Origin of the sequence: Microbacterium sp. IO18, from assembly GCF_049099505.1 — a bacterium.
GTDB lineage: Bacteria > Actinomycetota > Actinomycetes > Actinomycetales > Microbacteriaceae > Microbacterium > Microbacterium aurugineum.
In genome coordinates this window covers 196775-250657 of sequence record NZ_JBMJAF010000002.1, presented here as the reverse complement: position 1 = coordinate 250657, position 53883 = coordinate 196775, and the positions used below count along the sequence as shown (strand labels likewise).

Here is a 53883-nt window from a genome sequence, read left to right as displayed (position 1 = left end):
TCTTCGCCGGCGACAGCTCCAGCCAGGATTTCGCCGAGACGACCGTCTTCTACGTCAACGAAGAGGATGAGGAGGCCGCGATCGGATTGGCCAACCTCCTCGGTGGCGCACAGGTCCAGCAGAGCGACTACTACTCCGGTCAGACCGAAGACGGGGAGAAGCAGTTCACCGTGGTGATCGGTCTCGATCGGTCGCCCTCCGCGCCGGAGACACCCGCCGACGAGCCCGCCTCCTGACCTCCGGAGGCGACCCGCGCCCGGCGGCTTGCACTCGAAGGTGTCGAGTGCCAGAATGGCGTTAGCACTCTCTCACTCTGAGTGCTAAACCCAACGTCTACGTCCAGGAGGGACGAAAAAACTCATGGCAAAGATCATTGCTTTCGATGAGGAGGCCCGCCGCGGCCTCGAGCGCGGCCTGAACATCCTCGCCGACGCGGTCAAGGTGACCCTCGGCCCGCGCGGTCGCAACGTCGTCCTCGAGAAGAAGTGGGGCGCCCCCACGATCACGAACGACGGTGTCTCCATCGCCAAGGAGATCGAGCTGGACGACCCGTACGAGAAGATCGGCGCGGAGCTCGTCAAGGAGGTCGCCAAGAAGACCGACGACGTCGCGGGTGACGGCACCACCACCGCCACGGTCCTCGCTCAGGCTCTGGTCCGTGAAGGTCTGCGCAACGTCGCGGCCGGCGCCGACCCCATCTCGCTCAAGCGCGGCATCGAGAAGGCCGTCGCAGCGATCACCGAGGAGCTGCTCTCGACCGCCAAGGAGATCGACTCGAAGGAGCAGATCGCGGCCACGGCTTCCATCTCCGCTGCGGACCCCGCGATCGGCGAGCTCATCGCCGAGGCGATCGACAAGGTCGGCAAGGAAGGCGTCGTCACCGTCGAGGAGTCGCAGACGTTCGGCACCGAGCTCGAGCTCACCGAGGGCATGCGCTTCGACAAGGGCTACCTGAACCCGTACTTCGTCACGGACCCGGAGCGCCAGGAGGCTGTCTTCGAGGACCCGTACATCCTCATCGCGAACCAGAAGGTCTCCAACATCAAGGACCTCCTGCCCATCGTCGACAAGGTGATCCAGGACGGCAAGGAGCTCGTCATCATCGCCGAGGACGTCGAGGGCGAGGCTCTCGCGACGCTCGTGCTGAACAAGCTCAAGGGCATCTTCAAGTCGGTCGCCGTCAAGGCTCCCGGCTTCGGCGACCGTCGCAAGGCGCAGCTGCAGGACATCGCGATCCTCACCGGTGGTCAGGTCATCACCGAAGAGGTCGGCCTCAAGCTGGAGAACGCCACGCTCGACCTGCTGGGCCGTGCGCGCAAGGTCATCGTCACCAAGGACGAGACCACGATCGTCGAGGGTGCCGGCGAGGCCGACCAGATCGAGGGTCGCGTCACGCAGATCCGTCGCGAGATCGAGAACACCGACAGCGACTACGACCGCGAGAAGCTCCAGGAGCGCCTGGCCAAGCTCGCCGGTGGCGTCGCCGTCATCAAGGCGGGTGCAGCGACCGAGGTCGAGCTCAAGGAGCGCAAGCACCGCATCGAAGACGCCGTCCGCAACGCGAAGGCGGCCGTCGAGGAGGGCATCGTCCCCGGTGGTGGCGTCGCGCTGATCCAGTCCGGCACGAAGGCGCTCGACGCCCTCTCGCTCACGGGCGACGAGTCGACCGGCGCGAACATCGTCCGCGTCGCCATCCAGGCTCCGCTGAAGCAGATCGCGCTGAACGCCGGTCTCGAGGCCGGTGTCGTCGCCAACAAGGTCGCCGAGCTCCCCGCGGGCCAGGGCCTGAACGCGGCGACGGGCGAGTACGTCGACATGTTCGGCGCCGGCATCATCGACCCGGCCAAGGTCACCCGCTCGGCGCTGCAGAACGCGGCATCGATCGCGGCTCTGTTCCTCACGACCGAGGTCGTCGTGGCCGACAAGCCCGAGAAGGCAGCTGCTCCGATGGCTGACCCGTCGGGTGGCATGGACTTCTGATCCATCCTTCCTGACAGAACGCCCCCGGCTTCGGCCGGGGGCGTTCTGCATTCTCGGGAACCAGTCTCAGCGGAACAGGCTCGCCGAGTACTGGTCGGCATCGGCGTACTGGGAGGCGGCCGATCCGAGCGAGGTGCCGATCGAGTCGAGGACCTGCTCCACATGCAGCTGGGCTCCCTGCCACTGCTCTGCACAGCCCTGGAATGCGTTGGAGGCGCTTCCGACCCAGGACGTCTGCAGTTGACGGAGCTGCGCCATGAGCGTCGCTGATTCACTCTGCAGGCGCTCGATGGTGGCTCTGACGGCGCCGTGCGCAGCGTGGACGGCTTCGGTGTCGACGGTGAAGACAGACATGGGAACTCCTTCTCGTTGGAGCTCCGACGCTAGGTGCGAGGCGGCTCCGAGAATCATGTCCGTCACGGGAGGACTCGGCACCTGGGGGAAGCCGATCGATCCCGTGAGCCGTGCAGAACTCTCGGCGTCACGGATCGTCCCCTCGTCCGTGGCGGCTGCGGGTCAGGGGAGGTCGAGCCGTTCCAACGGCTGCGTGTCCTCGAGCAGGTGCGCGGGGGTCGCGCGGGCCGGTGCGAGGGGGAGGGTGACCGTGAAGGTCGCGCCACCGCCCGGGGTCTCCGACACCTCGACGCCCCCGTGCAGCGCCTTCATGATCGACGCGACGATCGCGAGGCCGAGGCCCGATCCCCCTGTTTCCCTCGCCCGTGAGGTGTCGGCGCGCCAGAACCGCTCGAAGATCTGCTCGCGGATCTGCGGCGGGATGCCTTCGCCATGATCCACGACCGCGATGCTCCCGGTGCCGCGGACGCGGTCGGAGTCGACGATGAGTTCGATCGGCCCGTCCTCGGGGGAGAAGCGGCGGGCATTGCCCAGCAGGTTGGTGACGACCTGGCGCACCTTGTTCTCCTCCCCGAGCACGATCGGAGGCGTCCGCACGGGGATGTCCGGGATCTCGGTGAAGTCGATGGCCGGGGCCGGCTCGGGAGTACGGGGACGGCGACGCAGTCGGGAGAGAGCTGTCCGGGAGAGTCCGCGGGGAGCCGGGGACGCGGCATCCTGCGGTTGCGGGGAAGGGGCGATGCGCAAAGGGGTCGTGGCCGGGGCGCCGACCGTCCGGTCGATCACGGTGACCGTCCGGCCAGGAGCGGCGGCGCGCAGGTCGAGTGCAGCGTCGCGTGCGATCGGACGCAGATCGAGCGGGACGATCTCCGGTTCCCGCTCCTCGTCCAGGCGTGCCAGCGCGAGGAGGTCCTCCACGAGGACGCCCATCCGGATCGCTTCCTTCTCGATGCGCTCCATGGCTCTGCCGGTGTCCTCCTCGCCCTTGATCGCGCCCATCCGATAGAGCTCCGCATACCCGCGAACGCTCACGAGGGGTGTGCGCAACTCATGGCTGGCGTCGCCGATGAAACGTCGCATGTGCTGCACGGTCCGGTCGCGCTGCGCGAGCGAGCGGTCGACACGATCGAGCATCGTGTTGATCGCCGCGTTCAGACGGCCGACCTCCGTCGTCGGCTCGAGATCGGTGAGGCGCTGCCGGAAGTCGCCGGCGGCGATCGACATGGCGGTCGCCTCGACCTGGCCGAGTCTGCGGAAGGTCAGGGTGACGAGGCCGCGAGTGAGCAGCGCGGCGACGAGGATCGTGATCAGGGCGATCGTGATGTAGATGCCGAAGTACTGGCTGACGATGCGATCCGCCGGTGCGAGCGGCAGGGCGACCAGCTGGATGCGGAGCGCGCCCCCGCTTCCCTCCGAGCCCACCACGGCGACCGCGGCGTGGAAGACCTCGCCATCGGGTCCTGCGAGCTCGATCGGGGTGCGTTCGGAGTCGGCGGTCGCCTTGGCGAGCGAATACTCGGAGGGGAAGAGGGGCGACGGGCCGGAGGTGCCGCGCGCGGTGGCCCGCAGCACACCCGTCGCATCGTAGATGGCGAAGGAGAAGTCCCGCGGCTGCTCTTCGCGCGGTGTGTAGGTGGTGGTTCCGTCCACCGTCGCGGTCTCGAAGTACCGTTCCACGAGATCACTGGAGACCAGCGCGGGAAGCTGCGCATCGATGTTCGCGACGAGGGCGTTGCGCAAGATCGGCACCGTTCCGATGCCTGCCACCAGCAGCCCGAGCGCCAGGACGGCCACCGTGACTCCGGTCACCTTCGCCCGGAGGCTGATGCGCCGCCACCAGCTGGTGACCGCATCGGGCTTGTGCGCCATGCGGTCCTCCTCGGTGCGGCGAACACGCCGCTGTGCGGCGTCGAGTGGTGGTGGCCCGGGGGTCAGGCCGACTTGCCGACCTTCAACATGTATCCGAAGCCGCGCTTCGTCTGGATCAGCGACTCCTCGGTGTGGGGATCGATCTTGCGGCGAAGGTACGAGATGTAGCTCTCGACGATGCCCGCGTCACCGTTGAAGTCGTACTCCCACACGTGGTCGAGGATCTGCGCCTTCGACAGCACACGGTTCGGGTTGAGCATCAGGTAGCGCAGCAGCTTGAACTCGGTCGGGCTGAGCTCGATCGGCTCCTTGCCCACGTGGACGTCATGGGTGTCCTGGTCCATCGACAACTCACCGGCACGGATGATCGACTCCTCGTCGGCCTGCATGGTGCGGCGAAGGATCGCCTGCGCTCTGGCCACGATCTCGTCGAGGCTGAAAGGCTTGGTGACGTAGTCGTCACCGCCGGCGTTGAGCCCCTCGATCTTGTCGTCGGTGCCGTCCTTCGCCGTCAGGAAGAGGATCGGGGCGGTGAAACCGGCGCCACGGAGGCGCTTGGTCACGCTGAACCCGTTCATATCCGGGAGCATGACGTCCAGGATGATCAGGTCCGGTTCCTCTTCGAGGACGGCCGAGATCGTGGCGGCGCCGTTGGCGACCGTCTTCACCTGGAATCCGGCGAAGCTGAGACCCGTGGAGAGCAGGTCGCGGATGTTGGGTTCGTCATCGACGACCAGGATGCGCGGAGCAGTCATGTCCCCATTATGGTGACTCCGGCCATGCGGATGCTGACTATTGTGCGGAACGGCGTGGAGTCGCGCTCTCCCGGCAGGCCGCCGACGCGCTCGTGACCCGCGGGAAACGAGATCATTCCGGGGTGGGAGGAGAGGCACAGGTGAACAGGCCAGGATTGAGACATGAGCTCGAACGAGGACGCGTCCGCCGCCCCCGCCCCGCCCACACTCTCGCCTGCCACGCAGATCCCGTACCACCGCCTGGCGCACCTGCGACCGCGATATCGCTGGTGGCGGCCGCTCCTGACCGGGCTCGTCGCCCTCGCGTTCTACGTCGTCCTCCTCCTCGTCCTGACGGTGCCCCTGGTCGTCGCAGCGGTGGTCATCCCGGGGTGGGGCGACGAGATGATGGTGCTCCTCACCTCCGTGCGGTACTTCGACCTCGACCGTCCCTGGCTGCTGATCGCGCTGGTGCTCCCCTTGATCCTGATGATCCCCGCCCTGCTGCTGGCATCCCGGGTCGTGGAAGGCCGTGGCGTCGGGCTGCTGTCCTCGGTCACGGCACGATTGCGGATGGGGTGGCTCGGGAAGAGCCTCCTGCTGGCGCTCGCGGTGTTCGCCGTGTACTTCGCCGTCGTGCTGGGGTGGTCGGCGCTCGCCGGAGAGGCGGTGGTCGCTGACTTCTCGCACCCCGGACTGTGGATCATGGTCCTCCTCGTGCTGCTGCTGATCCCCTTCCAGGCAGCCGCAGAGGAGTACGTCTTCCGCGGCTACCTCATGCAGCTGGTCGGCAGCTGGCTCCGGCATCCGGCCTTCGCCATCCTGCTGCCCGTCCCCTTGTTCGTCCTCGGCCACGGCTACGACGTCTGGGGCGCTGCGAGCGTGGGGGCCTTCGCGATCGTCGCTGCCTGGCTGACCTGGCGGACCGGCGGCCTCGAGGCGGCGATCTCCCTGCACATCGTCAACAACGTGCTCATCTTCCTGCTCGGATCCGTCGCCCTCGTCGATGCGAACGCCACGTCGGGGACGGCGGCGGACCTCGTCGGCTCGATGATCGCGATGGTCGTGTACGCGGTGCTCGCCGACCGGTGGGCGCGACGCCTCGGTGTCACGCGCACGGCGACGGTGCCCGTGTCCGCACCGGCCCGGCACGAGGGGACCCACCATCTGCCGCGCGCCCTGCACGGCTGAGCGGCTCGACATCCGGGGAGGTCGAACGGACGAGATCAGGCGGCGAGGGCGTCGGAGTCCATGATCGTGTAGCTGTAACCCTGCTCGGCGAGGAAGCGCTGGCGGTTCTGGGCGTAGTCCTGATCGATGGTGTCGCGGGCGACGAGGGTGTAGAAGCTCGCGGTGTGTCCGGACTGCTTCGGGCGCAGCAGGCGTCCGAGTCGCTGGGCCTCTTCCTGGCGCGATCCGAACGAGCCGGACACCTGGATGGCGACGGACGCCTCCGGCAGGTCGATCGAGAAGTTCGCGACCTTCGACACCACCAGGAGCGAGATCTCGCCCTCGCGGAAGGCCCGGTACAGCTCCTCGCGCTCGTCGACCGGCGTCGCCCCGGTGATCTGCGGAGCATCCAAGGCCGCCGACAGCGACTCGAGCTGATCGAGGTACTGGCCGATCACGAGGATGCGCTCGCCCTCATGCTTGGCGATGAGCTCGCGCACCGCCGTCACCTTGGCCGGCGCGGAAGCAGCGAGCCGATAGCGTTCGTCGTCGGTCGCCGCGGCGTACTCGAGACGGTCGCTCGGCGGGAGGTCGACGCGCACTTCGTAGCAGGCGGCGGGGGAGATGAACCCCTGCGCCTCGATCTGCTTCCACGGCGCGTCGAAGCGTTTGGGCCCGATCAGGCTGAAGACGTCTCCCTCGCGCCCGTCCTCGCGGACCAGGGTCGCGGTCAGGCCGATGCGGCGGCGGGCCTGCAGGTCGGCGGTGAGCTTGAACACGGGGGCCGGGAGCAAGTGGACCTCGTCATACACGATGAGGCCCCAGTCGAGGGCATCCAGCAATGCCAGGTGCGCGTACTGGCCCTTCCGCTTCGCGGTGAGGATCTGATACGTCGCAATGGTGACGGGCTTGACCTCTTTGGCCTGGCCGGAGTACTCGCCGATCTCCTCAGGGGTCAGGCTCGTGCGCTTGAGCAGCTCGTCGCGCCACTGCCGGGCCGACACCGTGTTGGTGACGAGGATCAGCGTGGTGGTCTTCGTCGCGGCCATCGCCCCGGCGCCGACGATCGTCTTCCCCGCACCGCAGGGGAGCACCACGACGCCCGAACCGTCCTTCGAGAAAGCATCGACGGCATCCTGCTGGTACGGACGGATCTCCCAGCCGTCTTCGGCGAGGTCGATCTCGTGCGGAGTGCCGGGGGTGTAGCCGGCGAGGTCCTCGGCGGGCCAGCCGATCTTCAGCAGCTCCTGCTTGATCTGTCCGCGTGCCCAGGCGTCGACGACGTAGGTCTCAGGGCTCGGGTGACCGATCAGCAGAGGCTGGATGCGCTTGTTGTTCGCGACCTGCGCGAGGACGGCAGGATCCGACGAACGCAGGATCAGGGTGCCTTCGTCATCACGCTCGATGACCAGCCGGCCGTAGCGATTCACCGTCTCGCGCAGATCGACGGAGACGGAGGGCGGCACCGGGAATCGCGACCAGCGGTCCAGCGTCTCGAGCATGTCGTCCGCGGTGTGCCCGGCGGCACGGGCGTTCCACAGACCCAGCCGGGTGATGCGATACGTGTGGATGTGTTCGGGAGCGCGTTCCAGCTCGGCGAAGATCGCGAGTTCGTGGCGGGCGCTCTCGGCGTCGGCATGGGCCACTTCGAGCAGCACGGTGCGATCGCTCTGGACGATCAGGGGGCCATCAGACATAGCTGACCAGTTTACCGGTCGCGTGAGGCATGGGGCCTACGGCGCGACGATCGTCGCAGCGCGGATGCTCGATACGGGAAGGGTGCGCTCCACGTCGGCGGCGCGATCGCGCCCGCGCAGCCGCCCACCGCCCATCCCCGTCGCCTCCAGGAGAAGCTCTCGCGTCGAGCCGTCCGGCATGCCGACGGTCACCTGCAGCACGGACTTCGTCCGTACCGCGGCCTCGAGCTCGCGATCGAGCCAGGCGGCGTCGGCATCCGGTCCCTGGTGCGACCGCAACCGGGCGATGAGGGGGCTCAGGTCCGACGCGTCGGTGTGTGCGGCATCGGACGCGGGGGCCGGGTGGCGCTCGCGGACGAGGAGGGCACCGTCAGGCCCGACCAGGGTCGCCGGGTATCGCGCATCCGTGAGCGCCCAGTACACGGTGTCTCGACCGACCCGGGTGGTGAGCGATCCGACGTGTGCGGTGAGAGCGAGCGGCCGCAGGGACTGGTCGACGGCCATCGTGTCGATGAGGTGTCCGTCGGTGCTCTCGATCCGGGTGCGGCCGGTCTCCTCGTCCGTGGAGACGCGGACCAGACCGTGCCGTTGCGCCGTCTGCGCGATCAGGTAGCTGAGCGGCTGCGGGATGCCCGTGAGCGAGAGGGTGCCGAGGAAGTCGAGGATCGACTGCTCCGTCTCTCCGGTCGCGAATGCGTGTGCGACGGACTCCGCGGTGAAACGGTAGGACGAGGCCTGCGCCGCGGACTCCCGAGCGGCGATCGTGCGCACCCGCACGTCGAGCGCGGGTTCCAGCGGGCCGGGGGCGATGGCCGTGAGGTCGTTCTGCAGGAAGATCCGGTCGACCTCGGCGGGAAGGAGTCTCGCGAGTGCGTCCGTCTCCGCGGCGTCGCCGCTGCGCAGTGCCGCGGCCCACTCGGGTTCGGTGCCGTCTTCGGCGATCAGGCCGAGCAGGCGGGCCGCGTCGTGCAGCGCCTCAGAGCGCTCCGGCCAGCCCTGGTCCCAGGGGTGAGCGTCGAGCCACGACTCCGGCGGGATCCATCCGCCGTCCGCGGACCGGATTCCGCGCGGAAGAGCATCGCGAAACGAGCGTGCCAGCACGCTCCAGCGGTCGACGGCCGAGGAACGCAGCCATTCCTCGGCGGACCGGCTCGATCGAAGACGGCGGTCGGCGGAGACCGCGAGACCTGCCTGGAGGGCGATGGAGGCCAGCGTGTCGACCAGTTCCCCCGGTACACCTGCTTCGGTGAGCTGACGCTTCTCGCCCGCGTTCACACCGCCGCCGGTGAGCAGCGCGAAGGGACGCTCCCGCGCGATGAGGAGGAGGTCTGCGAGCACGGCCACCGTCGTGAAAGCGCGTTCGGCCGCGTGCGCCGAGGCGGCGTCGGAGGAGCGGGGCGGAACCGGGCGATCCGTCACGGGCTCGGGAGAAGGTCGTCCCGCGATCGCGGCGGTCACGGGTGGATACGGTGTGCCGTCGGGGCGCAGCAGAGCGAGCGCTGTCAGTCGTTCCTGCAGGGCACCGGCAGAAGCGCCCGAGGTCGTGTCGGTGAGGGCCCTCGCCTCGGCCGCAGTCAGCGTGGGGAGGACTTTCGCCAGCGACGCCGGGTCGAGCAGCGCCTCAGCCGCGTCGAAGAAGTCCTGCCAGGCCGCGTCCGGCCGCACCTGACGCGCGGTGAAGAGTCGTCGGAGGTCGTCATCGCTCGCCGCTGCCAGCCAGTCCGCCAGCGGTCGTGCGTGAGTGCTCATGGCCGATTCCTCACGAACGCGTGGAAGCGCGTCCCTTTCGGACGAAGCTCATGATGAGGAGCGTGAGGATCATCAGGAAGGCGACGGGGAGGCCCCAGTAGGGGATCGCCGCGATGAACGGCCACGCTCCCTCGCCGAAGGCGCTCTGGTCCATGCCGACAGCGGTCCCGATGATGATGGCGAAGAAGCACACCACGGAGGCCGCGGCGATACCGAGCGCGGCGAACGCCAGGAAACGATCCAGCCGGCGGACGGGAACCTCCGGTTCGGAATTCTGCGTGCTCATCCGCCTCAGCCTACTCTCACCGACACCATCGGATCGGCGAAGCCCGCGACCGGTAGGCTGGGAGTACGCGCACGAGCGCGTCAATGGTTCTGCATATCGATCTCAGCGAGGTTCTCCCATGCCCACCGGCAAGGTCAGGTTCTACGACGAAGACAAGGGTTTCGGCTTCATCGCCAGCGATGACGGCCAGGACGTCTTCCTGCACGCCTCTGCGATGCCTGCGGGTGCCGCGGTGAAGGCGGGTGCGCGCGTGGAGTTCGGCGTGGCAGACGGCAAGCGCGGCCTCCAGGCGCTCTCGGTGCGGGTGCTCGAGGCGCCGCCCAGCCTGTCGAAGGCCAAGCGCAAGCCCGCCGACGACATGGCGATCATCGTCGAAGACCTCGTGAAGCTCCTCGACGGCATCGGCGGAGACCTGCGCCGCGGACGCTACCCCTCCTCCGGACACGGCCGCAAGATCGCGGCCGTCCTGCGCAAGGTCGCCGATGACCTCGAAGCCTGACGCCGACGCCCGTCTCATCGGCGCCCACGATCTCGCGCTGGCAGCTTTGCGCGAGATCACCCCTGCGTCCTCCATCGGACCGGCTGCCGGCTACCTCCCCGAGGACGACGGCTCGGTCTCGCTGCGATTCGAGAACCGTCTCGCCGGCTACCCCGGGTGGTACTGGACGGTGACGATCGCCCGAGTGGACGACGAGGACCCGACGGTCCTCGAGGTCGAACTGCTCCCCGGTGAAGGTGCTCTCCTCGCGCCGGAGTGGGTGCCCTGGGCCGAGCGGCTGGCGGAGTATCGCGCACACCAGGCCGAGCTCGCCGAAGCGGCCGCGGCGGACGGCGACGGAGAATCGTCCGACGACGAGCTGGACGACGACGCGGACGACGATCTCGACGAGGACCTCGACGAAGACGAGGATGACCTCGATGAGGGCGACCACGTCTCGGACATCCTGCATGCGGGTGACGTCGACGGCGTCGACATCGATGAGCTCGACGATTCCGCCGCCGAAGCCGACGCGGACGCGACCGAGGACGACGACGCCGCGGACGAAGACGAAGACGCCGAGGATGACGAAGCCGGCGCCCTCGATGAGGACGCCGGCGAGGTCGACGAAGAGGAGTGAGCCCGGGCGCTCAGGCGCCCAGGTTCTCCAGCACGTACTCGATGGAACGGGTGAGCTGGCGCACGTCGTCCGGCTCGATGGAGACGAACGTCGCCACGCGCAACTGGTTGCGACCGAGCTTGCGGTAGGGCTCCGTGTCGACGATCCCGTTGGCGCGGAGCGTCTTCGCGATGGCGGCGGCGTCGATGCTGTCGTCGAAGTCGATCGTCGCGACCACGGGTGACCGGTGCGCGGCATCCGCGACGAACGGAGTGGCGACCGACGACGCTTCCGCCCAGTCGTAGAGCACCGAAGAGGACTCCGCCGTGCGGGCCGCGGCCCAGGCGAGTCCTCCGTTGTCGAGGATCCACCGCAACTGGCTGTCGAGCAGGTGCAGCGTCGTGAGGGCCGGGGTGTTGAGCGTCTGGTTGAGGCGCGAGTTGTCGACCGCGTTCTTCAGGCTGAGGAACTCGGGGATGTACCGGTCGGTCGCGGCGATGCGTTCGATGCGTTCGATCGCGGCGGGGGAGACGGCGGCGAACCAGAGGCCGCCGTCTGAACCGAGGTTCTTCTGCGGTGCGAAGTAGTACACATCGGCCTGGGCGGCATCGAAGTCGATCCCGCCGGCAGCGCTCGTCGCGTCGATGACGGTGAGCGCCCCCTCGGCGTCGACGCGGGCGATGGGCGCCGCGACTCCGGTCGAGGTCTCGTTGTGGGGCCAGGCGTAGACGTCGACACCCGGCACGGCCTCGGCGACGGTCAGCGATCCCGGCTCGGCCTTGCGGACATCGGGAGCCTCGAGCCACGGAGCCCCCGCGGCGGCGGCGAACTTGCCGCCGAACTCACCGAACACGAGGTTCTGGCTACGGCGCTCGATGAGTCCGAACGCGGCGGCATCCCAGAACGCGGTGGATCCGCCGTTGCCGACGATGATCTCGTATCCCTCGGGAACGCGCAGCAGCGCCGCGAGCTGTTCGCGCACGCTTCCGACGAGGTTCTTCACCGGGGCCTGGCGGTGCGATGTGCCCAGGATCGAGGCTCCCGAGGCGGCCAGGGCCTCGAGTTGCGCGGGGCGCACCTTCGAGGGGCCGCAGCCGAAGCGGCCGTCAGTGGGCAGGAGGTCACGGGGAATCTCGATCGCCATGGCTTGATTCTAGGGGGCGAGCGGTGGGCTCCCGCACCGTGCACGGGTCTGATGTCCGTCCGGGAATGTAGGCTTGCCTAAGAACCCCGGAGGGCCTGCACATGACCGATCTGATCGACACCACGGAGATGTATCTCCGCACCATCCTCGAACTCGAGGAGGAGAACATCGTGCCGCTGCGCGCGCGCATCTCCGAGCGCCTGGGCCACTCGGGTCCCACGGTTTCGCAGACGGTGGGGCGTATGGAGCGCGACGGTCTCGTCATCGTCTCCGAAGATCGCACGCTCGAGCTCACCGACGCGGGGCGTCGCAAGGCCGTCGACGTGATGCGCAAGCACCGTCTCGCCGAGCGCCTGCTCTCGGATGTCATCGGGCTCGACTGGGCGTTCGTCCACGAAGAGGCCTGCCGGTGGGAGCACGTCATGAGCGAGCAGGTGGAGCGCCGCTTGGTCGAGCTCCTGGGCCACCCGACCGAGTCGCCCTACGGCAACCCGATCCCGGGCCTCGACCAGCTCGGCGACATCCCCGCTCGTACCTTCGACGAAGGCGTCATCGGTCTCGTGCAGCGTCTGAACGCGGCGGGGGAGCCCGTCGAGGGCACGGTCCGCCGTCTCGCCGAGCCCGCGCAGGTCGACCCCGAACTGCTGGAGCAGCTCCGCGACGCCGGCGTGGTGCCCGGCGCGCACGGTGACTTCCGTTTCAGCGAGGGATACGTCCTCATCCAGATGGACGGCCAGACCGACGGACTCGAGCTTCCCGTCGAGCTGGCTTCGCACATCTTCCTGGTGGGCGAACCGGCCTGATCCTCCGCGGGATCCCGGCGCGGAGGCGGCCCCCGACCGGGCCTCTGCGATGATTGTCAGGTTCCTGGGGTGACACGATCGTTATCTTCCGGTAACCTCGGTCGAGTCGCCAGCGAAGAAGCCCGCTGGAGACGCACCGCGAAGATTCGCCTTCCAGGCTCGTCGTCTTCACGGCAGGAACGCACGAAGTACCCCGAGCTACATTCATGCCACGAGAGCAGAGTGCCGACGAGCCAGCGCTACCCGAAAGCGCGAGGGCCCAGGAGGACCACGTTTTGGCCGCAGACATCGAACCGACCGCGAAGAAGACATCTGAAGACCGAGTACCAGCCCGCCGGACCGGCGCGCGCGTGGGTGCTCGCAAGGCTCTGAAGCCACTTCGTTCCATCGCCATCTTCGGGGCCGTCGGTGCACTGGTGGCCGGCATCGCGCTTCCGGCCTTCGCCTCGCCGAAGCCGACCGAAGCCGCCGCGACCACGACCCTGCAGCAGCTCGCCGCGGTTGACGCGCAGTCCCTCGTCGTCGCCTCGCAGGCCACCGCCGCGCCGCTGAGCCGTGGAACCTTCAGCGCCACGACTCCGGAGGAGATCGCGAAGAAGAAGGCGGAGGAGGCCGCAGCCGCTCGTGCCGCCGCCGCGACCACTGCGTCCGCTCAGTTCAACTCCGCGGGTTACGCCCTCACTTCGCCCGGGTCCGGCGAGGTCCGGTACCCGCTCCCGATGGGCTCCTGGAACGTCAGTCGCACGATCGGCGGCGGCCACAACGGTGCCGACATGCTCGCTCCCGCTGGAACCCCGATCTATGCGGCCGCGGCGGGTGTGGTCCGCGCCTCGGCGGAGAGCATCGGCGGCTACGGCGTGTGCATCATGCTCGACAGTGTCGTCGGTGGGCAGCGCGTGCAGACCACCTACGGGCACATGATCTACGGCTCGCGTCAGGTGCAGGTCGGCCAGACGGTCGCCGCGGGGCAGCTGATCGGCTACGTCGGCAGCACCGGACGATCGACCGCGAACCACCTCCACTTCGAAGTCTGGATCAACGGCGGACTCGTCGAGCCCATGTCGTGGCTGTCGGTCAACGCCGGCTGATTCTCCGACACGTTCTCCGTCATTCACCCGCTGTTTCGCCCTGCATCCAGGGAGATGGGTTAGCCTGATCCCGTTGTCGAACAGCGGGGAGAGGCAGATGGAGCGAATACCGACCATCCGAACCATGGATGCCCTCGGTCGTCACGTCCTTCTGCATAGCCCGCAGGGATGCCACGGCGTTGCCGTGCGCGAAAGGCGCTGTCTTTAGACGGCGCCTTTTTTCGTCCCTGCGATCGCTCTGCCACCTGCGCGACCTCGTGTGAGTCGAGAGTGCCGGGAAGCCGTCCCGGCGGATCGAGAGGATGACGAATGCGCACACTGGTCCTGAATGCCGGATACGAGCCGCTCGCGATCGTGTCGTTCAAACGAGCCCTCGTGCTCGTCATGAACGACAAGGCGACCGTTGTCGAACGCGTGGAAGACGACCCCGTCTGGGGCACCCACGGTGTCTACGATCGTCCCGCGGTCATCATCCTCGCCCGGTACGTCCGGGTGCCGACGAGCAGACGAGTGCCGGTCACGCGGCGTGGCGTGCTCCGTCGCGACAATCACCGGTGCGGCTACTGCGGGAAAGCCGCATCCACGATCGACCACGTGCTGCCGCGTTCGCGTGGAGGCGCGGACTCCTGGGAGAACCTCGTCGCCTGCTGCCTGCGCTGCAACAACGTCAAGAGCGACCGCACCCCGCAGGAGATGCGCTGGCAGCTGCGATTCACGCCGCGGCCCCCGCACGGCACGGCCTGGACGGTGCGGGGAACCGAACGCAGCGACCCGCGATGGGAGCCGTACCTGGCTCTCGCCGCCTAGCCAGGGGCGCCGAGGGCGCGCTCTCGAGTCACGTAGACTTGACGCGCGCCCTCGTAGCTCAGGGGATAGAGCAGCCCTCTCCTAAAGGGCAGGTCGCAGGTTCGAATCCTGTCGAGGGCACCCAACGAGGTCGTCGCTTCCCGCTGTGGGGCGGGGCGTCTCAGTCCTCTCCGCGCCGCCAGAGCTTCGAAGGCCACCAGATCGCTTTGCCGATGTCGTAGGTCAGGGCTGGCACGAGCAGAGAGCGGACGACGAACGTGTCGAGCAGCACTCCGAAGGCGACGATGAACGACAGCTGGACGAGGAACAGGATCGGGATCACGGAGAGCGCGGCGAACGTCGCGGCCAGGACCAGACCCGCCGACGTGATCACGCCACCCGTGATCGAGAGTCCGCGCAGGATTCCCTCGCGCGTGCCGTGCGCCTTCGACTCCTCGCGCACACGGGTCATCAGGAAGATGTTGTAGTCGATCCCCAGCGCGACCAGGAACACGAAGCCGAAGAGCGGGACGGCGGGGTCGGCACCGGAGAAGTCGAAGATCCCGTTGAACACGAGCGCCGAGACTCCCATCGCCGTGCCGAAGGACAGCAGCGTGGTCAGGATCAGCAGGACAGGGGCGAGGATCGAGCGCAGCAACAGCATCAGGATCACCATGATCACGACGAGGATCACCGGGATGATCAGGTTGCGGTCGTGGATCGACGCGTCGTTCGTGTCGATGGACGTGGCGGTGACGCCGCCGACGAGGGCGTTCGTGCCGTCGAGCTCGGTCCGCAGCTCACGCACCGTGGCCGCGGCGGCTTCGGAGTCCGCCGCGTCCGTGAGCGTTCCGTGGAGGAGCACCTCGCCGTCGACGGTCGTCGGCTCGGGGGCCGGCGTCCCAGGAGGACCGACGGCCGTGATGCCGTCGGCCGTCACGGGCGCGCTGCCGCTGGGGGAATCCGCCGCGGTGACCGAGACCGCATCGACGCCGTCGTTGGCGAGGAGCACGTCGGCGACGTCCTGCAGGCGGTCCTCGTCGACGACCACGTACACGGGGCTGCCGGATCCGCCGGGGAAGTGCTCACCGAGCGCGACCTGCCCGTCTCGGGCCTCCGAGGCGCCGAGCACCAGCTCGGACTGCGGAACACCGTTGGCATCGAGCTGGGTCACCCCGGCGGCTCCGGCCAGGAGGACGAGTGTGGTCACGATCCAGATCACCCGCGGGCGGCGCTTGATCACGCCGGCCAACCGAGCCCACAGGCCCGTCGTCCGCATGCCGTGCTCGGCGGCGACGACCTCGGGCTCGAAGTGCGGACGTCGCGGCCAGAACACCGCACGGCCGAAGAGCAGCAGGAGCGAGGGCAGCAGCGTCAGTGCGGAGAGCATCGCGAACACGATGCCGATCGCGGCCACGGGGCCGAGGGTGCTGTTCGATTTCAGGTCGCTGAGCAGCAGGCAGAGGAGCCCGGCGATCACGGTCCCGCCCGAGGCGGCGATCGGCTCGACCGACCCCTTCCAGGCCGCGAGCAGCGCCACCCCCTTGTCCTGGGAGACCCGCAGCTCCTCCCGGAAGCGTGCCACGAGGAGCAGGGCGTAGTCGGTGGCGGCGCCGATCACGAGGATGAAGAGGATGCCCTGGGTCTGGCCACTGAGCAGCAGCACCTCGAACTTCGCGAGCCACCACACGACCAGGAGTGCCACGCAGAGCGCGAACAGGCTCGTGGACAGCACGACGAGGGGCAACAGGAACGATCGATAGACGAGCACCAGGATGATCAGGACGGCCAGGAGCGCGACACCGAGCAGCAGGCCGTCGATGCCGGCGAAGCCCGCGACCAGATCGGCGCTGAAGCCGGCCGGGCCGGTGATGTACACCGTGATGCCGTCGGGGACGGCGCCGCGCAGCTCGTCGCCGAGAGCCGCCGTCGCGTCGGCGAGTTCCGCGTCGCTCTCGATCGGGATGAAGGCCTGGACGGCTTTCCCGTCCTCGGAGGGGAGCGCCGGAGAGACGTCGTCGCCGACGCCCTCCACGTTCGGTGCGTCCGCGACGGCGTCGGAGATGGCGTCCAGCTCGGAAGAGGTGAGCGCGTCGTCCGAGGTGAACACCGCGATGGCCGGGATCGAATCGCTGTCGTTGAACTCGCCGAGCAGTTGCTGGACCTCGGTGGCCTGCGCCGACTCCGGCAGGTAGGTCGTCTGGTCGTTGGATGACACCTCGTCGACCTTGCCGAACAGGGGACCGCCGAGCGACGCACCCACCAGCCAGACGAGGATCAGTGCCACCGGAAGGAACACGCGTACCCAGGAGTGGCGTCGTGAGCGCTCCCGGATCGGTGGAGTCGGCGCGGAGTCGGGGCGGGACATCGTGTTCCTCTCGGAAGGGTTTCTGTTGTCGGGGAGGGTCAGGACACCCACGCGAGGATGAGGATCATCGTCGCGAGGAAACCGGCGAAATAGTTCAGCGCGATGAAGCGCCGCCAGGCCCGGTTCGTGGCTGCCGAGCCGGCGTCGTCGACGTTCCACCACGGTGCCGCGTTCACCACATAGGGCAGTGCGAGCACCGCGGCCAGCGGTCCCGGCCAGGGAGTCAGGAGCATCGCGGCTCCGGCGAGCACCCACAGCGACAGGGACAGTCGGACGGTCGCTCTCGCCCCGATCACGGTCGCGATCGAGGAGATTCCGGCTTCGCGGTCCGGTCCGACGTCCTGCACAGCACCGAAGGCATGCGCTGCCATGCCCCACAGGAAGAACGCGACGAGGGTGAGCGTGGTGGCGGCCGTGACGGATGCTCCGGCCAGCGCGAGCCCGACGATCGCCGGGCTGACGAAGTGCGTGCTCGACGTCATCGAATCGAGGAACGGCCGCTCCTTGAAGCGCAGCACCGGTGCGGAGTAGGCGATCACCGCGAACACGCTCACGGCCAGCCAGAACCAGGACGCCGGGTTGCCGACGATCACGAGATAGGCGAGGAACGGGATGTTCGTCCCTGCCGCTGCCCAGAGGGTGGCGCGATGGATGCGCGGTGCCAGGAGAGCGCCCTCGATCCCGCCCTTGCGCGGGTTCGCGAGGTCGGACGCGTAGTCGAAGACGTCGTTGATGCCGTACATCGCCAGGTTGTACGGGATGAGGAAGTACAGCGTGCCGACCAGCAGGGTCACATCGAGCTCACGGGTGGTGAGCAGGTAGGCGGCTGCGAAAGGGAACGCGGTGTTGATCCAGCTGATGGGTCGCGACGACAGCAGGATCTGCGCGAGATCCCGTCCGAGCGTGCGGGATGGTGTGGCTCCGGCGCTCATCCGTGCTCCTCGTCGGTGTTGCGGTCCTCGCGTGCCCGCCGTCGCGCGCGCAGTTCGGCCCACACGGCGGGAAGGAGCAGGGCACCGGCCAGCGGGTAGGCGAAGTCCTCGACGGGGGCCAGCCCGATGTGGATCCGGAGCAGCGGACCTTGCGCGTAGTGGAACAATCCGCTCGCGATCATCACGGTGTCGAACACGGCGGTGAGGACGAAGAGCACCAGCACGGTGAGCAGCACAGCGGCCGGGAGCGGTCCGCGGCGTCGGCGGAGAAGCGGCAGGATGACGCCGACCACGACGGCGACGAGCAGGAAGCAGGCGGCGAGTTGGATGTAGCTCATGACGCACCCGCCCCTGCACGACGGTTTTCACGCCAGCGCGTGATCAGGCGTTCGGCCCCGGTGTAGATCACCATCGTGCACACCACGAGGAACAGCAGGAACACGGGTTCTTCGATCGGCAGTTCCGGCGCGAGCACGATCCCGGTCGCGATCGCGCCGTCACCGCGGAAGAAGATCCCGTTGGCGATGCCCGCCACATCCCACAGGAGGAAGAAGACGAGCCCGACGACTGTCACGACCGTCGCCGACACGACATCGCGCCAGAAGAAGAGGCGGAACCGCCAATCCAGCAGCAGCATGCAGCCCAGCGACAGGAGAAGGGCCGCCAGGTACACCATGCCCATCAGGACGCCTCCGTCCCGACAACGGTGGGCACGGGAACGGGGAGCGGGCCGGGGGAGTGATCACCGCGGATGCGCTTGAGGACGATCTCCGCACTGATGAGGCACATCGGGACGCCGACACCCGGCGCGGTGGTGGCCCCGGCGTAGAACAGGCCCTGCACACGCCGGGAGGCGTTCTGCGCGCGGAACATCGCACTCTGGGACAGGATGTGCGCCGGTCCCAGCATTCCTCCTCGCCAGGAGTGGTAGTCGTCCTGGAAGTCCGCGGGGCCGATCGTCTCGCGCACCACGATGCGTTCGCGCAGATCCGGGATCCCGGCCCAGGTGGCGATCTGATCGATCGCGGCATCCGCCGCGCTCTCGACCGCGGGTGATCCCGTCCCGTCGGGTCCGCCGTGTCCGAGTTCGACGTCTGCCGGGACCGGGATCAGGACGAACAGGTTCTCATGGCCCTCCGGAGCGACATCGGGATCCGAGGCGCTCGGTCGGCACACGTAGGTCGACGCCGGATCGGGAATGGTCGGCGTCGCTCCGAAGATCGCGTCGAAGTTGGCGTCCCAGTCATCGGTGAAGAACAGGGAATGATGCGGAAGCTCAGGCAACGAGCCCCGCACTCCCAGCATCACGAGCACCCCGCCGGGCCCGCTGGTACGCCGTGACCACCAGGACTCGGGGTAGGTCTGCAGGGAAGGCGGCAGCAGCACGGTCTCGGTGTGGTGCAGGTCCGCGGCCGAGACCACGATGTCGGCGTGCTCCACGTGTGCGACGCCCGCGTCGTCCGTCCAGCCGACGCCGGTCGTGTGCACGCCGTCGGGGCCGTCCTGCGTGTGGATGCCGGTGACATCAGCACCGGTCACGATCCGCGCGCCCGCCGCGCGAGCCAGCGCGTCGATCCGTTCGACGACGCGCCAGAAGCCGCCTTGGGGGTAGCGCACGCCCTGATCGAGGTCGAGTGCGCTCATGAGGTGGTACATCGCAGGAGCGGTGCGCGGGTCGGTGCCGAGGAAGACGGCGGGGTAGCCGAGGATCTGGCGCACGACCGGATGGAGGAATCGCTGCTCCGCGAACGACTGCAGTCGGGTGCCGAGGAGCGTGAACAGCCGGGGGAGCGCCCGCAGGACCTCCGGGGCGGCGAGAGTGCGCATGCGGGTGAACGGGTTGTACAGGAAGTACTTCTCCGCCATCGCCGCTGCGTCGCGCGCGGAGTCCAGATACGCGTCGAGGGCGGGACCGGAGCCCGGCTCCAGCTCGTCGAAGAGCTCGGTGACCGCGTCACGTCCCGCGGGGACGCTCACCGACCCCGAGGACCGAGGCGAACGAAACACCCGATATCCCGGGTCGAGCGCGGTGAGGTCGAGCTGCTCCGACGTCGAGGTCCCCATCATCGCGAAGAAGTGATCGAACACCTCCGGCATCAGGTACCACGAGGGCCCTGAGTCGAAGCGGAACCCGTCCCGCTCGATGGATCCTGCGCGCCCGCCGACACGGTCGTTCTTCTCGAGGACGACGACCTCGTGCCCGTCCTTCGCCAGGAGGCCGGCCGTCGCGAGGCCGGCGACGCCCGCACCGATCACCACCACGCGGCTCATCGGTCCCGCTCCCACGTCGTCACGATCACGGCGCGACCCGCGAGCACGGCCTTGATCGGATCCGGCACACGAATGCGTCGGCGGTACAGCACCTCCACGGGCGTCTTCGCCACGCGTCGGGTGAGCGCGGCGAACAGGGAGAGGGCGCTCCGCACCGCGGCGCGGGAATCCTTCGGGAGGAGGGGGATGGCGGCTTCGGCATCCGCCAGCTGCCGGAACACCGTCGCCACCCAGGCATCGCGGTCCGCATCCGTCAGCCGTGCGGACCCCCCGAGGTACCCGCGGTGGAGCCGGTCCGTGTCGTCGGCGAGATCGCGGAGGAAGTTGACGTTCTGGAACGCGGCGCCCAGTTGGCGCGCACCGCGGCGGAGGGTGCGGAGCTCTTCGTCCGTCCGATCCGCCCCCCGAAGGAAGACCTGGAGGCACATGAGTCCGACCACCTCGGCGGAACCGTAGACGTAGTCGGCGTGGGCGTCGGCATCGTAGGCCGTGAAGTCGGCGTCGTCGGCGAGGTCGGCGCTCATCGAGGCGAAGAACGGCCCGGTCAGGTCCTCGCCGATACCGCACTCGCGTGCCGTCCGTGCGAAGGCGTGCAGGATGAGGTCGCTGCTGTACCCCGTCCGCATCGAGCGGTGCGTCTCTTCGATGTAGGAGGCGAGCGCCGCCGTCTGTGCAGTGCTGTCGAGTCCAGCCTCGGCGGCGACCCCGTCGACGATCTCATCGGCGATGCGCACCATGGCGTAGATGTTGCGGACGTGCTGACGATGACGTCGGCCGAGAAGCCGGGTGGCGAGCCCGAACGACGTCGAGTACGTGCGGATCACATCGGTCGTGGCGATCTCCGCCGTGCGGTTGAAGCGCCGCAGCGCGGTGTCGTCCGTGCGATCAGCCGGTTCCGCGGTCATCGGCGGCGCCCTTCGACGCGGGACGCGTGAGCGCGGATCGTCTGGGCAGCCGCGGCGGGGAGCGTGCCGTCGGACTCCGCGGCGGCAAGCGCGGTGGACACCGCATCCAGATGCTCGTCGATGAGTCCGAGGACGAAGCTCTCGGCACCGCACGCGCGCAATCGATCGCGGGCTTCGGACCCCTCCGAGACGGTGAGTTCGGATCTGCCGAAGTGCACCTCGATGCTCTCCCAGTGCGCCGTCATGCGGGCGTAGGCGATGATCGCCGTCTCCTTGCCCTCGCGCAGGTCGGAGTAGGCGTCCTTGCCGTGTTGTCCGGGGTCGCCGAAAACGGAGAGCAGATCATCCTGCAACTGGTAGGCGAGGCCGAGATGCCGACCGATCTCGCTGAGCTGTTCCTCGGCGGCGGGGGATGAACCCGCGAGCACGGCGGCGGCGCGCAGGGGGAGCACGAAGGAGTAGGTCGCCGTCTTGTAAGTGCTCGTCGCGAGGATGGTCCGCAGATCGGGCGCGATCACGCCGTCGCTCAGTGCGACGTCGGCATGTTCTCCGGCCACGGTCTCGAAGATCGTCTGCTCGAGCAGGGAGAGCAGGCGCTCACGGGCGTCGGCGGAGACATCGGCTCGCGCGAATCCCAGCACGGCCGAGGAGAGAAGCATGTCCCCGAGGAGGATCGCACTCGAGCGCGCCCAGTGCAGTGCGGGCTCGACATGAGCATCGGCGTGGGCCGCGACCAGAGCGCCGATCAGGTTCGGGCCGCGCCGCCGGGTCAGGTCGCCGTCGATGACGTCGTCGTGCAGGAGGAAGGCGAAGTGGAGGAGCTCGACGTGTGCGGCCACATCGATCGCGCACGCGGTCTCCCGCTCCGACAAGGGCGAGGGGGAGAGTGATTGCAGAAGGTCGATGAGGAGGCGAGGACGGACGAGCTTTCCGCCGAGAGCGTGCTGCGCGGCGGCGCGCCAGAGTCCGACGAACTCCGCTCCGTATTTCTCGGCAGCCGCGCTGCGCTCCGAGAAGCGGTGGCGCAGAGCTTCTTCGATGCGCGTCCCGAGGTCCTCTTCCGTCACTGTGCCGCTCATCGGTCAGACCTCGCCGAGTCGTCGAAGAATCGGAAGCTGCTCGACGAGCCAGGGGCTGAAGGCGAACGGGGTGTGCGTGATGCCCTCGACGAGAGCGGCCACGTCGACCCAGATCCACTCGGACACCTCGTCGGGGTTCGCCGAGGGCTGGCTGTCGATAACGGCGACGTGCACGGGACAGATCTCGTTCTCGACGATCCCGCTCGCGTCCACGGCTCGGTAGCGGTAGTCGGGGAGGACGAGGCGCAGGTCGGTGAGATCGATCCCGAGCTCGTGGACACCGTGCCGCCGGACGGCATCGAGCATGTCCTCCTCGGGGCGGGGGTGACCGCAGAAGCTGTTCGTCCACACGCCCGGCCAGGTCTTCTTCGCGAGCGCGCGACGCGTGAGCAGGAGGCGGCCGTGCGTGTCGAGGACGTAGCAGGAGAAAGCGAGATGCAGCGGGGTGTCACGGGTGTGGACGTCGCGCTTCGGCAGCGTGCCCACGGCGGTCCCGTCTTCGGCAAGGAGGGTCACGTCATCCATGGCATCTCCTTGATTCCGAGGCGTCCGGTGTTTCGCTAACTTGGTAAGTAGTCAACTTAGCATGAAACTGTTGGTGTGTAACATGATCGCATGGACACGGAGCCCGGCACCACCCCGAAGGAGAGCGCGGAGGAAGTGTTGTCGAACGGTGACCCCAGCGAGAGTGGGCACGAGAAGACTCCCGACGGACTGACGCATTCGGCGATCTACGACGTCGACGCCAGCGATCCGCGCAGCACGCTCGTGGACCGGCAGGGCGTGCCACCCGAGGAGCTGCGACAGATCGCCCGGCTCATGGAGTCGCTCGCGAATCTGCGAGAGGCGGAGCAGAAGCTCTCACAGGCGTCCCGGCGCTACATGCGGCTCAACGAGACCGACATGCGTGCGCTGCACTACTTGATCGTGTGCGCGAACCGGCAGCTGGTCGCGACCCCCGGGGGTATCGCGCACCACCTCGGCGTCTCCACGGCGGCGACGACGAAGCTCCTCGACCGGTTGGAGAAGGGCGGGCACATCACGCGGGCGCCGCACCCCACCGACAGGCGGGCACTTCATATCGCCATCACGCCGGAGACGCGATTGGCCGCGATGGAGACGGTCGGCCGTCAGCAGGCCAAGCGCTTCTATTCCGCGGCGCGCCTCAGCCCTGCGGAAAGGGAAGTCGTCATCCGATTCCTCGCGGACATGACCGAGGAGATCACTTTGCGGGATGAGCCGTGGTTGCAGGAGACGGCTGAATAGTCTTCCCCGAAGGGATGACTCGGTACGAGATCAGTGTGCGGCGTTGTACGCGTCGACGATAGGCGCGGGAATTCGTCCGCGCTCGGAGAGAGTGTGGCCGTTCTCCTTGGCCCAGGCGCGGATCGCCGCGACCTCCGGATTGCGGGCAGGGCGCTTGCGCGAAGGCGACGTGCGGGTCGCGGCGGAAGAACCGGCGCGGCGTCCGGCGGAGATGTACGGCTCGAGAGCCGCGCGCAACTCCTCGGCGTGGGACGAATTCAGATCGATCTCGTAGGAGGCGCCATTCAACGAGAAGTGGACGGTCTCGCCTTCACCTACTTCGAGGACACTGCCGTCGATGTCGTCTACCAGCTGATGCACAATTCTTCTCGCCATGAATGCGAATATATGTCATCCGGCGAAACCGAGCAACCGGACAATAGCGAATTGACATTTATGCGGTGAATATGTTCACGGGAGGAGACCTGCACGCCGTGCGCGCGTGACGGCGGCATGTCGCGTGGAGGCGTCGAGTTTGGACATCGCCGTGCCGAGATACGCCTTGATGGTGCCCTCGCGCAGACCCAGTTGCGTCGCGATCTCCGCGTTGGTCGCCCCCATCGCGGCGCAGGCGAGCACGTCGGTCTCCCGCGGAGAGAGGCGAACGGTGGGGATCGGACTGGTCGAGACGGTCGGATCATCGCCTGCGAGGGTGACGAGGCGCTGCTCGACCCGCGCGATGCGCGCACGGAGTTCGGCGTCATCGAGGGAAGCCGCGATGCTGCGCAATTCGGCGAAGCTCTCCCGGAGTTCCTCACGCTGTGGCGGGGCTACGGCATCGCCCCCGCCGGTGTTCGCCTGGATCCGCCGCTGGACCTCGTCACGGATGCGCAGCTCGTCGGCGACCGACTGCGCCACCTGCATGGCAGGTGCGGTGGTCACGCCGCCGACCTGTTCCTCATCCCACCCGCCGGCGTAGAGGACGCCGCGGGGGCGGCCCTGCACGATGATCGGCAGGGCGAGGAGCGTGCGCAGGCCTTCACCGAGGACGAACACGTCGTAGTCATGCGTGATCTGCTGGGACGAGCCGTAGTCGCTCGTCATCCGCGGGCGCAACTCCATCATCGCTCGTCCGCCCAGTCCGCGCTCCGGGCGGACGCGCAGTCCGTCCAGCGAGCGGGTGCGTGCGCCGACGATGCTGGTGACGCTCACGACGCCCTCTTCGATGAGACCGCCGAAAGCGACGGGGAAACGAGTTCGTCTGGCGAGCTCGCGCACGGCATTGGCGACGAGTTCGGTCTCGGATTCGAGGGTGGCGGGAGCGCTCACGATTACCTGCTTCCGGGTGACGACTGCGTGCCCCGTTTCGTAGCGTCGACTTTATCACCCGGCCTTCTTCTCTCCTGGCGTCAGACGTGGACCCGGCGGCCTACTCGCCGGGTCCACGTCTCGCGCCACGCGGGGTCAGCCGGCTTCGAGGTCGAGCAGGAACCGCTTGCGTTCGGGGTGTGCGCCGTAATGCCCAGGGCTTCCATCCGAGCGCACCACCCGGTGCACGGGAACGATGATCGAGAACGGTGTGAGCCGACACGCGGTGCCGACGGCGCGAGCGGCGCCGGGGTGTCCTGCCATCACGGCGACGTCGCCGTAGCTCATCGTCTCTCCCCAGGCGATGCCGCTGATGGTCTGCAGCGCGGTACGCGCGAAGCCGTCGGTCAGGCGCCAATCGAGCCGGAGGCGCTCCTGGAAGGCGACCGGTGTGCCGTCGAAGTACTCGGCGAGCAGGTGCGCGAGCTCGTCGGCGGCGCCGGGGTCGGGTTCCGGGACGGCGTGCAGTTGGCGGGCGACCCCTTCGAGGAGCCAGGGGACGTGCGGGTCTTCGGACTCGGAGAGGTCGAATCGTACGATGCCCTCGTCGGAGAACACCGCGAGGGCGTCGCCGAACGGAGTCGGAGCGAAGTCGTAGCGGAAGGTCATGGCACCATCCTGACCGGCGACAGTGGTCGCGGACCATCCTCCGCCCGGCTCAGGTGGATAAGACGAAACGGTGGAGCGCGGGGCAGGAGGAGTGCGGGTCGCCCGTCTCCGGCGGAAATTCGGCGGAAACCCGCCTGGGATACTCTCGCTCTCCGCGTGTCGCGCCTAGGGTGTCAATGTGTGGCGACGTGAAGACAGGTCTGCGGAGGACGCAGCGGCGGAAGCTGCTGTGTCGATCGGTGACCTGCGTGAGACCGCGACCGGTGTCGACATCGCGCATGCCGCCGAGGCCGAACGGACCCGTTTGAGGGCCGAGGCCGCTGATCTGGGAGGCCCGTCGCCGCTGGTCAGCTTCCGCGACACCGTCGAGTCCGGCATCGACATCTCCAAAGCGCATCCGGGCAGCCTGCCGCAGTTCATCACCGGCAAGTCGACCCTCCTGTCGAATCTGTTCCGCGATGAGGTGGGCCTGCGCACCGCGCGACTCGCGGCGGAGCGCATCACCGCGAAGAACACCGAACTCCGCACGGTCCGAGGGATCGAGGCAGTGCACCTCGCCGTCGGCGTCGCGGGGTGGCGCATCGGAGGGGCAGGCTTCGCCGCACCCGTGCTGCTGCGCCCGCTGGCGATCCGTCGCCATCACTCGGACTTCGAGCTGAAGCTGCAGGGCGCCTTCGAGGTGAACCCCGCGCTCGTCCGGATCGCACGCGAACACTTCGGCCTCTCGATCGACGCCGCGGCGCTCGCCGCCCTCGCTTATGACGGCGGCATCTTCAAGCCGCAGCCCGTGATCGACAGCCTGCGAGCGATGACGCGCTCCATTGACACGTTCTCGGTCGAGCCGCGGCTCGTCGTCTCGACGTTCGCGGACGTGTCCGGTGCGATGTCGCGTGATGGGGGAAGCCTCGACCACGTGGTCCTCAACGCGCTGGGCGGCCACGTCGGCGACCGCGAGCGTGTCACGGCACCGCGGGCCACGCCGCACCACACCGGCCCCGACGATCGTGCTCCCGCGTCCGACAACCTGCTCCTCGATGCCGACGCCGAGCAGGAAGCCGTGCTCGCACGCATCGCCGCGGGGCACTCCCTGACCGTCGCGACACTTCCCGGCACGGGCGGAACGCAGACCGTGATCAACGCGCTCGGCGAACTGGTGCGGGGCGGTAAGCGGGTGCTCGTGGTCTCCGCCCGTCGGTCGACGCTGGACGGTGTGCGGCATCGGCTCGCGGGCATCGGTCTGGACAGTCTTGCGATCTCGCCCGCCAGCGTGCGCCGCGACCTTGTGAGGGCCATCGGTCGCAACGAGAAGGCCGCGGCTCCGAAGGTCAGCGAGGTCGACGATGCGCTGGTGCGCCTGCGCACGGTGCTTCGCGACTATCGACAGGCGCTCACCGCGCCGATCGCCGGCATGGACGCATCGGTGCTCGACGCGACCCGCCAACTCACCCGGCTCGCCTCCCTGCCGGTTCCTCCCTCCACGACCGCGCGGCTCGGATCAGACGCACTGCGTCGTCTGGCGTCAGACCGCAGCGAAGCCGCCGAAGCGCTCGCCCAGGCGGCACGTCTCGGCGAGTTCCGCTTCGGTCCGAACGACTCTCCCTGGTACGGCGTCACCTTCGCCAGCACCGAGGCCGCACGCGCCGCCCATGAACTGGCCGGGAGGCTGCACTCCAGCAGCGTGCCCGCCCTCCTGGAACGCGGCTACGAACTCATCGCGCAGACGCACATGCGTCCGTTCTCGACCATCGACGAACTCGGCGAGTACCTGCGGCTGCTGCAGGGCATCCGCGACTCCCTGGACCGCTTCAGTCCCACCGTGTTCGAGCGTCCGCTCGGCGAGCTCATCCAGGCGCACGGCTCGCGTCGCGATGCGCCCGGGCTCTCCGGGGCGAACAGGCGGCGGCTGCGTCGTCTCGCCAAGGAGTATGTGCGTCCGGGCGTCCACGTCACCGAGATGCACGAGGCCCTGCTGCGGATCCAGGCCCAGCGCACGCAGTGGCAGCGCTATGTCGAAGCCGGTGCCGCTCCGGAGATCCCGCTCGGTCTCGCCGACGTCTACGCCGCCTGGCAGCGGGCGGAGGCCGAGCTCGCGGAGCTCGATGCCGCGCTCGGGCGCCGCGAGCCTCTGGCCTCGCTGCCCGTGGCACGACTCGTGCGGACCCTGGCCGGGCTCGCTGCCAAGTCCGACGTCTTCGAGAACCTCGTGGAGCGCGCACAGCTGCGTGACCGTCTGGCGCTCCTCGGGCTCGAGCCGCTGCTCACGGAACTCTCGGTGCGACACGTCTCCGAGTCGCAGGTGGGGGAGGAGCTCGAGTTCGCCTGGTGGCAGTCACTCCTCGAGCGAGCATTGCAGGACAACCGTGCCCTCCTCGGCGCGAACACCGCCGTGGTCGACCGTCTCGAGCGGGACTTCCGGTTGGTGGATGAAGCGCATGCCGCGATGGCGGGTCCTCTTCTCGCCTGGCAGCTCGCGAACCAGTGGCGGATCGCGATCGTCGACGAGCCTCAGCAATCGCAGCACCTCCGCCGCGCGCTGACGCAGCAGTCGGCGACCACCGCGCAGATCGTCAGTGCCGCGCCCGCGCTCGTCGACGTGCTCGCTCCCGTCTGGATCTCCTCGCCGTATCAGGTGCCGGAGATCCCGGAGTCCGTGGAGTTCGACACCGTCCTCCTCGTCGACGCGGCGGCGATCAACCTCGCCGAGGCAGCGCCGACGATCCGTCGTGCTCGTCAGATCGTGGCGTTCGGGGACCCGGTCACACAGCGCCCGACGCCCTTCCACATCGCGGTCGATCCGGAGGATTCGTGGGAGCCCGAGGTCCCGTTCGACGACGTCTCGGCGTTCGAGCGGCTGTCCGAGCTGCTGCCTGTGATGACGCTGACCCGGAGCTACCGAGCCGGTGGCGAGGACCTCGCGGAACTCATCAACGACGCGTTCTACGGCGGCGAGATCGTGTCGCTGCCCTGGGCCGGCTCGTACCTCGGTCGCGGCAGTCTCACGGTCGACTACGTCGAGGGCGGCACCGGCACTCCCGATCCGATCTCGGGCGCGGTCGAGAGCCCGGATGCCGAGGTCGCCCGAGTGGTCACACTCGTCGTCGAGCATGCCGTGCACCGCCCGTCGGAGTCGCTCATGGTCGTCACGGCCAGCGCTCGCCACGCGGAGCGGGTGCGCGCGGCCGTCACCTCCGCCTTCGCCGGCCGATCGGATGTGGCCGATTTCGTCGGACGGGACACGGTCGAGCCCTTCGCGGTGCTGACCCTCGAGGAATCGGTCGCCGAGAGCCGGGACCGCGTCATCTTCTCGCTCGGCTTCGGACTCACCAAGCACGGTCGTGTCCTGAGCGACTTCGGCGACCTCTCCACCCCAGACGGCGAGCGGCTCCTGACCGTCGGGATGACCCGTGCCCGCCGTTCGATGGTCCTGGTCTCCTCGATCCGGCCCTCGTCGTTCGACGATGGGCGTCTCGAGCACGGCGCGGCCACATTGATGTCGATCCTCGGGGGACTCGCCACGCGTAGTCGGGATGCGCGGCTCGAGGACCTCGCAGACCCCCTCACCCTCGCTCTGGCCCGGGAGCTCCGGCGGCTCGGTGCCTCTGTCGACGTCGACTACCGCGGGCTGCTGCCGCTCGTCGCGCAGCACGCGGGCAAGGCCGTCGTCATCGAATCCGATCCGGAATCCCGGGGTGAATCGTTGCGGGAGACCCTGCGTCTGCGGCCGCACGTGCTGCGTCGTCTCGGCTGGCACTACGTGCGCGTGCACGCCTTCGATCTGTACAGCGATCCGGTGACGGTGGCGACGCGCATCGCCGCCGTGCTCGGCATCTCCGACTCCGCCCCGCGTGCGGAGAACGACACGCAGCCGATCGACATCATCGACACCCAGAATGACTGACGAGAATGACGACCGGACTCCGCGCCAGAGCGTGGTGCGGGTCCCCGGCTCCCGTCGTGCTCGCCTGACGCCGGTTCCCGGCAGTGATCCGGCACCGGAGTCCGCACCCGGTGAGTCGACGCCGCCACCGGCGCGGTCGAAGGGGCCGAAAGGTCCGAACGATGACCAGCTCATCCAGGACGTGCCCCCGCACTACTGAGGGACCGGGCTGCCGATGGTGCGGTCGGCGGACGAGAAACGCACGGTCCTCCGAGGAGGAGCCGTGCGTCTCTGGTGATGGGGGGAGCGGTCAGGCCCCGCGCTGTGCCTTGAGCAGGTCGCGGATCTCGACGAGCAGCTCGGCCTCGCTCGCTGCGGCGGGCTCTTCCTCAGGCTCTTCCGCCGGCGTGCCCTTTCGTGCTTCGACCCGGGCCTTGAAGGTGTTCATCGGCAGGACGAAGACGAAGTAGACCACCGCGGCGACGGCCAGGAAGCTGATGATCGCCGAGATCAGGTCGCCGATCGGGAACAGGACCTCTTCGCCGTAGATGTTCGTCACGGGGATCCCGAAATCTCCCGCGGCGTCGGCCTTGAGGAAGAGGGAGATCAGTGGGTTGATGATGCTGTTGACGACCGCGGTGACGATCGCGGTGAACGCCGTGCCGATGACGACGGCGACGGCGAGGTCGATGACGTTGCCGCGGAGCAGGAAGTCCTTGAAGCCTTTGAACATGGGATCTCCGAACAGGTCAGGGCCTCAGGAAGAGGCCGGTGTCGACGCAGCGGCCGGCTTGGCGCTCGTCGTCGATTCCGACTTCGATGATGCCGAAGTGTCTTTCGAACCACCGGATTTGGCGCGCGAGTCCGTGCGATAGAAGCCGGAGCCGTTGAACGTCACCCCGATCGAGCCGTACTGCTTGCGCAGGGCGCCGCCGCACTCCGGGCACACCGAGAGCGCATCGTCGGCGAAGCTCTGCACGGCATCGAACTGGTGTCCGCACGAGGTGCAGGCATAGGCGTAGGTGGGCATGGGCGTCCTTGCGGGTCAGCGTCGCGGAGGCGACAGGGTGAGCGTCTGCGAGGGGGTGACGACGCCGTTCACCGGCTGGTCGTGCACCTCGCTCGGAAGTTCGTCGAGTACCTCGGAATCATAGACGACCGCATAGACCGGAGGGCATCTCTCCATCGAGCCGATCGTCTTGTCGAAGTATCCGCGCCCCCAGCCCATCCGCATCCCGCTGCGGTCGACGGCGGAGGCGGGGACGATCATCAGCTCCACGTCGTTGACGGCGATCGGGCCGAGGACCTCTCCGGTCGGCTCCGGAAGTCCGTAGAGCCCCTCGGCGATCTCATCGTCCTCCGTGGCGACGGCCCAGTCGAGAAGCCCGTCGGCGCGAGTGACGGGAAGGAGGACGCGGATGCCGCGGCGCACCGCCCGTGTCACGAATTCGCGAGTGCCCGGTTCTGTGGTGGTGGAGAGGAAGCACGAGATCGAGCGGGCGCCGAGATCGTCGATGAGCGCGTCGAGTCGTTCACCGATGGCGGTGGCGGCGGCTTCGCGCTGCGCGTCCGAGAGGAGCTGACGCCGCTCGCGCAGATCGGCGCGGAGCGCGCGTTTGGCGTGTTCGACGTCGTTCGACATGGCTTCGAGTCTACGGCGATGCTCACCGCTAGGCTGTGGGGATGGGTGCACAGAAGATCAAGGCCGTCATTCCCGCAGCAGGACTGGGGACACGATTCCTGCCTGCGACGAAGGCGATGCCGAAGGAGATGCTTCCGGTCGTCGACAAGCCGGCCATCCAGTACGTGGTCGAAGAGGCGGCGGACGCAGGGATCGATGACATCCTCGTCATCATCGGCCGCAACAAGAACGCCATCTCCAACCACTTCGACTCGGTTCCCGAGCTCGAGGTGAAGCTCATGGAGAAGGGCGACACGGGGCGGCTGGAGCGGGTGATGAAGTCGAGCGACCTCGCCGACATCCACTTCGTGCGTCAGGGAGAGCCGAAGGGCCTCGGGCACGCCGTCCTGCGGGCACGGACCCACGTGGGGGACAGCTCCTTCGCGGTGCTCCTCGGAGACGATCTCATCGACGAGCGCGACCCCCTGCTGACGGACATGATCGCCGAGCACGAGCGCACCGGTGCCGCGGTGATCGCGCTCATGGAGGTCGACCCCGCGAACATCCACATGTACGGCGCCGCCGCGGTCGAGGACATCGAGGGGTCGGACGCCGTTCGCGTCACCGGGCTCGTCGAGAAGCCCGCGCAGGAGGATGCTCCCTCGAACCTCGCCATCATCGGCCGCTACGTCCTGCCGGCATCGGTCTTCGAGATCCTCGAGCGCACCGAGCCGGGTAAGGGCGGCGAGATTCAGCTCACGGATGCGCTGCAGGAGCTCGCGACCGATCCGCAGGGTCCCGGCGTCGTCGGCGTCATCTTCGGCGGACGCCGCTACGACACGGGCGACCGCGTCGACTACATCAAGGCGATCGTCCAGCTCGCAGCGGACCGGGATGACCTCGGACCCGAACTGCGCCCGTGGCTCAAGGAGTTCGCGGAACGCCTCTAGGCGACTCTGCGGGGTCGGTGCGGCATGGAACTGGCGGCGGGGATGCGACACGGACCCATCGAACTGCGGCTCATCCGCGCGAAGGATGCCCGCCCGCTGCAGCACGAACTGCTCGCGAACCGTTCCTGGTTGCAGCCGTGGGAGGCGACGGTCCCCTACGGCTCGGTGTCCTTCGACATGCGACTCAGCATCAGGAGGCTGCTGCAGCAGTACCGTGACGGTTCGGGCTACCCCTTCGTCATGGAGTACGACGGTGAGGTGGCGGGACAGCTCAACGTGTGGGGTGTCGCCCGCGGCTCCCTGTGCTCGGCGACGATCGGTTACTGGGTGAGCGAGCGGTTCGCCGGGCGGGGCATCACCCCGACCGCCGTCGCGCTCGCCACGGACGCATGCTTCACGGAGTACGGGCTGCACCGGATGGAGATCTGCATCCGTCCCGAGAACGCCGCGAGCATCCGCGTCGTGCAGAAGCTCGGGTTCCGCTACGAAGGTCTGCGCCGCCGGTACATCCACATCGATGGCGACTGGCGTGATCACTACGCGTTCGCGCTGACGCAGGAGGATGTGCCGCAGGGAGTGCTGGCGCGGTGGCTGAGCGGTCAGGTGCCGCCGGATGCCTCGACTGTGCCGCCCTCCGACCGCATCTCGTTCTGACGAGACCCCGAACCGGGCGGATCCGGAAGGACTCGCCGCGACACGCGCCCTTCTGTACGGCCACGCCGCCCCTGTGCCCGTAGCGTTATCCCCATGGACGGGCCGGTGCTGAGTGGAGGGGTGATCGTACTCGTCGCCGTGCTCCTCTGGATGCTCTATCTGCTCCCGTCGTGGCGTGGCCGCTTTCAGTACAACGCCGCGGAGCGCAACGCCGTCCGCCTGAACCAGGCGCTGAGGGTTCTCGCCGAGACGAGCGAGACGCCGCAAGAGGTTCGTTTCGAACTGAATGCACGCACCGCATTGGCGCAGCAGAAGCTCGCCAAGCGCGTGCAGTCCGAGCGTGAGGCCGCAGAGCTCGAGTCACTGCGGGAACAGCTTGCCGCGACCAGGGCAGACCCGGTGATCCGTCGTGCCCGCGCGCGTCGTCGCGTGCGCATGGTGTCGACCGTCTCGCTCCTGCTCGGTCTCGCCGCCGTCGGCTTCGGGATCTGGCAGCTCGTCGTCGCCGGCTCCTCGCTGCTGCTGTGGCTCGGTGGCGCTCTGATCGTTCCCGCCGGAATCGCGCTTCAGCGGATGGCAGCTGTCGCCGCTCGGGCCGCACGCGCCACGCACGTCGTGTCCACTCCGGTGGTCGAACGCGTCGCAGCTCCCGAACTGCATGACCAGGGCCGGGCGACCTGGACGCCACGGCCGTTGCCGGAGCCCCTGGTCTCCGTCGCCGGGTCGCGTGCACAGGCCGCTCAGGATCAGATCGAGGCGCAGGAAGAACGTCGGAAGGCGGCGCGGGTGGCGGCGCTCCGCGAGCGTGCCGAGCAGATGGCGCCCGCCGCTCCCACACCGCTTCCCGCCGCATCCTCGCCCTACGCGAAGATGGGCTTCGTCGACGACGCCGAAATCGAGGCGCACGTGCGTGAACTCCTCTCCCGCCGTGCCGCCGGATGATCCGACGGAAGCGAGCAGCCCTCTCGCCGTGATAGCGTAGATGTTGTTCACGGGCCTATGGCGCAGTTGGTAGCGCGCCTCGTTCGCATCGAGGAGGTCAGGGGTTCGAATCCCCTTAGGTCCACCGAGAAGACGGCCGATCAGACAGAGAGATCATGACTGATCGGCCGTTCTTGTTTCGGTGTGCGTACCTGTCGGCCGTATCCTCGCTCATTGAGCACGCCTCGCGCTGCCGTCGTCGAAGGACGCGCGCCACGAGGCAGATCGTTCAGAGATCGCAGCTGCCTCCGATGCAACATTCCGGGGATGATCGGACATGAGCAGTAGTGAACGGATCATCGGAGGAAACCCATGGACGACACACAGCTCAACCGGCTGCTCACGCCACATGACAAGTGGGCGGAGTCGCCCGAAATCCTCGACGCGATGCTCGAACGTGTCGCCAGGAACGCTGCAGAGCAGCACGCGCGCCCGCCGCGTCACCGGCGGGGCATCCGCATCGCCACGACACTGGCTGCGCTCCTGGGCGTCGGAGTTCTCGGGATGGCGGCAGTCGTCTACATTGCCCCGAACTTCACCCCTGACGTCGTCATCCCGATCTCGTACGTCACGGACGAGGGGATCTCGGTCGAGTGCACGTACTCCCTCGCGGTCACCTCGTGGGACGGCACAAACGTCACCGAGGCCAAGGACTGGATCGCCTCGCACGACTGGACCGGCATCGGCCAGCGCGGCTACGACCTCGGTGAGAAGGATCCCACCAACGTCGGCGATCCCGACGTTGATCCTGATCTAACCCAGACAGACCTGGACCGCGTGACGGTGTCCACGGGCATTGTCACCGCGGTTGTGGAGGAGATCCCGTTCACACTGCTCAATGGGGTCGATATTGGCACCGCAGGTACTTCGACGTGCACATGGGTGCGGCACTGATGCCCGGCCGTCCCGAGGAGCCCCTTGAGGCCCTGGTGTGGATGTGGAGCGACGACAGGCTCGACCTTCCTCGCCTGATCGACGAGAGCAAGCGTGCGCTGTTCGCGTACTTCGCTCGGCGGGTGGTCTCCACCGACGATGCCGCGGACCTCACCGGTGAAGTCCTGCTGACGATGTGGCGCAAGGCCGACGCCATGCCCGCAGAGCCCGTGGACGCACGGATGTGGATGTTCGGGATCGCGCGGAACATCCTCGCAAACCATCGACGAGCCCTCTCTCGCAGGCGAAAACTCAGCGACAGACTCAAGGAGGAAGCGCTCGTCAGCGGCGACGTCCGCCCCGTACGAGACGACGTGTGGGAGGCACTCGAGGCACTTTCTTCGGGCGATCGCGAGATCATCCAGCTCGTCCACTGGGATGGGTTCTCTCTCGCAGAGGCGGCGAAGATCCTCGGCAAGAAGCCGACGACCGTGCGTAGCAGGTACTCACGGGCACGCGCGAAACTTCGGGCGGATCTCACCCTCCAGGGTGACTCCTAAGACAATGCCAGCGAGTTGCCGCGCACACCCGGCAGATGCCGCGTCCGATTCCCGCCGGAGTCCGCCGCGGACGATCAATACCGTGAGGATGTGTCTTCGGCAACGAGCAAGCTTCCCCGATCCTTCGTCCGCGTCGGCTGGTCGGGTGTCCTCGTCCAATTCGCCGAGCAGGTGTCCCTCGCCGCCGCGCCGCTGGTCGCTGTGCTGGTCTTCTCAGCCTCCCCGGCTCAGACAGCGGTTCTGCAGGTAGCTCACACGCTCCCGTTCCTGCTCTTCGCAATCCCCGTCGGCTTGCTGGTGGACAGGCTGAACCGCAGAACCGTGCTGATCGTCTCCGAGTCGCTGCGTGCCGTGACCTTGGCGCTGACCATCGTCCTCCTGGTCACCGAGGTGCTCACGTTCCCACAGCTCGTGCTCATCGGCTTCCTCGGTGCCGTCGGAACCGTGGCGTTCAGCGTCGCGATGCCCGCTGTGGTACCGCAGCTCGTCGATCGGGATCAACTCATCCAGGCGAACCGCTGGGTGGAGCTCGGCCGGAGCGCGGCGCTCATCGCCGGGCCCGCGTCTGCCGGCCTGCTCGCGTCGTGGCTCGGCGCATCGAGTGCCTTCGTCGTGGCGACCACACTGTGCGTGCTGGGCATACTGTTGCTTCTCCGCCTCGACATCCCACCGCAGAGCGGTGCACCTCGCCGACCCATCCTGCGTGACCTGCGCGAGGCCGCCCGATTCGGATGGTCGATCCCGGTGCTGCGCACCATCATCCTGACCTCGTTCGTCTTCAACATCGGCTGGTTCATCATCCAGGCGATCTTCGTCGTCTACGCCGTCGACATCCTTCTCATGACGCCGGTGCACGTGGGGTACGCGCTCGCCGCGAGCGGAGTGGGCATGGCCGTGGGCGCAGCCGTCTCGCCCGCGATCACCAGGCGGCTCAGCCTCGGAGGCGCGGCGCTGCTCGGTCCTCTCGGAGGTTTCGGAGCCGCGCTCGCCCTGGCGGCGACGCTTGTCGCACCGACGTCCGTGCTCGCCATGCTGAGCTATTTCCTCTTCGGATTCGGCCCGGTGATCTGGGCGATCACGACGACGTCGATCCGTCAGGCGATCACGCCGGTAGAGATGCTGGGGCGCGTCTCCTCCCTTCTCGTCGTGGCGACCTACGGTGCTCGACCGGTCGGCGCGGCACTGGCCGCGCTGGTGAGCGTGTTCTGGGGCACGACAGGATGCCTGCTTCTCGCCACCGCACTGTTCGCTGCGCAGCTGCTCTACGTCGCCCTCTCGCCGTTGGCCAAGCTGCGCTCGCTGCAGGGTGCCGCGGCCACGAACTCGGACCCGTCGGGCGGTTGAGCTCGAGCCCCGCGGGAGCGCGCGGGGCTCGAGCTCGGATCAGCCGGCGGCGACCTCGTCGGCGACGGTCAGCGCGCTGTCGATCGCGTCCAGACCGCGCACCAGCTCCTCTTCGTCGATCACCAGCGGGGGAGCGACATGCACCCGGTTGAAGTGCGTGAACGGCCAGACGCCGGCCTTCTTGGCGGCCGTGGCGAAAGCACCCATCGGGGCGGCATCCGCTCCGGTCGCGTTGAACGGCACCAGCGGCTCGCGGGTCTCCTGATCGCGCACGAGCTCGATCGCCCAGAAGAGCCCGCGCCCGCGGACCTCTCCGACGCTCGGGTGCGTCTGCTCCCATCGACGCAGGGTCGGCTCGACCACACGCGCGCCCAGGTCACGCACGCGCTCCAGGATGCCGTCGCGGCGGAACACCTCGAACGTCGCGACCCCGGCCGCGCACGCGAGCGGGTGCCCGGAGTAGGTCAGCCCGCCGGCGAACGGCATCGTGTCGAACGCACTCGCGATCCGGTCCGAGATCACGACCCCGCCCAGCGGCACGTAGCCGGAGTTCACACCCTTCGCGAAGGTGATGAGGTCGGGGCGCCCGTCGAACGCGTCGATGCCGAACCACTCGCCGAGCCGACCGAATCCGACCATGACCTCGTCGGCGATGTACACGATCCCGTAGCGGTCGCACAGATCGCGCACGCCCTGCAGGTAGCCGGGCGGTGGCACGAGCACGCCGTTCGTGCCCACGACGGTCTCGATGATGATCGCCGCGATCGTCTGCGGCCCCTCCAGCTGGATCGTCTGCTCGAGGTGCGCGAGCGCGCGCTCGGACTCCTGCTCCGGCGTCTCGGCGTGGAACGGCGAACGGTACAGATAGGGGCCGAAGAAGCGCACCGCGCCGGAGTCGACCGTGTCATTGGCCCAGCGACGCGGGTCGCCCGTGAGCGAAATCGCCGTCGACGTCGAGCCGTGGTAACTGCGATACATCGAGAGCACCTTGCGCCGGCCGGTGAACTGCCGTGCCATGCGCACCGCGTATTCGTTGGCCTCGGCGCCGCCGTTGGTGAAGAAGACCTTCTCCAAGCCGTCGGGTGCGACCTCTGCGATCAGACGCGCCAGCTCACCGCGCACGTCGTTCGCCATCGAGGGCTGGATGGTCGCGAGGCGCCCCGCCTGCTGCTGGATCGCGGCGACCAGGTCGGGGTGCTGGTGCCCGAGGTTCAGGTTCACCAGCTGGCTCGAGAAGTCGAGGTAGGCGTTCCCCTGGTAGTCCCAGAACGTCGAGCCCTGACCCGTGGCGACGGGCAGCGGGTCGATCAGTGCCTGCGCGCTCCAGGAGTGGAACACATGGCCGCGGTCGTCCGCGCGCACCTGCGCCTCGGCCTCGGGGGCGGGGAGCGGGTGGGCGGCCCCGTGGCGGTCGGTGAAGTTCGTCATCGTGGTCGCTCCAGTCAGTGGTTGCTCGGGAAGCCGAGGTCGATCTGCGACGGGGTGTGGTCCGGCCAGCGGGTCGTGACGACCTTGGAGCGGGTGTAGAAGTGCACCGACTCGGGACCGTAGATGTGCGAGTCGCCGAACAGCGAGTCCTTCCATCCGCCGAACGAGTAGGCACCGATCGGCACCGGGATCGGGACGTTCACGCCGACCATGCCGACCTCGATGTCGAACTCGTACTGGCGTGCGGTGCCGCCGTCGCGGGTGAAGATCGCGGTCCCGTTGCCGTAGGCGTTCGCGTTGACGAGCTCGACGGCTTCGGCGTAGGTCTCCACGCGCACCACGGACAGCACCGGCCCGAAGATCTCATCGTCATAGACCTTCATTCCCGGCGCGACCCGGTCGATCAGGCTGACGCCGAGGAAGAACCCCTCGGAATCGAAGGACTTCTGCGTGCCGTCCACGACGACCGTCGCTCCCTCGGCGTCGGCTCCCGTCACGTAGGAGGCGACCTTGTCGCGGTGCTCGCGCGTGATGAGGGGACCCATCTCGCTCGCGGCATCGGTACCGGGGCCGATCTTCAGGCCGTCGATGCGCGAGGCGATCGCAGAGACCAGGTCGTCGGCGATGTCACCCACGGCGACGAGCACGGAGACGGCCATGCAGCGTTCCCCGGCAGAACCGTAGGCGGCGGAGACCGCGGCATCGGCGGCGGCGTCGATATCGGCATCCGGCATCACCACCATGTGGTTCTTCGCACCGCCGAGCGCCTGCACCCGCTTCCCTGCGGCCGAGGCGCGCTGGTAGATCGAGCGGGCGATCGGGGTCGACCCCACGAAGCTGACGGCGTTCACCCGAGGCGACTCCAGGAGTGCGTCGACCGCTTCCTTGTCGCCGTTGACGACGTTGAGCACGCCGTCGGGAAGCCCGGCCTCGGCGAACAGCTTCGCGATCCACACGGCGGCGGAGGGATCCTTCTCGCTGGGCTTGAGGACGACCGTGTTTCCGCAGGCGATCGCAGAGGCGATCATCCACAGCGGCACCATCACGGGGAAGTTGAAGGGCGTGATCGCCGCCACCACACCGACGGGCTGCTTGACGGAGTGGACATCGACGCCGCGGGCGACCTGCTCACTGCGCTCGCCCTTGAGGAGGTGCACGAGGCCGGCGGCGAACTCGACGTTCTCGATACCGCGCGACACCTCGCCCGCGGCATCCGAGAGCACCTTGCCGTGCTCGGACGTGACGATCGCGGCGAGTTCGGGGGTGCGCTCCTTGAGGAGCTGCCGCAGACGGAAGAAGACGTCGGCGCGCTTGATCAGGCTCGTCTCGCGCCATGCGGGCAGGGCGGCCGCTGCGGCGGAGATGGCGGATTCGACCTCGGCGGACGAGGCGAGGGCGACGTGCTTGGAGACCTCGCCGGTGGCGGGATCGAAGACCTGGCCGGTGCGAGCCGCCTCGGCGGTCTCCACTCCGTTGATGACGTGACGGACGATGTCCACGGTGTTCCTCCGAGTGGTGATGAAGTGATCTCGAACACTCTGACCGAGGTTCGCTACGCTGGTGTTTCTCAATGTTCACAGAGTCTGGGGGGCAATAGCGATGTCAGACCGTCAGGACTTCGCGTCGGATCAGACAGATCGTCCGATCCGTGCCACCGCCCTGCTCACGGTCGGAGAGGTCCTCGCGGAGCCGGTGGTGCAGGCCGGGGCGCCGGAAGTCCTCGTCGGTGGGGCCGCACTCGACGCCGAAGTGCGCTGGGCTCACGTCTCCGACAGCGCCGGTGTCGCCCGGCTGCTCGACGGCGGGGAACTGCTGCTGAGCACGGGCGCAGGGTGGCCGGAGGAGGCGGACGAGCAGAGGGCTTTCGTCCGGGGACTGCGTCGCGCGGGCATCGCGGGGATCGTCCTGGAACTCGGCGTCTCGCATGCCCGGGTGCCGGATGCGGTGGCTGATGAGTGCGCCGAGACCGGACTCGCGCTGATCGTGCTGACGAGCGAGGTCAAGTTCGTGGCCGTGACCGAGGCCGTGCATCGAGCGCTGATCTCCGCGCAGACCGACGCCCTCTCCGAGCGTCAGCGCCTGCACGAACTCTTCACGGCGCTCAGCCTCCAGGGCGCTCCGGCGGACGTGGTGGTCGCGGAGACCGCGCGGGCACTGGGGTCTCCGGTGGTGCTGCAGAATCTCGCGCACGAGGTGATCGCCGTCGAACCTCTTCGCGTACCCGTCGTCGAGGTGCTCGCGCGGCTCGCCGACGACGGGGAGTCGGTGCCCGTGCAGGCGCGAGGGGTGCGTTGGGGGACCCTGTCAGCGCTGCAGGGGCCCGCGCATCCGGCCGGGCGACTCACGGTGCTCGAACAGGGGGCGACGGCGCTGGCCTTCGGGTGCCTCGCCGACGGGGGCGACGCCGAGTGGTCGATCCTGGCGCAGAGCGGACTCATCGACGACCTGCTCGGAGCGCGGTTCGCGAGCCCCGCCGACATCGCCGCCCGTCTCGCCGCCGGGGGCTTCGTGTTCGACGGGCATCACTGCCACGGCATCGTCGCGCACGGGGCGGTGTCGGCGAGCGAGCTCGCCTATCGGGCGCGTCAGGCGGGGTGCGCGGTGGTCGCGGCCCGCGTGGACTCCCACGATGTCGCGCTGCTCTCGGCGCCGGCATCCGTACCCTTCACCGACGCCATGATCTCGCGCATCGTGGGCCCCGACCGCACGGTGTTCGTCGGTCCGTCCGCGGAGGACGTCCTCGGACTCCTCGCCTCCCTCCGCATCGCCCGAGACCTTGCGGCGGGGGATCATCCGGGTGCCGGTCCTCGTGTGCGCAGGGTCGAGGATCGCCCCCTCGAACGGCTCGTCGCTTCGTTGCGGGACGATCATCGGCTTCACGAGCACAGCGAACGGATGCTCGCGCCGCTCGTCGAGCATGACCGGGAGCGCCGCGGCGACCTCGTGGATGTGCTGGCGGCGCTCGTCGCACACCCCGGCAACCGGTCAGCAGCGGCGGCAGCGAGCCATCTGTCCCGGTCCGTCTTCTACCAGCGCCTCACCCTGATCGCTGAGCTTCTGGGTGCCGACCTCGACGACGGGGAGACCCTCGCGGCGCTGCACCTCGCCCTCACCGCACGGCGGAGCGCTGCGCGCGGTTGAACGCGCCGTCTCTCTCACTCCCTCTCACTCTGATGCCGAGACCCCCTCTCCGCGTCGAGACCCCCGCCAGGTCGCGTGAACCACCGGGGGTCTCGACGACGGGACGGGGTCTCGACAACAGGACGGGGTCTCGACAACAGGACGGGGTCTACAGTGCGGACTGCGCGCGGGTCAGCACGTCCCGGAGGATCTGCTCGATCTCACGGAACTCCGAGGGGCCCACCGTGAGCGGAGGGGCGAGCTGGATGACGGGGTCACCGCGGTCGTCGGCGCGGCAGTACAGACCGGCCTCGAACAATGCGGGGGAGAGGAAGCCGCGCAGCAGACGCTCGGACTCGGCATCGTCGAAGGTCTCCTTCGTGCCCTTGTCCTTGACGAGTTCGATGCCGAAGAAGTAGCCGTCCCCGCGGACGTCGCCGACCAGCGGCAGGTCGAGCAGCTTCTCGAGCTCGGCGCGGAAGAGCGGCGAGTTCTCACGCACGTGGGCGTTGAGTCCCTCCTCGTCGAAGATCGCGAGGTTCTCCAGCGCGACCGCAGCCGACACGGGGTGCCCGCCGAACGTGTAACCGTGCGGGAACGACACGTCGCCGTGCGAGAACGGCTCGTAGATGCGGTCGCTGATGATCGTCGCGCCGATCGGGGAGTACCCGCTCGTCATCCCCTTGGCGCAGGTGATCATGTCGGGCACATACCCGAGGCCCGTGCAGGCGAACGTGTGGCCGAGGCGACCGAACGCGCAGATGACCTCGTCCGAGACGAGCAGGACATCGTGGCGGTCGCAGATCTCGCGCACCCGGGCGAAGTAGCCGGGAGGGGGAGGGAAGCACCCACCGGAGTTCTGCACCGGCTCCAGGAAGACCGCGGCGACCGTGTCGGCTCCCTCGAACAGGATCATCTCCTCGATGCGATCGGCCGCCCACCGGCCGAAGGCTTCGAGGTCGTCGGCGGGTCCTCCCATCTCGGCCGCGCGGTAGAAGTTCGTGTTGGGCACGCGGAAGCCTCCGGGCGTGACCGGCTCGAACATCGACTTCATCGCCGGGATGCCGGTGATCGCCAGCGCTCCCTGCGGAGTGCCGTGGTAGGCGACCGCGCGCGAGATGACCTTGTGCTTGGTGGGCTTCCCCTGCAGCTTCCAGTAGTGCTTGGCCAGCTTGAACGCGGTCTCGACCGCCTCGCCGCCACCCGTCGAGAAGAAGACGCGGTTGAGGTCACCGGGCGCCTCGTCGGCGAGACGGTCGGCCAGCTCGATCGCCGCCGGGTGGGCATAGGACCACAGCGGGAAGAACGACAACTCGGATGCCTGTGCGGCAGCGGCCTCAGCCAGCCGACGTCGACCGTGCCCGGCGTTCACGACGAACAGGCCGGCGAGCCCGTCGAAGTACTCCTTGCCCTTCGCGTCCCAGATCCGGTGGCCTTCGCCTTTCACGATGATCGGCACACCGGACTCGGCCATCGTCGACTGACGCGTGAAGTGCATCCACAGATGGTCCTTCGCCATCGTCTGCAGTGCGGACTCCGAGGGAGTGGTGCGGGCGGTGTTCATCTGGTCCCCCAGTTGTAGAGCTGCTTCTGCAGCTTCGCGTAGATGAAGGTCTCGGTGGAGAGGACTCCGTCGATCGGCCGGATGGTGTCGTTGATCAGTGCCAGCAGGTCGTCGTCGTCCTCGCAGACGACCTCGGCGAGCACGTCGAAGGAGCCGACCGTGATGACCACGTAGTCGACCGCATCGATCGCCGCGACGGCCTCGGCGACGTGACGCGTGTCGCCGGAGACGCGGATGCCGATCAGGGCCTGGCGCGGGAAGCCGAGCTGCATCGGGTCGGTCACGGCGACGATCTGCATCACGCCGGACTCGGTGAGCCGCTGCACCCGCTGACGTACGGCAGCCTCGCTCAACCCGACGACACGTCCGATGTCGGAGTAGGAGCGACGGCCGTCTTCTTGGAGCAACTCGATGATCGTCTTGGAGATCGCATCGAGAGGGGGATGTTTCTTCACCGAACCCATGGTGCGATCTTCGCACTCGACGGCGCCTCTGGCAACCGATTCCGCCGTATTTAGGGCGAATGTCGGCGGAATCGGCTGTCCAGGCTCAGCTTTCGATCGGTCCCAGCAACGCGCTCGCCGCAGTGGAGTGCGCGGATTCCGGGTCTGACGGGTGGAACGCGCCGGCCAGGACGTCCCGGTAGAGCCGCGACAGCTCGTTCGCCGAGAAGTAGGAGCCGCCGCCCGCGACCAGCATCGCCTCGTCCACGACCTGCTTCGCCATCGTGATCGCGCGGTGCTTGACGCCGGACAGCAGGGGGAACCAGCGCGCCCCGTGTTCGACGCGGTCGTCGACGTCGCGGGCGAGTGCGGCGATCTGGGGAGGGAGCGCGTCGTAGGCGATCGACATGTCGGCGATGCGCCAGCGGATGTCGGGATCCTGGCTGTATGCCGTGCCGGTCTTCTTGGAGTGCCGCTTCTGCGCGGTCGCGACCGCGAGCTCGAGGGCACGGCGCGCGATGCCGGTGTAGACCGAGGCCAGCAGGATCTCGAACACCGAGAAGATGCCGAACACGATGGGGTCAGGGCTGGGCCCGGGCGGGATGCGGCGCACCACGTGATCGGCCTCCGCCACGGCGCCGTCCAGTCGCGTGGTGCGGCTCTGCGTGGCCCGCATGCCCAGCGTGTCCCAGTCGTCGGACGTCGTCACCGCATCTGTCCGGTCGATGAAGGCGAACACGAGCTGCGGAGCATCGGCGCTCGTGGTGTCGAGTCCGTGCAGGCCGAGTCGCGTCCACACCGGAGCGAGGGAGGTGAAGATCTTGGTTCCGGTGAACGCATAGCCCCCGTCGCCGTCCGGCACCGCGTCGGTGTCGCTGCCGAACAGGACCAGGTCGTTGCCTCCCTCGCTGATGCCGAAGGCGAAGACCTCGCCCGCGACCGCGCCGTCCTGCACGAACTCCAGGCCGGGGACCCCGCGATCGGAGAACACCTTCGCGACGCCGGTCCACACCAGGTGCATGTTGATCGCGAGGGCCGTCGCCGGTGCGGCGCCCGCGAGGCGCTGCTGCAGGATCGCGGCCTCGGCGAGACCGAGCCCCGCGCCGCCGCGTTCCGTCGGCACCAGGATCGACAGGTAGCCCGCGTCGCGCAGTTCCTCGAGGTCCTGTTGGGGGAAGGTGTTCTCGCGGTCGTGGATCGGAGCGCGTTCGCGGATGCGGTCGAGGAGGTCGTCGGGCAGGAAGGTCGTGGGATCGAAGTCGTTCATGCCAGTGCCTCCAGAAGCTGCCGGATGGATTCGTCGGGGCGGTCGCGGTGCAGGGAATGTCCGGCACCCTCGACGACGGACAGGGTGATCAGCGGGCTCGCCGCGAGGACCTCCTTCGCGAGGGCACCCGTGAAGATGCTGTAGACGGCGGGGTCGGCGCCGATCACATGGGTCGGCACCGTGAGGCGCGCGGCGTCGGCTCGTACGTCCCACGGCTGATTCTGGGCGCTGGTCTGCTCCACCGCCCATGCGCTTGCGCGCCGTACCGCGTCGATCTTGAGCTCGTGATCCTGCGGATGCCAGTGCGGATGCTCCTCCTGCACGACCTCGAGTCGTGTGTCCGCGAACGCGCGCTCCTGGCTCTTCCTGACGATGGCGGCATCGCGCCCGTCGACGTGGATCGCGGGATCGATCAGGACCAGGCGCCGCGTCCACTCCGGAGCGGCTGCCGCGGCGACCGTGCTGGCGGCGCCTCCGAGCGAATGACCGATGACCGCGTCCCAGGGGCCGCCGTCATCGGGCTGTGTCGCCGCGAGATCGGCACCGTACGCGGCGACGCTGTAGTCGAGGGACCGCGGGGCGTCGCCGTGTCCGCGGAGGTCGACGGCCGTCGCATGCCAGCCCGCCGTGGCGAGAGCATCGCCGAGGCGCCACATCAGAGCGCCGGAGGAACCGAGACCGTGGACCAGGAGGGCCCGCCGAGAGGCCGTGGGGGAGCCCCAGGCGATGCGAGGCAGGGTGAGCGGTGCGGGCATGGCACCAGCCTACGACCGGTCGGGGCGCGGTCAGCCGCGCGGAACCAGAGGCGGCAGGTCGGCCGCGATCGTCAGGACGCGCTCGGCTGTGGCGTGACCCGCGGAGAGGCGCGTGGCGAGATCGTCGCCGTCGAGGGTCGCGCTCAGGAAGCCGGAGGCGAAGGCGTCTCCGGCCCCGACCGGCTCGACGACCTCGACCACCGGGGCGGGGACGAACACCGGCTCGGACTCGCCCTCGAAGGCGGTCGCCCCCACGTCGCCGTCCTTGACGACCAGCAGGCCGCAGTTCGGCAGGAACGCACGGATCTCGGCAGGTGAGACCGTCCCCCAGATGCGCTCCGCCTCGTCGCGCCCGACGAAAGCGATGTCGGCGGCGTCGGCCAGGCGGGCGAGGGTCTCGGCCGCGTCTTCCCTGCTCCACAGCTGACGGCGGTCGTTCACGTCGAAGGACACGAGAGCGCCCGCCGTGCGGGCATCGATGAAGAGCCGATCGGTCATCTCCCGGCAGGACGCGGAGAGGGCGGGGGTGATCCCGGTCGTGTGCACGATGCGCACACCCTCGAGCCGTGACGGGGCCAGGAAACCGGGTTCCATGAGGGAGGCGGCCGATCCTCGGCGGTAGTAGTAGACGGTCGACGTCTCGACGCCGGGGTCCTTGAACATGACTCCGGTCGGGGAGTCCTCGTCCCGCTCGACCCACAGCTCCACGCCACGACGTTCGAGCTCCGAGGTGATCCGGTCGCCCATCGGGTCCGCGCCGAGTCGCGAGGCCCAGGCGGCGCGGTGTCCGCTGGCGGCGACGCCGACGGACACATTCGCCTCCGCGCCGGCGAGACCGAGCGTCGCCTGCCCGGCATCGGCGAGACCGGCGTCGGTCGGGGTGATCAACACCATGGACTCGCCGACGCAGACGATCTCGGGGGCGGAGCTCGGAGTGGAAGGGGAGTTCATGAAGGAGTGACCGCCAAGGGTTCGGTGTCGGGATGCGGGCTCGCGTCGCGATGACGCAGATCAGGGAAGGAACGGACGAAGACGACGGAGACGATCAGCCCGACCGCCGCGAAGATCGTGGCGGCGAGGTACGCGCCTCGCCAGTCGCTGACATCGACGAGGAAGCCGGCGACGGCGGAACCGGCGGCCGCGCCGATCAGCTGGCCGGTGCCGGCCCAGCCGAACGCCTCCGCGGTCTCGCTGAACTTCACACTCGCGGTGGTGATGGCGAAGAGGACGGCGAGGGCCGGGGCGATACCGATGCCCGCGAGGATCAGGGTGCCGCCGAGCCAGAACACGTTGAGCATGACCATCGTCAGGCCGAGTCCGATCGTGACGATCAGCAGACGGCGCGCCATGGCCCAGGGGCCGATGGGGATGTGCCCGAACGCCAGGCCGCCTGCCAGGCTCCCGGCCGAGAACACGGCGAGGATGAGTCCGGCCGCCAGGCTTCCGTGTTCGAAGGTGGCCACCACGCCCACCTCCACGGCGGCACAGGCGCCGATCAGCAGGAAGCCGATCACCGTCGCCAGCAGGACCGGCGGCTTGAGGACGACCTTGCCCAGTGCATGGCGGCTGCGCGGGATCCGCACGCGTCCGACTTCGGGGGAGAGGATGAACCAGGCTCCGCCGGCGACGAGGACGATCGCGACGAGCAGAAGGCCCTCCGTGGTCCCGACCTGGGTGGACACGAGCGTGATGACGACCGGCGCCAGCACCCAGATGATCTCCTGCAGCGATGCGTCGAGGGAGAACAGCGGAGTGAGGTGGGAGGAGTTGACGAGCTTCGGGTAGATCGTGCGGACCGCGGCCTGGACCGGCGGGGTGGACAGCCCGGCGACCATCCCGAGGGCCATGTAGCCGGGCACATCGAGGGGAAGGACCGCGAGGCCGAGCACCGCGACGACGCACACGGCGAGCGTCAGGGTGAGCACCCGCCGCATCCCCCAGGCGCCCATCCACCGACTCGTGACGGGACCTGCGACGGCCTGACCGACGCTGGTCGCCGCGAGGACGAGTCCGGCCGATCCGTACGACCCGGTCTGCTGCTCGACGTGCAGCAGGATCGCCAGCGACATCATGCCGTTGGGGAAGCGCGCGGTCAGCTGAGCCGCGATCATGCGCGCCACACCAGGCGTGCGAAGAAGATCCCGATATCCCGCCACGAGACAACGGTACCGGGCCTCGGAGGCGGTCGTGGAAGCGCTCGTGCGGCGACACGCCGCGACACGCCGAACGACGAATTCCACAGGAATCCGAATGTCCGAGGACCGGCGTACGGTGCCCCCTGTGGATGGATCGTTCACAGGGGCTTCCCAGCCGCGATTTCACGCGGTTCGCGCCCCTCAGGACGGGGCCTTCGCCTGTGGAGGAAACGGTGGAGAACCTGTGTTGAGGCCGTGGAGAACGGTGGATAACTACACGGATGTAACTACTACCCCTTGTGGTCGCCCCCAATGTCGGTCCCCATATGTAGTATTGAAGTCCCGGCAGGGGGTCTACCGGGAAACAGCCTGATGAGAAGCAGGCCAGAGATTTGAGGGGTTACGAAAAGATGTCGATCACGGTCTACACCAAGCCTTCCTGCGTTCAGTGCAACGCGACCTACCGTGCCCTGGATGCCAAGGGCATCGAGTACGAGGTTCTCGACCTTTCCGAGGACCCGACGGCCCTCGAGCAGGTCAAGGCGCTCGGCTACCTGCAGGCGCCTGTCGTCGTCACCGACGAGGGCCACTGGTCGGGCTTCCGTCCCGACAAGATCGACGAGCTCGCCTCTCGTCTGGCGTGACCTCCCATGAGCGCCGTCGCGACCGCAGCGCCGCTCCTGATCTACTTCTCGAGCGTGTCGGGTAACACCGCGCGGTTCGTCGAGAAGCTCGGGCTCCCCGCCCGACGAATCCCCCTCCACCGGAACGAAGAAGACCTCGTCATCGACGAGCCCTTCGTGCTGGTCACCCCCACCTATGGCGGGGGCGCGGGACGAGGCGTCGAGAAGGGCGCCGTTCCCAAGCAGGTGATCCGGTTCCTCAACGACGAGCGCAACCGGCGTCACCTCCGCGGTGTGATCTCCGCGGGCAACACCAACTTCGGCGATGCCTTCTGCCTCGCCGGTGACATCATCAGCCGCAAGTGCCACGTGCCTCACTTGTATCGGCTCGAGATCTTCGGCACACAAGACGATGTGGATCGCGTGAGCGACGGATTGGAACGACGGTGGCAGCTTCAGTGACCGAGACAGTGGCATTCAAGGCGAACCCCTCCTACGAGGGACTCGACTATCACGCCCTCAACGCGATGCTCAACCTGTACGACGCGAACGGGAAGATCCAGTTCGACGCCGACAAGCGGGCCGCGCGGGAGTACTTCCTGCAGCACGTGAACCAGAACACGGTGTTCTTCCACTCGCTCAAGGAGCGCCTGGACTACCTCGTGGAGAAGGAGTACTACGAGGGCGCCGTCATCGAGAAGTACTCGATGGAGTTCATCCAGAAGCTCAACGACCTCGCCTACGGCAAGAAGTTCCGCTTCGAGACGTTCCTGGGTGCGTTCAAGTACTACACGAGCTACACGCTCAAGACCTTCGACGGCAAGCGCTACCTCGAGCGCTTCGAGGACCGCGTCGTGATGACCGCCCTCGGCCTCGCGGACGGCGACGAGAAGCTCGCCGTCGCCCTCGTCGAGGAGATCATCTCCGGTCGCTTCCAGCCGGCCACCCCGACGTTCCTCAACGCGGGCAAGGCGCAGCGCGGTGAGCTCGTCAGCTGCTTCCTGCTGCGCATCGAGGACAACATGGAGTCCATCGCCCGCGGCATCAACTCCGCGCTGCAGCTGTCCAAGCGCGGTGGCGGCGTGGCACTGCTGCTGTCGAACATCCGCGAGTCGGGTGCGCCGATCAAGCAGATCGAGAACCAGTCGTCCGGAATCATCCCCGTGATGAAGCTGCTCGAAGACAGCTTCAGCTACGCCAACCAGCTCGGTGCCCGTCAGGGTGCGGGAGCGGTGTACCTCAACGCGCACCACCCCGACATCATGCGATTCCTCGACACGAAGCGTGAGAACGCCGACGAGAAGATCCGCATCAAGACCCTGTCGCTGGGCGTCGTCGTCCCCGACATCACGTTCGAGCTCGCGAAGAACGACGAAGACATGTACCTGTTCTCGCCGTACGACGTCGAGAAGGTCTACGGCGTGCCCTTCGGCGACATCTCGGTCACCGAGAAGTACCGCGAGATGGTCGACGACCCGCGCATCAAGAAGACCAAGATCAACGCGCGCGAGTTCTTCCAGACCGTCGCCGAGATCCAGTTCGAGTCCGGCTACCCGTACGTCATGTTCGAGGACACGGTGAACAAGGCCAACCCGATCAAGGGTCGGATCAACATGTCCAACCTCTGCAGCGAGATCCTGCAGGTGAACACGCCGACCACGTACAACGACGACCTGTCGTACGACAACATCGGCAAGGACATCTCCTGCAACCTCGGCTCGATGAACATCGCGCTGTCGATGGATGCCGACGACCTCGGCCAGACCGTCGAGACGGCGATCCGCGCGCTCACCGCAGTCAGCGACCAGAGCCACATCGGCTCGGTGCGCTCGATCGAAGACGGCAACGACCGTTCGCACGCGATCGGCCTCGGCCAGATGAACCTGCACGGCTACCTCGCTCGCGAGCACGTGCACTACGGGTCGGAAGAGGGCATCGACTTCACGAACATCTACTTCTACACCGTGCTGTCCCACGCGCTGCGTGCCTCGAACAACCTCGCGATCGAGCGCGGTACGACGTTCGACGGGTTCGAGGACTCGAAGTACGCGTCGGGGGAGTTCTTCGACAAGTACATCGATCAGGCGTGGGTCCCCGCGACCGAGAAGGTCAAGGAGCTCTTCGCCGGCAAGCACATCCCGACGCAGGAGGACTGGGTCGAACTGAAGGCCTCGATTCAGAAGCACGGCATCTACAACCAGAACCTGCAGGCGGTCCCGCCCACGGGCTCGATCTCGTACATCAACAACTCCACGTCGTCGATCCACCCGATCGCGTCGAAGATCGAGATCCGCAAGGAAGGCAAGCTCGGTCGCGTGTACTACCCGGCGGCGTTCATGACGAACGACAACCTGGAGTACTACCAGGACGCATACGAGATCGGCTACGAGAAGGTCATCGACACGTACGCGGCGGCCACCCAGCACGTCGACCAGGGTCTGTCGCTGACGCTGTTCTTCAAGGACACCGCCACCACGCGCGACATCAACAAGGCGCAGATCTACGCGTGGCGCAAGGGCATCAAGACGATCTACTACATCCGTCTGCGCCAGCTGGCGCTTGAGGGCACCGACATGGCCGAGTGCGTCTCGTGCATGCTCTGACCTGAGAACCTGTCGACCCGAGAACGCGGCTGAAACCCGAGAAACGACGAAGAACATGACCCCTGAAAGACTCAAGCTGGTCTCCAGCGTGCAGGCGATCAACTGGAACCGCATCCAGGACGACAAGGACCTCGAGGTCTGGAACCGTCTGGTGAACAACTTCTGGCTGCCGGAGAAGGTGCCGCTGTCGAACGACGTGCAGTCGTGGAACACGCTCACCCCCGACGAGCAGCTGCTCACCATGCGGGTGTTCACCGGTCTGACGCTGCTCGACACGATCCAGGGCACCGTGGGTGCGGTGTCGCTGATCCCCGACGCGATCACGCCTCACGAAGAGGCCGTGTACACGAACATCGCGTTCATGGAGTCGGTGCACGCGAAGAGCTACTCCTCGATCTTCTCGACGCTCGCGTCGACGAAGGAGATCGACGAGGCGTTCCGGTGGTCGACCGAGAATCCGAACCTTCAGAAGAAGGCTCAGATCATCATGGACTACTACCAGGGCGATGACCCGCTCAAGCGCAAGGTGGCCTCCACCCTGTTGGAGTCGTTCCTCTTCTATTCGGGCTTCTACCTGCCGATCTACTGGTCGTCCAAGGCGAAGCTGACGAACACGGCCGACCTGATCCGCCTCATCATCCGTGACGAGGCCGTGCACGGGTACTACATCGGCTACAAGTTCCAGAAGGGGCTCGAGAACGAGACCCAGGAGCGTCGTGACGAGCTCAAGGACTACACGTTCTCGCTGATGTACGAGCTCTACGACAACGAGGTGCAGTACACGCAGGACCTCTACGACGGCGTCGGTCTGACCGAGGACGTGAAGAAGTTCCTGCACTACAACGCCAACAAGGCCCTCATGAACCTGGGCTACGAGGCGATGTTCCCCTCCAGCGTCACGAACGTGAACCCGGCGATCCTGTCGGCGCTCTCACCGAACGCCGACGAGAACCACGACTTCTTCTCGGGGTCGGGCTCGTCGTACGTCATCGGCAAGGCCGAGGCCACGGAAGACGACGACTGGGACTTCTAGGACCCTGTCCGTCGGCGTCAGCCCTCGTCGACCACCACGAAGCCCCGGCCCGCAGCTCCCCTCGAGCGGCAGGCCGGGGCCTTCGCGTGATCAGTCCGCGTCGTCCTCGACGCGGGCAACGGTCATTCGGCGGCTGCGGCCTCGGTGACCTGATCGGCTGAGATCGGCCGGGGGTCCTTCAGATACGGACGCAGGGTCTCGAAGAAGAGCGTCAGTGTGTCGGAGCGGTTCGCGCGCCCTTCCTCCTCGTAGAGGACTTGAAGTCGCATTCCCTCTGCGAGGGCTATGGCCCAGCGGGCGACCGTCTCGGCGGTGACTCCCGCGGGCATCGCGTCGAAGTCGAACGTCTCGGCGATGCTGCGGGTGAACTCGTCGAGCCTCAGCCGATGCTGCTCGACGAAGTAGTCGTGCGCGGGGTGGGTCTCGGCGAGCGCTTCCGCAGAGATCATCGCGTTGAGCTGCACCAGGGCGAGGTCGGACTCGTGTTCCTTCAGGGTGTGCAGGTAGCTGTTGAGATAAGCGACACCGGTGAGCCCGCCCTCTCGCAAGCGGCGGATAGCGTCGGCATCCCGTGCATTGAGCACCGCCAGGAGGAGCTCGGGCTTCGACGGGAAGTGATGCAGCAACCCGGCTTGTGAGATACCCGCTCTCGCCGCGATGTCCGCGATCGATGCGGAGTGGTAGCCGCCCTCGGAGAAGATCTCACTCGCGATGTCGAGGATGTTCTCCCGTCGGGCTTCCCCCTTGGGGTTCCGGCGTTTGCGGGGTGCCCTCGGTTCCGAAGCGGCTGTCATGAAACGTCCTTTCGCGGTGCCCTCAGACTAGCGAGCGGCGCGCGGGGAGCGGGCAGGGACGGGGGTCCGTCGAAAACTTAATGAGATTGGGTATTGATAAACCGACCAAGTGCACGGTAATTTTATCGCCAAGACGGACGCACAACCCGTCCCCTACACAGCAGCATGTCGACAAGGAGGTCCTATGCGATCGTCATGGAAGAAACTCGCGGGCGGTGTCGCCGTCGCGGTGAGCGCGGCACTCGTGCTCGCCGGATGCGGTGGAGGCGGTGGTTCGGAAGGCGGATCCGAATCCGGCGGAGGCGGGCAGACCTTGACGGTCGCGGCCCGCCAGGATGTCGCGTCGTTCGACACCGGCCAGCTCGACACCGGTTTCCAGGTGCAGTACTGGCAGCCGGTCTACGACACCCTCCTTCGCTACACCCCGACCGGGGAGATCGAGCCGAACATGGCGGAGGCGTTCACCTACAACGAGGACAACACGGTTCTCACCCTTCAGCTGCGTGACGGCATCACCTTCAGCGACGGCACACCCTTCACCGCCGATGTCGTGAAGGCCAACATCGAGCACCTCCAGTCCGGGACGGGTGTGGCCGTCTACATGGTCGGGCTCGTGGATGAGGTCGTCGTCGTCGATGACCTGACCGTCGAGATCCACCTCAGCGCTCCGGACCCCGCCTTCACCTACTACCTCTCGCTGGTGGCGGGCGCGATGGCTTCGCCGGAGGCTTTCGGTACCGAGTCGTTCGCGACGACTCCGGTCGGCTCCGGCCCCTACCTGCTCGACGCCGACGGAACCATCCGCGGCAGCCAGTACAGCTACGTGCGCAATCCCGACTACTGGAACCCGGACGCTTACCCCTACGACAAGATCGTCGTCAAGCCGATGGAGGACATCACCGCGCGGCTCAACGCCATCAAGTCCGGACAGGTCAACACCACCGACGTCGACGCCAGTGTGCTCAAGGAAGCGGAGTCCGCGGGGCTCACGATCAACGAAGCACAGGTCACGTGGCTCGGCCTCATCATCTTCGACCGCGACGGAGCGCAGGTGCCCGCCCTCGGTGACGTCCGGGTGCGCCAGGCGCTCAACTACGCGATCGACGGCGAAGCGATCGTGAAGAACATCTACGGCGGCAACGGCGCGCAGTCCCAGCAGATCTTCAACCCGGACAGCCCGGCCTACGTCGGCGACCTCGACGGCGCCTATCCGTATGACCCGGAGAAGGCGAAGGAGCTGCTGGCGGAAGCCGGCTACCCCGATGGGTTCGACATCACGATGCCCGAGGTCAAGGGAGACCTGACGCAGCCCTACATCACGCAGCAGCTCGCTGACGTCGGCATCACCGTGACCTGGGACAAGGTGGCCTCCGAGAACCTCGTGAGCGACCTCCTCGGCGGCACGTACGCCATCGCCTCCTTCGGATCCAGCTCGGGGCACCCCTGGCGCGACATCTTCAAGATGATCTCGCCGGACGGAGCGTGGAACCCGCTGCACACGACGACACCGGAGCTGGATGCTCTCCTGTCCGAGGTTCAGGCCACGACCGGGGAGGAGCAGACCGCCGCCTACCAGGCCGTGAACGAGTACATCACGGAGAACGCCTGGTTCGGCATCTGGCTCTTCACTTCGGTGATCCAGCTGACCGACGCGGGAACGACCACGCAGATGCAGCTCGGAAGCAACGTCCCCTACCTGTCGAGCTACGCGCCCGCAGGATGAG

Annotated in this window: 53 protein-coding genes and 2 tRNA genes (1 of these 55 running past the window's edge); 25 read left to right on the top strand and 30 right to left on the bottom strand. The window is 67.8% G+C overall.

What is annotated here, in order from left to right; all coding sequences use genetic code 11:
* Both ACLF6J_RS12805 and groL read left to right on the top strand, forming a co-directional pair.
* Positions 1 to 236, top strand: partial view of a LytR C-terminal domain-containing protein gene (locus tag ACLF6J_RS12805; RefSeq protein WP_227991732.1) — the 3' end only. Its footprint begins 343 nt before the window's first position; 236 of the gene's 579 nt are visible here — the last part of the coding sequence; its start codon lies off the left edge, out of view; its stop codon occupies positions 234 to 236.
* Between the two features lie 124 nt (positions 237 to 360).
* On the top strand, positions 361 to 1980 hold the full coding sequence (gene groL / locus ACLF6J_RS12800; RefSeq protein ID WP_047521477.1) for a chaperonin GroEL: 1620 nt from the start codon (positions 361 to 363) through the stop codon (positions 1978 to 1980).
* 66 nt (positions 1981 to 2046) lie between these two features.
* Here the strand turns inward: groL and ACLF6J_RS12795 are convergent, their stop codons facing one another.
* The 3 genes from ACLF6J_RS12795 to ACLF6J_RS12785 all read right to left on the bottom strand — a co-directional run bounded on the left by ACLF6J_RS12795 (position 2047) and on the right by ACLF6J_RS12785 (position 4958).
* Positions 2047 to 2334 carry a WXG100 family type VII secretion target gene (locus ACLF6J_RS12795; RefSeq protein WP_131491493.1) on the bottom strand — a complete coding sequence of 96 codons (288 nt, stop codon included), beginning with the start codon at positions 2332 to 2334 and terminating at the stop codon, positions 2047 to 2049.
* A gap of 162 nt (positions 2335 to 2496) precedes the next feature.
* Positions 2497 to 4203 carry a sensor histidine kinase gene (locus ACLF6J_RS12790; protein WP_134351913.1) on the bottom strand — a complete coding sequence of 569 codons (1707 nt, stop codon included), beginning with the start codon at positions 4201 to 4203 and terminating at the stop codon, positions 2497 to 2499.
* 62 nt (positions 4204 to 4265) lie between these two features.
* Positions 4266 to 4958 carry a response regulator transcription factor gene (locus ACLF6J_RS12785; RefSeq protein WP_047522533.1) on the bottom strand — a complete coding sequence of 231 codons (693 nt, stop codon included), beginning with the start codon at positions 4956 to 4958 and terminating at the stop codon, positions 4266 to 4268.
* Between the two features lie 162 nt (positions 4959 to 5120).
* Here ACLF6J_RS12785 and ACLF6J_RS12780 point away from each other — a divergent pair, with 162 nt between their 5' ends.
* Positions 5121 to 6128, top strand: coding sequence for a CPBP family intramembrane glutamic endopeptidase (locus ACLF6J_RS12780; RefSeq protein WP_134351911.1), 1008 nt, complete (start codon positions 5121 to 5123; stop codon positions 6126 to 6128).
* A gap of 35 nt (positions 6129 to 6163) precedes the next feature.
* Here ACLF6J_RS12780 and ACLF6J_RS12775 read toward each other — a convergent pair whose 3' ends face one another.
* Genes ACLF6J_RS12775 through ACLF6J_RS12765 form a run of 3 tightly spaced genes read right to left on the bottom strand, consistent with a single transcriptional unit; the run spans position 6164 to position 9839 of the window.
* On the bottom strand, positions 6164 to 7804 hold the full coding sequence (locus ACLF6J_RS12775; RefSeq protein ID WP_047522531.1) for a DNA repair helicase XPB: 1641 nt from the start codon (positions 7802 to 7804) through the stop codon (positions 6164 to 6166).
* Positions 7805 to 7840: 36 nt separating this feature from the next.
* Positions 7841 to 9553 carry a helicase-associated domain-containing protein gene (locus ACLF6J_RS12770; protein ID WP_134351909.1) on the bottom strand — a complete coding sequence of 571 codons (1713 nt, stop codon included), beginning with the start codon at positions 9551 to 9553 and terminating at the stop codon, positions 7841 to 7843.
* A 10-nt stretch (positions 9554 to 9563) separates the two neighbouring features.
* On the bottom strand, positions 9564 to 9839 hold the full coding sequence (locus ACLF6J_RS12765) for a multidrug ABC transporter ATPase (protein ID WP_134351907.1): 276 nt from the start codon (positions 9837 to 9839) through the stop codon (positions 9564 to 9566).
* A 118-nt stretch (positions 9840 to 9957) separates the two neighbouring features.
* Between ACLF6J_RS12765 and ACLF6J_RS12760 the strand changes: the two genes are divergently transcribed.
* Positions 9958 to 10338, top strand: coding sequence for a cold-shock protein (locus tag ACLF6J_RS12760; protein WP_047522525.1), 381 nt, complete (start codon positions 9958 to 9960; stop codon positions 10336 to 10338).
* Positions 10322 to 10957: a DUF3027 domain-containing protein gene (locus tag ACLF6J_RS12755; RefSeq protein ID WP_134351905.1), complete on the top strand. Its 636-nt coding sequence runs from the start codon at positions 10322 to 10324 to the stop codon at positions 10955 to 10957. Before ACLF6J_RS12760 ends, ACLF6J_RS12755 begins: the two co-directional genes overlap by 17 nt.
* Before the next feature lie 10 nt (positions 10958 to 10967).
* On the opposite strand, the gene serC is transcribed toward ACLF6J_RS12755, so the two are convergent.
* A complete protein-coding gene (gene serC, locus ACLF6J_RS12750; RefSeq protein ID WP_047522522.1) occupies positions 10968 to 12080 on the bottom strand; it encodes a phosphoserine transaminase in 1113 nt (370 codons plus the stop codon).
* A gap of 101 nt (positions 12081 to 12181) precedes the next feature.
* Between serC and ACLF6J_RS12745 the strand changes: the two genes are divergently transcribed.
* The 4 genes from ACLF6J_RS12745 to ACLF6J_RS12730 all read left to right on the top strand — a co-directional run bounded on the left by ACLF6J_RS12745 (position 12182) and on the right by ACLF6J_RS12730 (position 14898).
* Positions 12182 to 12883, top strand: coding sequence for a metal-dependent transcriptional regulator (locus ACLF6J_RS12745; RefSeq protein ID WP_047522511.1), 702 nt, complete (start codon positions 12182 to 12184; stop codon positions 12881 to 12883).
* Positions 12884 to 13233: 350 nt separating this feature from the next.
* Positions 13234 to 13971 (top strand): M23 family metallopeptidase, encoded by a 738-nt coding sequence (locus ACLF6J_RS12740; RefSeq protein WP_052193458.1) that lies wholly within the window; start codon positions 13234 to 13236, stop codon positions 13969 to 13971.
* 309 nt (positions 13972 to 14280) lie between these two features.
* On the top strand, positions 14281 to 14778 hold the full coding sequence (locus ACLF6J_RS12735) for an HNH endonuclease (protein WP_134351903.1): 498 nt from the start codon (positions 14281 to 14283) through the stop codon (positions 14776 to 14778).
* A gap of 47 nt (positions 14779 to 14825) precedes the next feature.
* A tRNA-Arg gene (locus ACLF6J_RS12730) sits at positions 14826 to 14898 on the top strand.
* 40 nt (positions 14899 to 14938) lie between these two features.
* Here ACLF6J_RS12730 and ACLF6J_RS12725 read toward each other — a convergent pair.
* Genes ACLF6J_RS12725 through idi form a run of 8 tightly spaced genes read right to left on the bottom strand, consistent with a single transcriptional unit; the run spans position 14939 to position 22837 of the window.
* The gene (locus ACLF6J_RS12725; RefSeq protein ID WP_134351901.1) at positions 14939 to 17125 is read right to left on the bottom strand and encodes an MMPL family transporter; all 2187 of its coding nucleotides are present in this window, start codon (positions 17123 to 17125) and stop codon (positions 14939 to 14941) included.
* Between the two features lie 38 nt (positions 17126 to 17163).
* Positions 17164 to 18057 carry a prenyltransferase gene (locus ACLF6J_RS12720; RefSeq protein WP_134351899.1) on the bottom strand — a complete coding sequence of 298 codons (894 nt, stop codon included), beginning with the start codon at positions 18055 to 18057 and terminating at the stop codon, positions 17164 to 17166.
* On the bottom strand, positions 18054 to 18395 hold the full coding sequence (locus ACLF6J_RS12715; protein WP_134351897.1) for a lycopene cyclase domain-containing protein: 342 nt from the start codon (positions 18393 to 18395) through the stop codon (positions 18054 to 18056). Before ACLF6J_RS12715 ends, ACLF6J_RS12720 begins: the two co-directional genes overlap by 4 nt.
* Complete coding sequence (locus tag ACLF6J_RS12710) at positions 18392 to 18739, bottom strand: lycopene cyclase domain-containing protein (RefSeq protein WP_134351895.1); 348 nt, start codon at positions 18737 to 18739, stop codon at positions 18392 to 18394. The genes ACLF6J_RS12715 and ACLF6J_RS12710 overlap by 4 nt, the downstream gene beginning before the upstream one ends.
* The gene (gene crtI / locus ACLF6J_RS12705) at positions 18739 to 20328 is read right to left on the bottom strand and encodes a phytoene desaturase family protein (protein WP_134351893.1); all 1590 of its coding nucleotides are present in this window, start codon (positions 20326 to 20328) and stop codon (positions 18739 to 18741) included. Before crtI ends, ACLF6J_RS12710 begins: the two co-directional genes overlap by 1 nt.
* Positions 20325 to 21233, bottom strand: a complete 909-nt coding sequence (locus ACLF6J_RS12700; RefSeq protein WP_134351891.1) for a phytoene/squalene synthase family protein — start codon at positions 21231 to 21233, stop codon at positions 20325 to 20327. Before ACLF6J_RS12700 ends, crtI begins: the two co-directional genes overlap by 4 nt.
* Positions 21230 to 22312: a polyprenyl synthetase family protein gene (locus ACLF6J_RS12695; RefSeq protein WP_047522488.1), complete on the bottom strand. Its 1083-nt coding sequence runs from the start codon at positions 22310 to 22312 to the stop codon at positions 21230 to 21232. Before ACLF6J_RS12695 ends, ACLF6J_RS12700 begins: the two co-directional genes overlap by 4 nt.
* Before the next feature lie 3 nt (positions 22313 to 22315).
* Positions 22316 to 22837 (bottom strand): isopentenyl-diphosphate Delta-isomerase, encoded by a 522-nt coding sequence (gene idi, locus ACLF6J_RS12690; RefSeq protein WP_134351890.1) that lies wholly within the window; start codon positions 22835 to 22837, stop codon positions 22316 to 22318.
* A gap of 90 nt (positions 22838 to 22927) precedes the next feature.
* Between idi and ACLF6J_RS12685 the strand changes: the two genes are divergently transcribed.
* On the top strand, positions 22928 to 23578 hold the full coding sequence (locus ACLF6J_RS12685; RefSeq protein ID WP_134351888.1) for a MarR family winged helix-turn-helix transcriptional regulator: 651 nt from the start codon (positions 22928 to 22930) through the stop codon (positions 23576 to 23578).
* A 30-nt stretch (positions 23579 to 23608) separates the two neighbouring features.
* Here ACLF6J_RS12685 and ACLF6J_RS12680 read toward each other — a convergent pair whose 3' ends face one another.
* The 3 genes from ACLF6J_RS12680 to ACLF6J_RS12670 form a co-directional block, all read right to left on the bottom strand.
* Positions 23609 to 23953: a histone-like nucleoid-structuring protein Lsr2 gene (locus ACLF6J_RS12680; RefSeq protein WP_131491510.1), complete on the bottom strand. Its 345-nt coding sequence runs from the start codon at positions 23951 to 23953 to the stop codon at positions 23609 to 23611.
* Between the two features lie 75 nt (positions 23954 to 24028).
* A complete protein-coding gene (locus tag ACLF6J_RS12675) occupies positions 24029 to 24886 on the bottom strand; it encodes a LuxR C-terminal-related transcriptional regulator (protein WP_131491511.1) in 858 nt (285 codons plus the stop codon).
* A gap of 135 nt (positions 24887 to 25021) precedes the next feature.
* Entirely contained in the window at positions 25022 to 25534 is a 513-nt protein-coding gene (locus ACLF6J_RS12670) for a methylated-DNA--[protein]-cysteine S-methyltransferase (protein ID WP_134351886.1), read from the bottom strand.
* A gap of 178 nt (positions 25535 to 25712) precedes the next feature.
* On the opposite strand from ACLF6J_RS12670, the gene ACLF6J_RS12665 reads away from it, so the two are divergent.
* Together ACLF6J_RS12665 and ACLF6J_RS12660 are read left to right on the top strand one after the other, a co-directional pair.
* Positions 25713 to 29432, top strand: a complete 3720-nt coding sequence (locus tag ACLF6J_RS12665) for an AAA family ATPase (RefSeq protein ID WP_166804653.1) — start codon at positions 25713 to 25715, stop codon at positions 29430 to 29432.
* Positions 29425 to 29631 carry a hypothetical protein gene (locus ACLF6J_RS12660; protein WP_047524264.1) on the top strand — a complete coding sequence of 69 codons (207 nt, stop codon included), beginning with the start codon at positions 29425 to 29427 and terminating at the stop codon, positions 29629 to 29631. The genes ACLF6J_RS12665 and ACLF6J_RS12660 overlap by 8 nt, the downstream gene beginning before the upstream one ends.
* A 90-nt stretch (positions 29632 to 29721) precedes the next feature.
* Here ACLF6J_RS12660 and mscL read toward each other — a convergent pair whose 3' ends face one another.
* From mscL to ACLF6J_RS12645, 3 genes are read right to left on the bottom strand one after another with little or no spacing between them, the layout of a single operon-like run.
* The gene (mscL, locus tag ACLF6J_RS12655) at positions 29722 to 30144 is read right to left on the bottom strand and encodes a large conductance mechanosensitive channel protein MscL (RefSeq protein ID WP_131491513.1); all 423 of its coding nucleotides are present in this window, start codon (positions 30142 to 30144) and stop codon (positions 29722 to 29724) included.
* Between the two features lie 24 nt (positions 30145 to 30168).
* Positions 30169 to 30441, bottom strand: coding sequence for an FmdB family zinc ribbon protein (locus ACLF6J_RS12650; RefSeq protein WP_047524266.1), 273 nt, complete (start codon positions 30439 to 30441; stop codon positions 30169 to 30171).
* A 15-nt stretch (positions 30442 to 30456) separates the two neighbouring features.
* A complete protein-coding gene (locus ACLF6J_RS12645) occupies positions 30457 to 31053 on the bottom strand; it encodes a 5-formyltetrahydrofolate cyclo-ligase (protein ID WP_047524267.1) in 597 nt (198 codons plus the stop codon).
* A 41-nt stretch (positions 31054 to 31094) separates the two neighbouring features.
* On the opposite strand from ACLF6J_RS12645, the gene galU reads away from it, so the two are divergent.
* From galU to ACLF6J_RS12610, 7 genes are all read left to right on the top strand, one after another.
* On the top strand, positions 31095 to 31982 hold the full coding sequence (gene galU, locus ACLF6J_RS12640) for a UTP--glucose-1-phosphate uridylyltransferase GalU (protein WP_131491515.1): 888 nt from the start codon (positions 31095 to 31097) through the stop codon (positions 31980 to 31982).
* Between the two features lie 42 nt (positions 31983 to 32024).
* Positions 32025 to 32636 (top strand): GNAT family N-acetyltransferase, encoded by a 612-nt coding sequence (locus ACLF6J_RS12635; RefSeq protein WP_081997095.1) that lies wholly within the window; start codon positions 32025 to 32027, stop codon positions 32634 to 32636.
* Between the two features lie 93 nt (positions 32637 to 32729).
* Complete coding sequence (locus ACLF6J_RS12630; RefSeq protein ID WP_047524270.1) at positions 32730 to 33578, top strand: hypothetical protein; 849 nt, start codon at positions 32730 to 32732, stop codon at positions 33576 to 33578.
* A gap of 51 nt (positions 33579 to 33629) precedes the next feature.
* A tRNA-Ala gene (locus ACLF6J_RS12625) sits at positions 33630 to 33702 on the top strand.
* A gap of 227 nt (positions 33703 to 33929) precedes the next feature.
* A complete protein-coding gene (locus ACLF6J_RS12620; protein WP_134351884.1) occupies positions 33930 to 34511 on the top strand; it encodes a hypothetical protein in 582 nt (193 codons plus the stop codon).
* A complete protein-coding gene (locus tag ACLF6J_RS12615) occupies positions 34511 to 35050 on the top strand; it encodes an RNA polymerase sigma factor (protein ID WP_208526472.1) in 540 nt (179 codons plus the stop codon). The genes ACLF6J_RS12620 and ACLF6J_RS12615 overlap by 1 nt, the downstream gene beginning before the upstream one ends.
* A 90-nt stretch (positions 35051 to 35140) precedes the next feature.
* The gene (locus ACLF6J_RS12610) at positions 35141 to 36394 is read left to right on the top strand and encodes an MFS transporter (RefSeq protein ID WP_134351880.1); all 1254 of its coding nucleotides are present in this window, start codon (positions 35141 to 35143) and stop codon (positions 36392 to 36394) included.
* A 39-nt stretch (positions 36395 to 36433) separates the two neighbouring features.
* Here ACLF6J_RS12610 and ACLF6J_RS12605 read toward each other — a convergent pair whose 3' ends face one another.
* On the bottom strand, positions 36434 to 37822 hold the full coding sequence (locus ACLF6J_RS12605) for an aspartate aminotransferase family protein (protein WP_134351878.1): 1389 nt from the start codon (positions 37820 to 37822) through the stop codon (positions 36434 to 36436).
* Between the two features lie 14 nt (positions 37823 to 37836).
* Positions 37837 to 39321: a CoA-acylating methylmalonate-semialdehyde dehydrogenase gene (locus ACLF6J_RS12600; RefSeq protein ID WP_134351876.1), complete on the bottom strand. Its 1485-nt coding sequence runs from the start codon at positions 39319 to 39321 to the stop codon at positions 37837 to 37839.
* 100 nt (positions 39322 to 39421) lie between these two features.
* Here ACLF6J_RS12600 and ACLF6J_RS12595 point away from each other — a divergent pair, with 100 nt between their 5' ends.
* Complete coding sequence (locus ACLF6J_RS12595; protein WP_134351874.1) at positions 39422 to 40963, top strand: PucR family transcriptional regulator; 1542 nt, start codon at positions 39422 to 39424, stop codon at positions 40961 to 40963.
* Between the two features lie 148 nt (positions 40964 to 41111).
* Here ACLF6J_RS12595 and ACLF6J_RS12590 read toward each other — a convergent pair whose 3' ends face one another.
* The 6 genes from ACLF6J_RS12590 to ACLF6J_RS12565 all read right to left on the bottom strand — a co-directional run bounded on the left by ACLF6J_RS12590 (position 41112) and on the right by ACLF6J_RS12565 (position 47082).
* The gene (locus ACLF6J_RS12590; RefSeq protein WP_047519063.1) at positions 41112 to 42506 is read right to left on the bottom strand and encodes an aspartate aminotransferase family protein; all 1395 of its coding nucleotides are present in this window, start codon (positions 42504 to 42506) and stop codon (positions 41112 to 41114) included.
* Positions 42503 to 42970, bottom strand: coding sequence for an Lrp/AsnC family transcriptional regulator (locus ACLF6J_RS12585; RefSeq protein ID WP_047519065.1), 468 nt, complete (start codon positions 42968 to 42970; stop codon positions 42503 to 42505). The genes ACLF6J_RS12590 and ACLF6J_RS12585 overlap by 4 nt, the downstream gene beginning before the upstream one ends.
* Positions 42971 to 43055: 85 nt before the next feature.
* Entirely contained in the window at positions 43056 to 44216 is a 1161-nt protein-coding gene (locus ACLF6J_RS12580; RefSeq protein WP_134351872.1) for an acyl-CoA dehydrogenase family protein, read from the bottom strand.
* Positions 44213 to 44971 (bottom strand): alpha/beta fold hydrolase, encoded by a 759-nt coding sequence (locus ACLF6J_RS12575; RefSeq protein ID WP_134351870.1) that lies wholly within the window; start codon positions 44969 to 44971, stop codon positions 44213 to 44215. The genes ACLF6J_RS12580 and ACLF6J_RS12575 overlap by 4 nt, the downstream gene beginning before the upstream one ends.
* A 30-nt stretch (positions 44972 to 45001) precedes the next feature.
* Positions 45002 to 45922, bottom strand: a complete 921-nt coding sequence (locus ACLF6J_RS12570) for a sugar kinase (RefSeq protein WP_134351868.1) — start codon at positions 45920 to 45922, stop codon at positions 45002 to 45004.
* Positions 45919 to 47082 (bottom strand): MFS transporter, encoded by a 1164-nt coding sequence (locus tag ACLF6J_RS12565; protein WP_052193221.1) that lies wholly within the window; start codon positions 47080 to 47082, stop codon positions 45919 to 45921. The genes ACLF6J_RS12570 and ACLF6J_RS12565 overlap by 4 nt, the downstream gene beginning before the upstream one ends.
* Positions 47083 to 47516: 434 nt before the next feature.
* On the opposite strand from ACLF6J_RS12565, the gene nrdH reads away from it, so the two are divergent.
* Genes nrdH through nrdF form a run of 4 tightly spaced genes read left to right on the top strand, consistent with a single transcriptional unit; the run spans position 47517 to position 51365 of the window.
* Positions 47517 to 47750, top strand: a complete 234-nt coding sequence (gene nrdH, locus ACLF6J_RS12560; protein WP_047519073.1) for a glutaredoxin-like protein NrdH — start codon at positions 47517 to 47519, stop codon at positions 47748 to 47750.
* A 6-nt stretch (positions 47751 to 47756) separates the two neighbouring features.
* A complete protein-coding gene (nrdI, locus tag ACLF6J_RS12555; protein WP_131491526.1) occupies positions 47757 to 48191 on the top strand; it encodes a class Ib ribonucleoside-diphosphate reductase assembly flavoprotein NrdI in 435 nt (144 codons plus the stop codon).
* A complete protein-coding gene (gene nrdE, locus ACLF6J_RS12550; RefSeq protein ID WP_421076903.1) occupies positions 48188 to 50332 on the top strand; it encodes a class 1b ribonucleoside-diphosphate reductase subunit alpha in 2145 nt (714 codons plus the stop codon). The genes nrdI and nrdE overlap by 4 nt, the downstream gene beginning before the upstream one ends.
* Positions 50333 to 50387: 55 nt before the next feature.
* Complete coding sequence (gene nrdF / locus ACLF6J_RS12545; protein WP_017828866.1) at positions 50388 to 51365, top strand: class 1b ribonucleoside-diphosphate reductase subunit beta; 978 nt, start codon at positions 50388 to 50390, stop codon at positions 51363 to 51365.
* A 122-nt stretch (positions 51366 to 51487) separates the two neighbouring features.
* Here the strand turns inward: nrdF and ACLF6J_RS12540 are convergent, their stop codons facing one another.
* Entirely contained in the window at positions 51488 to 52159 is a 672-nt protein-coding gene (locus tag ACLF6J_RS12540; RefSeq protein WP_134351866.1) for a TetR/AcrR family transcriptional regulator, read from the bottom strand.
* 184 nt (positions 52160 to 52343) lie between these two features.
* On the opposite strand from ACLF6J_RS12540, the gene ACLF6J_RS12535 reads away from it, so the two are divergent.
* Positions 52344 to 53882, top strand: coding sequence for an ABC transporter substrate-binding protein (locus ACLF6J_RS12535; RefSeq protein WP_134351864.1), 1539 nt, complete (start codon positions 52344 to 52346; stop codon positions 53880 to 53882).
* The last annotated feature ends 1 nt before the right edge of the window (position 53883 follow it).

What these genes read in the sequence shown, in the direction of transcription:
- groL (WP_047521477.1), top strand. Translation starts at nt 361, where the DNA reads ATGGCAAAGATCATTGCTTTCGATGAGGAGGCCCGCCGCGGCCTCGAG.
- ACLF6J_RS12795 (WP_131491493.1), bottom strand. Translation starts at nt 2,334, where the DNA reads ATGTCTGTCTTCACCGTCGACACCGAAGCCGTCCACGCTGCGCACGGC.
- ACLF6J_RS12790 (WP_134351913.1), bottom strand. Translation starts at nt 4,203, where the DNA reads ATGGCGCACAAGCCCGATGCGGTCACCAGCTGGTGGCGGCGCATCAGC.
- ACLF6J_RS12785 (WP_047522533.1), bottom strand. Translation starts at nt 4,958, where the DNA reads ATGACTGCTCCGCGCATCCTGGTCGTCGATGACGAACCCAACATCCGC.
- ACLF6J_RS12780 (WP_134351911.1), top strand. Translation starts at nt 5,121, where the DNA reads ATGAGCTCGAACGAGGACGCGTCCGCCGCCCCCGCCCCGCCCACACTC.
- ACLF6J_RS12775 (WP_047522531.1), bottom strand. Translation starts at nt 7,804, where the DNA reads ATGTCTGATGGCCCCCTGATCGTCCAGAGCGATCGCACCGTGCTGCTC.
- ACLF6J_RS12770 (WP_134351909.1), bottom strand. Translation starts at nt 9,553, where the DNA reads ATGAGCACTCACGCACGACCGCTGGCGGACTGGCTGGCAGCGGCGAGC.
- ACLF6J_RS12765 (WP_134351907.1), bottom strand. Translation starts at nt 9,839, where the DNA reads ATGAGCACGCAGAATTCCGAACCGGAGGTTCCCGTCCGCCGGCTGGAT.
- ACLF6J_RS12760 (WP_047522525.1), top strand. Translation starts at nt 9,958, where the DNA reads ATGCCCACCGGCAAGGTCAGGTTCTACGACGAAGACAAGGGTTTCGGC.
- ACLF6J_RS12755 (WP_134351905.1), top strand. Translation starts at nt 10,322, where the DNA reads ATGACCTCGAAGCCTGACGCCGACGCCCGTCTCATCGGCGCCCACGAT.
- serC (WP_047522522.1), bottom strand. Translation starts at nt 12,080, where the DNA reads ATGGCGATCGAGATTCCCCGTGACCTCCTGCCCACTGACGGCCGCTTC.
- ACLF6J_RS12745 (WP_047522511.1), top strand. Translation starts at nt 12,182, where the DNA reads ATGACCGATCTGATCGACACCACGGAGATGTATCTCCGCACCATCCTC.
- ACLF6J_RS12735 (WP_134351903.1), top strand. Translation starts at nt 14,281, where the DNA reads ATGCGCACACTGGTCCTGAATGCCGGATACGAGCCGCTCGCGATCGTG.
- ACLF6J_RS12725 (WP_134351901.1), bottom strand. Translation starts at nt 17,125, where the DNA reads ATGTCCCGCCCCGACTCCGCGCCGACTCCACCGATCCGGGAGCGCTCA.
- ACLF6J_RS12720 (WP_134351899.1), bottom strand. Translation starts at nt 18,057, where the DNA reads ATGAGCGCCGGAGCCACACCATCCCGCACGCTCGGACGGGATCTCGCG.
- ACLF6J_RS12715 (WP_134351897.1), bottom strand. Translation starts at nt 18,395, where the DNA reads ATGAGCTACATCCAACTCGCCGCCTGCTTCCTGCTCGTCGCCGTCGTG.
- ACLF6J_RS12710 (WP_134351895.1), bottom strand. Translation starts at nt 18,739, where the DNA reads ATGGGCATGGTGTACCTGGCGGCCCTTCTCCTGTCGCTGGGCTGCATG.
- crtI (WP_134351893.1), bottom strand. Translation starts at nt 20,328, where the DNA reads ATGAGCCGCGTGGTGGTGATCGGTGCGGGCGTCGCCGGCCTCGCGACG.
- ACLF6J_RS12700 (WP_134351891.1), bottom strand. Translation starts at nt 21,233, where the DNA reads ATGACCGCGGAACCGGCTGATCGCACGGACGACACCGCGCTGCGGCGC.
- ACLF6J_RS12695 (WP_047522488.1), bottom strand. Translation starts at nt 22,312, where the DNA reads ATGAGCGGCACAGTGACGGAAGAGGACCTCGGGACGCGCATCGAAGAA.
- idi (WP_134351890.1), bottom strand. Translation starts at nt 22,837, where the DNA reads ATGGATGACGTGACCCTCCTTGCCGAAGACGGGACCGCCGTGGGCACG.
- ACLF6J_RS12685 (WP_134351888.1), top strand. Translation starts at nt 22,928, where the DNA reads ATGGACACGGAGCCCGGCACCACCCCGAAGGAGAGCGCGGAGGAAGTG.
- ACLF6J_RS12680 (WP_131491510.1), bottom strand. Translation starts at nt 23,953, where the DNA reads ATGGCGAGAAGAATTGTGCATCAGCTGGTAGACGACATCGACGGCAGT.
- ACLF6J_RS12670 (WP_134351886.1), bottom strand. Translation starts at nt 25,534, where the DNA reads ATGACCTTCCGCTACGACTTCGCTCCGACTCCGTTCGGCGACGCCCTC.
- ACLF6J_RS12660 (WP_047524264.1), top strand. Translation starts at nt 29,425, where the DNA reads ATGACTGACGAGAATGACGACCGGACTCCGCGCCAGAGCGTGGTGCGG.
- mscL (WP_131491513.1), bottom strand. Translation starts at nt 30,144, where the DNA reads ATGTTCAAAGGCTTCAAGGACTTCCTGCTCCGCGGCAACGTCATCGAC.
- ACLF6J_RS12650 (WP_047524266.1), bottom strand. Translation starts at nt 30,441, where the DNA reads ATGCCCACCTACGCCTATGCCTGCACCTCGTGCGGACACCAGTTCGAT.
- ACLF6J_RS12645 (WP_047524267.1), bottom strand. Translation starts at nt 31,053, where the DNA reads ATGTCGAACGACGTCGAACACGCCAAACGCGCGCTCCGCGCCGATCTG.
- galU (WP_131491515.1), top strand. Translation starts at nt 31,095, where the DNA reads ATGGGTGCACAGAAGATCAAGGCCGTCATTCCCGCAGCAGGACTGGGG.
- ACLF6J_RS12635 (WP_081997095.1), top strand. Translation starts at nt 32,025, where the DNA reads ATGCGACACGGACCCATCGAACTGCGGCTCATCCGCGCGAAGGATGCC.
- ACLF6J_RS12630 (WP_047524270.1), top strand. Translation starts at nt 32,730, where the DNA reads ATGGACGGGCCGGTGCTGAGTGGAGGGGTGATCGTACTCGTCGCCGTG.
- ACLF6J_RS12620 (WP_134351884.1), top strand. Translation starts at nt 33,930, where the DNA reads ATGGACGACACACAGCTCAACCGGCTGCTCACGCCACATGACAAGTGG.
- ACLF6J_RS12615 (WP_208526472.1), top strand. Translation starts at nt 34,511, where the DNA reads ATGCCCGGCCGTCCCGAGGAGCCCCTTGAGGCCCTGGTGTGGATGTGG.
- ACLF6J_RS12605 (WP_134351878.1), bottom strand. Translation starts at nt 37,822, where the DNA reads ATGACGAACTTCACCGACCGCCACGGGGCCGCCCACCCGCTCCCCGCC.
- ACLF6J_RS12595 (WP_134351874.1), top strand. Translation starts at nt 39,422, where the DNA reads ATGTCAGACCGTCAGGACTTCGCGTCGGATCAGACAGATCGTCCGATC.
- ACLF6J_RS12590 (WP_047519063.1), bottom strand. Translation starts at nt 42,506, where the DNA reads ATGAACACCGCCCGCACCACTCCCTCGGAGTCCGCACTGCAGACGATG.
- ACLF6J_RS12585 (WP_047519065.1), bottom strand. Translation starts at nt 42,970, where the DNA reads ATGGGTTCGGTGAAGAAACATCCCCCTCTCGATGCGATCTCCAAGACG.
- ACLF6J_RS12580 (WP_134351872.1), bottom strand. Translation starts at nt 44,216, where the DNA reads ATGAACGACTTCGATCCCACGACCTTCCTGCCCGACGACCTCCTCGAC.
- ACLF6J_RS12575 (WP_134351870.1), bottom strand. Translation starts at nt 44,971, where the DNA reads ATGCCCGCACCGCTCACCCTGCCTCGCATCGCCTGGGGCTCCCCCACG.
- ACLF6J_RS12570 (WP_134351868.1), bottom strand. Translation starts at nt 45,922, where the DNA reads ATGAACTCCCCTTCCACTCCGAGCTCCGCCCCCGAGATCGTCTGCGTC.
- ACLF6J_RS12565 (WP_052193221.1), bottom strand. Translation starts at nt 47,082, where the DNA reads ATGATCGCGGCTCAGCTGACCGCGCGCTTCCCCAACGGCATGATGTCG.
- nrdH (WP_047519073.1), top strand. Translation starts at nt 47,517, where the DNA reads ATGTCGATCACGGTCTACACCAAGCCTTCCTGCGTTCAGTGCAACGCG.
- nrdI (WP_131491526.1), top strand. Translation starts at nt 47,757, where the DNA reads ATGAGCGCCGTCGCGACCGCAGCGCCGCTCCTGATCTACTTCTCGAGC.
- nrdF (WP_017828866.1), top strand. Translation starts at nt 50,388, where the DNA reads ATGACCCCTGAAAGACTCAAGCTGGTCTCCAGCGTGCAGGCGATCAAC.
- ACLF6J_RS12540 (WP_134351866.1), bottom strand. Translation starts at nt 52,159, where the DNA reads ATGACAGCCGCTTCGGAACCGAGGGCACCCCGCAAACGCCGGAACCCC.
- ACLF6J_RS12535 (WP_134351864.1), top strand. Translation starts at nt 52,344, where the DNA reads ATGCGATCGTCATGGAAGAAACTCGCGGGCGGTGTCGCCGTCGCGGTG.